Annotated in this window: 51 protein-coding genes and 1 pseudogene (2 of these 52 only partly in view); 28 read left to right on the forward strand and 24 right to left on the reverse strand. The window is 45.2% G+C overall.

The annotated features are described in order from the left end of the window. A protein-coding gene (locus AC6RV6_RS01810) for a 4a-hydroxytetrahydrobiopterin dehydratase (RefSeq protein ID WP_500238498.1) crosses the window boundary here: on the reverse strand, nt 1–92 show its start. Its footprint begins 190 nt before the window's first position; 92 of the gene's 282 nt are visible here — the first part of the coding sequence; it begins with the start codon at nt 90–92; its stop codon lies beyond the left edge, outside the window. 514 nt (nt 93–606) lie between these two features. Then, on the reverse strand, nt 607–1,665 hold the full coding sequence (gene psbD / locus AC6RV6_RS01815; protein ID WP_500238499.1) for a photosystem II D2 protein (photosystem q(a) protein): 1,059 nt from the start codon (nt 1,663–1,665) through the stop codon (nt 607–609). Nucleotides 1,666–1,890: 225 nt separating this feature from the next. Here psbD and AC6RV6_RS01820 point away from each other — a divergent pair, with 225 nt between their 5' ends. From AC6RV6_RS01820 to AC6RV6_RS01830, 3 genes are all read left to right on the forward strand, one after another. Next, complete coding sequence (locus AC6RV6_RS01820) at nt 1,891–2,157, forward strand: UPF0367 protein family (protein WP_500238500.1); 267 nt, start codon at nt 1,891–1,893, stop codon at nt 2,155–2,157. A 79-nt stretch (nt 2,158–2,236) separates the two neighbouring features. Continuing rightward, nucleotides 2,237–2,905 carry an ABC transporter ATP-binding protein gene (locus AC6RV6_RS01825; RefSeq protein WP_500238502.1) on the forward strand — a complete coding sequence of 223 codons (669 nt, stop codon included), beginning with the start codon at nt 2,237–2,239 and terminating at the stop codon, nt 2,903–2,905. Between the two features lie 261 nt (nt 2,906–3,166). After that, the gene (locus AC6RV6_RS01830) at nt 3,167–3,991 is read left to right on the forward strand and encodes a phytanoyl-CoA dioxygenase family protein (protein ID WP_500238503.1); all 825 of its coding nucleotides are present in this window, start codon (nt 3,167–3,169) and stop codon (nt 3,989–3,991) included. 11 nt (nt 3,992–4,002) lie between these two features. On the opposite strand, the gene AC6RV6_RS01835 is transcribed toward AC6RV6_RS01830, so the two are convergent. Further along, nucleotides 4,003–6,273, reverse strand: a complete 2,271-nt coding sequence (locus AC6RV6_RS01835; protein ID WP_500238504.1) for a condensation domain-containing protein — start codon at nt 6,271–6,273, stop codon at nt 4,003–4,005. A gap of 107 nt (nt 6,274–6,380) precedes the next feature. Here AC6RV6_RS01835 and nadC point away from each other — a divergent pair, with 107 nt between their 5' ends. After that, nucleotides 6,381–7,244 (forward strand): carboxylating nicotinate-nucleotide diphosphorylase, encoded by an 864-nt coding sequence (gene nadC, locus AC6RV6_RS01840; protein WP_500238772.1) that lies wholly within the window; start codon nt 6,381–6,383, stop codon nt 7,242–7,244. A gap of 7 nt (nt 7,245–7,251) precedes the next feature. On the opposite strand, the gene AC6RV6_RS01845 is transcribed toward nadC, so the two are convergent. Next, nucleotides 7,252–8,562 (reverse strand): sulfotransferase family protein, encoded by a 1,311-nt coding sequence (locus AC6RV6_RS01845; RefSeq protein ID WP_500238505.1) that lies wholly within the window; start codon nt 8,560–8,562, stop codon nt 7,252–7,254. A 93-nt stretch (nt 8,563–8,655) separates the two neighbouring features. Here AC6RV6_RS01845 and AC6RV6_RS01850 point away from each other — a divergent pair, with 93 nt between their 5' ends. Further along, nucleotides 8,656–8,895 carry an acyl carrier protein gene (locus AC6RV6_RS01850; RefSeq protein WP_500238506.1) on the forward strand — a complete coding sequence of 80 codons (240 nt, stop codon included), beginning with the start codon at nt 8,656–8,658 and terminating at the stop codon, nt 8,893–8,895. Nucleotides 8,896–8,898: 3 nt separating this feature from the next. Then, nucleotides 8,899–10,032: an acyl-CoA dehydrogenase family protein gene (locus tag AC6RV6_RS01855; RefSeq protein WP_500238507.1), complete on the forward strand. Its 1,134-nt coding sequence runs from the start codon at nt 8,899–8,901 to the stop codon at nt 10,030–10,032. 1 nt (nt 10,033) lies between these two features. Here the strand turns inward: AC6RV6_RS01855 and AC6RV6_RS01860 are convergent, their stop codons facing one another. Continuing rightward, the gene (locus tag AC6RV6_RS01860; protein WP_500238509.1) at nt 10,034–12,829 is read right to left on the reverse strand and encodes a non-ribosomal peptide synthetase; all 2,796 of its coding nucleotides are present in this window, start codon (nt 12,827–12,829) and stop codon (nt 10,034–10,036) included. A gap of 138 nt (nt 12,830–12,967) precedes the next feature. On the opposite strand from AC6RV6_RS01860, the gene AC6RV6_RS01865 reads away from it, so the two are divergent. Next, nucleotides 12,968–14,305: an MATE family efflux transporter gene (locus AC6RV6_RS01865; protein ID WP_500238511.1), complete on the forward strand. Its 1,338-nt coding sequence runs from the start codon at nt 12,968–12,970 to the stop codon at nt 14,303–14,305. Nucleotides 14,306–14,420: 115 nt separating this feature from the next. Here the strand turns inward: AC6RV6_RS01865 and AC6RV6_RS01870 are convergent, their stop codons facing one another. Continuing rightward, nucleotides 14,421–15,554: a glycosyltransferase gene (locus tag AC6RV6_RS01870; protein WP_500238513.1), complete on the reverse strand. Its 1,134-nt coding sequence runs from the start codon at nt 15,552–15,554 to the stop codon at nt 14,421–14,423. Nucleotides 15,555–15,980: 426 nt separating this feature from the next. On the opposite strand from AC6RV6_RS01870, the gene AC6RV6_RS01875 reads away from it, so the two are divergent. Beyond that, complete coding sequence (locus AC6RV6_RS01875) at nt 15,981–16,262, forward strand: XisI protein (RefSeq protein WP_500238773.1); 282 nt, start codon at nt 15,981–15,983, stop codon at nt 16,260–16,262. Between the two features lie 139 nt (nt 16,263–16,401). On the opposite strand, the gene AC6RV6_RS01880 is transcribed toward AC6RV6_RS01875, so the two are convergent. The 3 genes from AC6RV6_RS01880 to AC6RV6_RS01890 all read right to left on the reverse strand — a co-directional run bounded on the left by AC6RV6_RS01880 (nt 16,402) and on the right by AC6RV6_RS01890 (nt 19,327). Next, nucleotides 16,402–17,805: an NAD(P)(+) transhydrogenase (Re/Si-specific) subunit beta gene (locus AC6RV6_RS01880; RefSeq protein WP_500238774.1), complete on the reverse strand. Its 1,404-nt coding sequence runs from the start codon at nt 17,803–17,805 to the stop codon at nt 16,402–16,404. 2 nt (nt 17,806–17,807) lie between these two features. Continuing rightward, nucleotides 17,808–18,104: an NAD(P) transhydrogenase subunit alpha part 2 gene (locus AC6RV6_RS01885; protein WP_500238514.1), complete on the reverse strand. Its 297-nt coding sequence runs from the start codon at nt 18,102–18,104 to the stop codon at nt 17,808–17,810. 74 nt (nt 18,105–18,178) lie between these two features. Continuing rightward, nucleotides 18,179–19,327 carry a Re/Si-specific NAD(P)(+) transhydrogenase subunit alpha gene (locus tag AC6RV6_RS01890; protein WP_500238516.1) on the reverse strand — a complete coding sequence of 383 codons (1,149 nt, stop codon included), beginning with the start codon at nt 19,325–19,327 and terminating at the stop codon, nt 18,179–18,181. Between the two features lie 551 nt (nt 19,328–19,878). On the opposite strand from AC6RV6_RS01890, the gene AC6RV6_RS01895 reads away from it, so the two are divergent. The 7 genes from AC6RV6_RS01895 to AC6RV6_RS01925 all read left to right on the forward strand — a co-directional run bounded on the left by AC6RV6_RS01895 (nt 19,879) and on the right by AC6RV6_RS01925 (nt 24,033). Beyond that, a complete protein-coding gene (locus tag AC6RV6_RS01895; RefSeq protein WP_500238519.1) occupies nt 19,879–20,550 on the forward strand; it encodes a DUF2808 domain-containing protein in 672 nt (223 codons plus the stop codon). Nucleotides 20,551–20,623: 73 nt separating this feature from the next. Continuing rightward, nucleotides 20,624–20,761, forward strand: coding sequence for a 50S ribosomal protein L34 (gene rpmH / locus AC6RV6_RS01900; RefSeq protein ID WP_500238521.1), 138 nt, complete (start codon nt 20,624–20,626; stop codon nt 20,759–20,761). A 51-nt stretch (nt 20,762–20,812) separates the two neighbouring features. Continuing rightward, entirely contained in the window at nt 20,813–21,226 is a 414-nt protein-coding gene (gene rnpA / locus AC6RV6_RS01905) for a ribonuclease P protein component (RefSeq protein ID WP_500238524.1), read from the forward strand. Next, a complete protein-coding gene (locus AC6RV6_RS01910; protein WP_500238527.1) occupies nt 21,216–21,608 on the forward strand; it encodes a PH domain-containing protein in 393 nt (130 codons plus the stop codon). The genes rnpA and AC6RV6_RS01910 overlap by 11 nt, the downstream gene beginning before the upstream one ends. Before the next feature lie 128 nt (nt 21,609–21,736). Then, nucleotides 21,737–22,906 carry a membrane protein insertase YidC gene (gene yidC, locus AC6RV6_RS01915; protein WP_500238530.1) on the forward strand — a complete coding sequence of 390 codons (1,170 nt, stop codon included), beginning with the start codon at nt 21,737–21,739 and terminating at the stop codon, nt 22,904–22,906. A gap of 91 nt (nt 22,907–22,997) precedes the next feature. After that, on the forward strand, nt 22,998–23,474 hold the full coding sequence (locus tag AC6RV6_RS01920; RefSeq protein ID WP_500238532.1) for a Jag family protein: 477 nt from the start codon (nt 22,998–23,000) through the stop codon (nt 23,472–23,474). 61 nt (nt 23,475–23,535) lie between these two features. Continuing rightward, nucleotides 23,536–24,033 carry a YceD family protein gene (locus AC6RV6_RS01925; RefSeq protein WP_500238535.1) on the forward strand — a complete coding sequence of 166 codons (498 nt, stop codon included), beginning with the start codon at nt 23,536–23,538 and terminating at the stop codon, nt 24,031–24,033. 42 nt (nt 24,034–24,075) lie between these two features. Here the strand turns inward: AC6RV6_RS01925 and AC6RV6_RS01930 are convergent, their stop codons facing one another. The 4 genes from AC6RV6_RS01930 to AC6RV6_RS01945 are packed head-to-tail and all read right to left on the reverse strand — an operon-like array spanning nt 24,076 to nt 28,204. Beyond that, nucleotides 24,076–24,897 carry a hypothetical protein gene (locus AC6RV6_RS01930; RefSeq protein ID WP_500238537.1) on the reverse strand — a complete coding sequence of 274 codons (822 nt, stop codon included), beginning with the start codon at nt 24,895–24,897 and terminating at the stop codon, nt 24,076–24,078. Between the two features lie 18 nt (nt 24,898–24,915). Further along, nucleotides 24,916–25,941: a bifunctional heptose 7-phosphate kinase/heptose 1-phosphate adenyltransferase gene (locus tag AC6RV6_RS01935; RefSeq protein ID WP_500238540.1), complete on the reverse strand. Its 1,026-nt coding sequence runs from the start codon at nt 25,939–25,941 to the stop codon at nt 24,916–24,918. Nucleotides 25,942–25,992: 51 nt separating this feature from the next. Beyond that, the gene (locus AC6RV6_RS01940; RefSeq protein WP_500238542.1) at nt 25,993–27,441 is read right to left on the reverse strand and encodes an energy transducer TonB; all 1,449 of its coding nucleotides are present in this window, start codon (nt 27,439–27,441) and stop codon (nt 25,993–25,995) included. Nucleotides 27,442–27,490: 49 nt separating this feature from the next. Beyond that, on the reverse strand, nt 27,491–28,204 hold the full coding sequence (locus AC6RV6_RS01945) for a precorrin-2 C(20)-methyltransferase (RefSeq protein ID WP_500238544.1): 714 nt from the start codon (nt 28,202–28,204) through the stop codon (nt 27,491–27,493). A 72-nt stretch (nt 28,205–28,276) separates the two neighbouring features. Here AC6RV6_RS01945 and AC6RV6_RS01950 point away from each other — a divergent pair, with 72 nt between their 5' ends. Then, a complete protein-coding gene (locus AC6RV6_RS01950; RefSeq protein ID WP_500238547.1) occupies nt 28,277–28,975 on the forward strand; it encodes an esterase/lipase family protein in 699 nt (232 codons plus the stop codon). A 49-nt stretch (nt 28,976–29,024) separates the two neighbouring features. Next, nucleotides 29,025–29,453 (forward strand): lactoylglutathione lyase, encoded by a 429-nt coding sequence (gene gloA / locus AC6RV6_RS01955; protein WP_500238550.1) that lies wholly within the window; start codon nt 29,025–29,027, stop codon nt 29,451–29,453. Nucleotides 29,454–29,539: 86 nt separating this feature from the next. Here the strand turns inward: gloA and AC6RV6_RS01960 are convergent, their stop codons facing one another. The 3 genes from AC6RV6_RS01960 to AC6RV6_RS01970 form a co-directional block, all read right to left on the reverse strand. Continuing rightward, on the reverse strand, nt 29,540–29,908 hold the full coding sequence (locus AC6RV6_RS01960) for an aspartyl protease (RefSeq protein ID WP_500238552.1): 369 nt from the start codon (nt 29,906–29,908) through the stop codon (nt 29,540–29,542). After that, on the reverse strand, nt 29,905–30,222 hold the full coding sequence (locus AC6RV6_RS01965) for a hypothetical protein (RefSeq protein WP_500238554.1): 318 nt from the start codon (nt 30,220–30,222) through the stop codon (nt 29,905–29,907). Before AC6RV6_RS01965 ends, AC6RV6_RS01960 begins: the two co-directional genes overlap by 4 nt. 409 nt (nt 30,223–30,631) lie before the next feature. After that, the gene (locus tag AC6RV6_RS01970) at nt 30,632–33,028 is read right to left on the reverse strand and encodes a GUN4 domain-containing protein (RefSeq protein ID WP_500238557.1); all 2,397 of its coding nucleotides are present in this window, start codon (nt 33,026–33,028) and stop codon (nt 30,632–30,634) included. Between the two features lie 272 nt (nt 33,029–33,300). Between AC6RV6_RS01970 and AC6RV6_RS01975 the strand changes: the two genes are divergently transcribed. Both AC6RV6_RS01975 and AC6RV6_RS01980 read left to right on the forward strand, forming a co-directional pair. Next, the gene (locus AC6RV6_RS01975) at nt 33,301–33,546 is read left to right on the forward strand and encodes a hypothetical protein (protein WP_500238561.1); all 246 of its coding nucleotides are present in this window, start codon (nt 33,301–33,303) and stop codon (nt 33,544–33,546) included. Nucleotides 33,547–33,705: 159 nt separating this feature from the next. Continuing rightward, nucleotides 33,706–34,077, forward strand: a complete 372-nt coding sequence (locus AC6RV6_RS01980) for a hypothetical protein (protein ID WP_500238566.1) — start codon at nt 33,706–33,708, stop codon at nt 34,075–34,077. A gap of 84 nt (nt 34,078–34,161) precedes the next feature. Here AC6RV6_RS01980 and cysK read toward each other — a convergent pair whose 3' ends face one another. Further along, complete coding sequence (gene cysK / locus AC6RV6_RS01985) at nt 34,162–35,121, reverse strand: cysteine synthase A (protein WP_500238568.1); 960 nt, start codon at nt 35,119–35,121, stop codon at nt 34,162–34,164. Between the two features lie 232 nt (nt 35,122–35,353). Here cysK and AC6RV6_RS01990 point away from each other — a divergent pair, with 232 nt between their 5' ends. Together AC6RV6_RS01990 and AC6RV6_RS01995 are read left to right on the forward strand one after the other, a co-directional pair. Further along, complete coding sequence (locus AC6RV6_RS01990) at nt 35,354–36,715, forward strand: DICT sensory domain-containing protein (RefSeq protein ID WP_500238570.1); 1,362 nt, start codon at nt 35,354–35,356, stop codon at nt 36,713–36,715. 65 nt (nt 36,716–36,780) lie between these two features. Beyond that, nucleotides 36,781–37,416, forward strand: coding sequence for a pentapeptide repeat-containing protein (locus tag AC6RV6_RS01995; RefSeq protein ID WP_500238571.1), 636 nt, complete (start codon nt 36,781–36,783; stop codon nt 37,414–37,416). Nucleotides 37,417–37,450: 34 nt separating this feature from the next. Here the strand turns inward: AC6RV6_RS01995 and AC6RV6_RS02000 are convergent, their stop codons facing one another. Then, nucleotides 37,451–39,448, reverse strand: coding sequence for an ATP-binding protein (locus AC6RV6_RS02000; protein ID WP_500238576.1), 1,998 nt, complete (start codon nt 39,446–39,448; stop codon nt 37,451–37,453). A 325-nt stretch (nt 39,449–39,773) separates the two neighbouring features. On the opposite strand from AC6RV6_RS02000, the gene AC6RV6_RS02005 reads away from it, so the two are divergent. From AC6RV6_RS02005 to dpsA, 5 genes are all read left to right on the forward strand, one after another. Further along, nucleotides 39,774–42,449, forward strand: a complete 2,676-nt coding sequence (locus AC6RV6_RS02005) for an eCIS core domain-containing protein (RefSeq protein ID WP_500238578.1) — start codon at nt 39,774–39,776, stop codon at nt 42,447–42,449. 38 nt (nt 42,450–42,487) lie between these two features. Further along, nucleotides 42,488–42,958 carry a hypothetical protein gene (locus tag AC6RV6_RS02010; protein ID WP_500238580.1) on the forward strand — a complete coding sequence of 157 codons (471 nt, stop codon included), beginning with the start codon at nt 42,488–42,490 and terminating at the stop codon, nt 42,956–42,958. Continuing rightward, nucleotides 42,955–43,533 carry a hypothetical protein gene (locus AC6RV6_RS02015; RefSeq protein ID WP_500238582.1) on the forward strand — a complete coding sequence of 193 codons (579 nt, stop codon included), beginning with the start codon at nt 42,955–42,957 and terminating at the stop codon, nt 43,531–43,533. The genes AC6RV6_RS02010 and AC6RV6_RS02015 overlap by 4 nt, the downstream gene beginning before the upstream one ends. Nucleotides 43,534–43,651: 118 nt before the next feature. Then, nucleotides 43,652–46,117: a tetratricopeptide repeat protein gene (locus AC6RV6_RS02020; RefSeq protein WP_500238584.1), complete on the forward strand. Its 2,466-nt coding sequence runs from the start codon at nt 43,652–43,654 to the stop codon at nt 46,115–46,117. 283 nt (nt 46,118–46,400) lie between these two features. Beyond that, nucleotides 46,401–46,949: a DNA starvation/stress protection protein DpsA gene (gene dpsA / locus AC6RV6_RS02025; RefSeq protein WP_500238586.1), complete on the forward strand. Its 549-nt coding sequence runs from the start codon at nt 46,401–46,403 to the stop codon at nt 46,947–46,949. 98 nt (nt 46,950–47,047) lie between these two features. Here the strand turns inward: dpsA and AC6RV6_RS02030 are convergent, their stop codons facing one another. The 3 genes from AC6RV6_RS02030 to rsmD form a co-directional block, all read right to left on the reverse strand. Continuing rightward, on the reverse strand, nt 47,048–48,277 hold the full coding sequence (locus tag AC6RV6_RS02030; protein ID WP_500238587.1) for a protein kinase domain-containing protein: 1,230 nt from the start codon (nt 48,275–48,277) through the stop codon (nt 47,048–47,050). A gap of 6 nt (nt 48,278–48,283) precedes the next feature. Further along, complete coding sequence (locus AC6RV6_RS02035) at nt 48,284–49,927, reverse strand: vWA domain-containing protein (protein WP_500238775.1); 1,644 nt, start codon at nt 49,925–49,927, stop codon at nt 48,284–48,286. A gap of 108 nt (nt 49,928–50,035) precedes the next feature. After that, nucleotides 50,036–50,587 carry a 16S rRNA (guanine(966)-N(2))-methyltransferase RsmD gene (rsmD, locus tag AC6RV6_RS02040; protein WP_500238589.1) on the reverse strand — a complete coding sequence of 184 codons (552 nt, stop codon included), beginning with the start codon at nt 50,585–50,587 and terminating at the stop codon, nt 50,036–50,038. Nucleotides 50,588–50,778: 191 nt separating this feature from the next. Here rsmD and AC6RV6_RS02045 point away from each other — a divergent pair, with 191 nt between their 5' ends. After that, a complete protein-coding gene (locus tag AC6RV6_RS02045) occupies nt 50,779–52,197 on the forward strand; it encodes a DUF3370 domain-containing protein (protein WP_500238590.1) in 1,419 nt (472 codons plus the stop codon). Between the two features lie 68 nt (nt 52,198–52,265). On the opposite strand, the gene AC6RV6_RS02050 is transcribed toward AC6RV6_RS02045, so the two are convergent. The 3 genes from AC6RV6_RS02050 to alaS form a co-directional block, all read right to left on the reverse strand. Then, nucleotides 52,266–53,654, reverse strand: a complete 1,389-nt coding sequence (locus tag AC6RV6_RS02050) for a serine/threonine protein kinase (protein ID WP_500238591.1) — start codon at nt 53,652–53,654, stop codon at nt 52,266–52,268. 63 nt (nt 53,655–53,717) lie between these two features. After that, on the reverse strand, nt 53,718–54,326 hold the full coding sequence (locus tag AC6RV6_RS02055; protein ID WP_500238592.1) for a 7-carboxy-7-deazaguanine synthase QueE: 609 nt from the start codon (nt 54,324–54,326) through the stop codon (nt 53,718–53,720). 81 nt (nt 54,327–54,407) lie between these two features. Continuing rightward, entirely contained in the window at nt 54,408–57,050 is a 2,643-nt protein-coding gene (gene alaS / locus AC6RV6_RS02060) for an alanine--tRNA ligase (protein ID WP_500238593.1), read from the reverse strand. Nucleotides 57,051–57,188: 138 nt separating this feature from the next. On the opposite strand from alaS, the pseudogene AC6RV6_RS02065 reads away from it, so the two are divergent. Beyond that, a pseudogene (locus AC6RV6_RS02065) lies at nt 57,189–57,671 on the forward strand (hypothetical protein); it runs 92 nt beyond the window's last position.

Consider the following 57,671-nt stretch of genomic DNA (forward strand, 5'->3'; position numbering starts at 1 on the left):
AAGGTTTGTTGAATGACTTTTCCGTTCTGTTGCCAACCCGGTAATGTGTTCAGGCGTTCTTGAATTTCTGTTTGGTTGAGTAATCGTGTCATCTCTTTTTTCCTTTCTTTTTCCCCTCTATAAAACTATCCGCTCTTACAATTTGCATTTCCTCTAAGGTTATGCCGAAATGTAAGAGCGGTCTAGCAAAGGTCTTCTCAGTTAAAATCAGACTGCCGGAAGGAACTCTAGCTATTAAATTAAGATAATTTAGATTGCTATATCAAACTAGCTTCCCTAAAAAACTCTTTTCAATCCTAGAGAGCGGCTCCGGCGCACAGCCGACTATCGTTAACGAGAAGACCCATAATTTTATTACTATCATCAATCATGGGCATCACCTCCTTATCTCCTAAATGGTTTAATTTCAAAACATTTATTTCGGGTTAAGGTCTTTGACCTGTTTCCTAAGATAGCACTATTTTAAAAAAAAGGGAAACCCCTTTTTCAGTTATCAGTTATCAGTGAATGGCGATCGCGTGGAAGCAAGGAAAAACCCCCAAGGAAACTGGGGGTCTCATTCCGTAAACTTCTCAACAGAGATTTAAGATTGTTACAGATATTCCTTTAGAGAGCGTTACCGCGAGGGAGAACTTCTTCAGGGAATTTAAAGTTTTGATGGGGTTGGTCTTGGGGAGCTAACCAAGCTCGCAGACCTTCATTTAACAGGATATTCTTGGTGTAGAATGTCTCGAATTCGGGGTCTTCTGCTGCCCGAATCTCCTGAGAGACAAAATCATAGGCTCGCAGGTTTAAGGCTAAACCGACAATGCCTACCGAACTCATCCACAATCCCGTTACGGGGACAAAAAGCATGAAGAAGTGCAACCAACGCTTGTTGGAAAAGGCAATCCCGAAAATCTGACTCCAGAAACGGTTTGCCGTCACCATTGAGTAGGTTTCTTCGGCTTGGGTGGGATTAAAGGCTCGGAAAGTGGTGGAGGATTCTCCATCTTCAAAGAGGGTGTTCTCTACGGTGGCTCCGTGGATGGCACAGAGTAATGCCCCGCCAAGGATACCCGCGACTCCCATCATGTGGAAGGGATTGAGGGTCCAGTTGTGGAAGCCTTGCAAGAACAAGATGAAGCGGAAAATACCCGCTACCCCAAAGCTGGGGGCGAAGAACCAACCCGACTGTCCCAAGGGATACATCAGAAAAACACTGACGAATACCGAGATAGGGGCGGAGAAGGCGATCGCGTTATAAGGACGAATTCCCACCAAACGGGCAATTTCAAACTGACGCAGCATGAAGCCGATCAGCCCGAATGCGCCGTGAAGGGCGACGAAGGTCCAGAGTCCTCCCAACTGACACCAATGGGTAAAGTTCCATTGCGCCTCGGGTCCCCAGAGGAAAATCAGGGAATGTCCGAGACTGTTGGGAGGAGAAGAAACGGCAACGGTGAGGAAGTTACAACCTTCCAAGTAGGAAGATGCCAAACCGTGGGTATACCAAGATGTGACGAAGGTTGTGCCGGTGAGCCAGCCCCCGAGGGCGAGATAGGCACAGGGGAACAGGAGCAAACCCGACCAACCGACGAAGACGAAGCGATCGCGTTTAAGCCAGTCGTCGAGGACATCGAACCATCCTCTCTGGGCGCGAGCGCGTCCCATTGCTACGGTCATAAAAATGAAATCTCCAAAAAATAGCGATAAGAGCAGCTTTTAAACCCTTCCCACAATTCGACTTTTTCTGAAAATGAGCAATATGAGCAGAAATGTCACCGAATTGCGAAAAAAATTTACTTTTCTTTACTTAACTATAATAAATATAAATATTCCTGCACGCTAGTGCAATCCTTAACAAAATCTTAAAATCTTAAAGCACACCCTCAACGAGTAGCAGCCCGTATGTTCAGTATTGACCTAATTTTGAAGTATTCTCCCATCCCCGTTTCCGTACAACGCAAAGAACTCGACGACGCGAAAGCAGTCTACCACGGCGTTCTCGAAGCCATGAAGAAGGTTACGCCAGAAATGGTGCATTTGACCTGCGAGAAGCAAACCGACAAGGAAGTCGCCGTCTTCAGCGATCAAATTAGTGCCGTCGTCATTTCTCAGAAATCCGCCACGGCTTCGGGGCGCACTCCGGGATTTTTTGGGGATGATAAGGAGTAGTAGGATTTAGGATTTGGGGTTGGAGGCATTAGGGTTTAGACGATCCTGACATCCGACCCCAGACACTCAGAGCAAATCTATGTCTCAAAACGCCATTAATGTTGAAAATCTGTCCTTTTGCTGGCAGGCGAATACACCGATTTTAGACTCTTGTTCCTTTCGCATTCCTCAAGGGGAATTTTGGATGCTGTTGGGGGCAAATGGGAGCGGAAAATCGACCTTGCTTAAATTGCTGGCGGGTTTATTAGAACCCGGAGAAGGGAAGATTGAGACTATTCAACCCGTCGGGTTTGTTTTCCAGAACCCCGATCGCCAATTGGTCATGCCTACGGTAGGGGCGGATATTGCTTTTGGGTTGGTGCGGGAAAATTTAACCTACCCAGAAACCTTGGTTAGAGTGCGAGAAGCCCTTGATGCCGTCGGATTGCTCGACTTGCAACGGCGACCGATTTATGCTTTAAGCGGCGGTCAAAAACAGCGCATCGCGATCGCCGGAGAAATTGCCAGAAATTGCCAAGTTTTAATCCTTGACGAACCCACCGCCCTCCTCGATCCCGATACCCAAATCGAATTAGTTCGGCAAGTTCGGACTTTGGTAAAAGAACGTAATTTAACTGCTCTTTGGGTGACCCACCGCCTCAATGAATTGGATTATTGCGATGGGGCATTTCTATTGGAAGAAGGAAAGATTCGCGATCGCGGCGATCCGCAACGTTTAAAAAAGAAACTGAGCAAAGGGAAAAAATAAAGATCGCTGCTAGTTTCCCATGACTCGATCGTAGCGATCGCATTGAGATCTCCTGCCAACTCTCCCTCTTCGCTATCGATCCCCGTCACGTTCCCTGATGGAGAAGAAACAATGAATGAGTGCATGGCAATTCTTAATAACTTGAATGTGGTGTAAAGATTTATAACCAATCCTTGAGAGAGACGATGACCAACTCATCTAAAATCAATAAGATTGAGCTAGAAAATCTTTTTTTCTAGTCCCAAATATTGGCAATTATTGATGATCTCTTTAACTCGCAATCGCTTACTTCAATTTCAAGAATCAGGATATCTCCTCTTAGGTCAAATTTTTTCCAAAAATGAACTCGATCTAATTAACGCAGAAATTTCAGTAATTCTTAAAGCAAATAATCCGGGTAAAGTTTTGGAATCTGACGGAAGCACAATTCGTGCTGTACATGGAGGAGATCTCTATCAAAATAGAATATTTCAAAAGTTGCTTAGGCTGCCTAAGTTAATGAAAACTGCAATAGATATTTTAGACAGTCAAGTTTACGTCCATCAATATAAAATCACATTCAAATCTGCTTTTAAAGGAGATGTCTGGCAGTGGCATCAAGACTTCCAGTATTGGTTTCAAAAAGACGGGATGCCTGCGGATAGGGCTATCAATATCGTTCTTTTTCTAGACGAAGTTAATGAATTTAATGGCCCTTTGATGTTCATTCCCGGTTCTCATCAGGAAGGAATTGTCAAGGTCAAAACTGAAGATACTCATTCAGGTTGGCAATCTCATATGTCTTCTCAACTAGAATATACTACCGATCCTCATGAATTGAAGCGATTAATTCAAAAACATGGCATTGTCGCACCCAAAGGAGAAGCAGGCTCGGTTCTTTGTTTTCATCCAAACTGCATTCACGGTTCTGGAGTTAATATGTCCTCCTTCGATCGCAGGTTATTAATGATTACCTACAACAGCGTTGAAAATCGATTAATGTCAATGCCCAATCCACGGCCCAATTTCTTAGCGAATCGAGATTTTACGCCGCTACAAATGCTGCAAGAAGATACTCTTCTTGGCGATCGCGAAATGGTTCGCTGACAGTTTGGTTTTCAATCCCTTGAGAGGGTCTCGACTCCTTGAAAACAAATCTCCAATTTGTCAGCCAAAACTCGGACGTGAGGGTCTTGAAGCAGCGTATAGTGACCCCCCGGAACGTCATGTACTTCAACACCCTCTGTTGCCCATTGCTCCCAGCCAAATAGCAGGTTATTGGTTCTTTCTCGATTGGGCTGGTCGAGTTCTTCCCCCTGACTGGCTCGGAAGAGGGTGACTTTACCCAAATAAACTCGGGGAACGTATTCTCGAATGAGTTCTGGCAGGCGATCGTGTATCGCGGGATTTTGTTGAATTAACTCTTGGGGAAATGTTCTCGCTCCCACTTGTCTGAGTTCTTCAATGTCAAGAGAATCGAGAAGTCCCACGAAGTCTACCCGTTGACCTTCAGCCTGTATTTGTCGGGCAATCTCGAAGGCAATAAGTCCACCAAAAGACAAACCTGCGATCGCGTAAGGTCCTTGGGGTTGAACGCTGTAAATTCTTTCCTTGTAATGAGCCGCCATTTCTGCCACTCTCCTATGCAGAACGGGGTTTTCCTCGCAACCGTAAGGTCGCAATGCGTAAACGGGTCGTTCTGCGTCCAAATGACGAGCTAAGTTCAAATACAAGACCGTTCTACCCAAGCCATCGTGAATGAGAAACAGGGGTTTTTTAGAGCCTCTGGGTTTAATCGGGATCAGAGAGTCCCAAGGTTGCGATCGCACTTCCAGCTCGTTGGAGGGGGTTTGTGGGAACGAAGGCAAAGAGGATAAAGCGCGATCGGGGTTGGTAATGAGATGTTCTAATACAATCTGATAATTGTCCGCGAGTTCGGCGATCGTCTTCTCCTCAAACAAATCGGCGTTGTAGTGTAACACCCCCGTTAATTCCTCTCCTTTTTCTTCTAGAATCCAGTACAGATCGAAGTCGGCTTTGCTATTGCTAACCTCGAGAGAATTGGCTTGCATACTGGGAATCTCTAGCACTCGCTTGGGGGTATTTTGGAGGGCAAACATGGCTCGCGACAGAGGAGTGCGGACGAGATTGGGAAGCTCGCCAATTTTCTGAAAGGGGATATCTTGATGCTTATAAGCCTCAAAAACAACCTGACGCACCCGTTTCATTAAGGTTTGGAGACTGGGATCTCCCGATAAGTCAGTCCTGCTGACTAAAATATTGTTAAAGTAGCCAATTAACCCCTCCGTTTCAGTTCGGTTGCGTCCCGATATAGGAAAGCAAACCAGCATATCTTCTTGACTCGTATAGCAATGCAGCAATACCTTAAATGCTGTCAGCAAGACGATGAATAGAGAGCTTTTTTGTTGCTGGGAAAGGCTTTTGAGAGGGCGAACGAGTGGCGACGATATCGCTAAGGGTTTGCTGGCGGCTCGATTGGTTGGGGATGAAGAGTGAGGGCGATCGATGGGAAGTTCTAGGGGGGCAATTTTACCTCTAAGCCGTTGCTGCCAATAGTTCAGATGATGTTCGAGAATCTTGCCGTCAAGCCATTGTCTCTGCCAGTGGGCAAAATCTGCATATTGAATGGGGAGTTCTGGTAAGGGCGAAGGCTGTCCGGATGCAAAGGCTTGATAGAGAACGGATAGTTCTTGCATAAATACCCCCACTGACCAAGCATCGCTAATGATATGGTGCATAACGGTTAATAAGATATGCTCCTCTTCATCGAGGCGGAGTAGGAGGATTCGCACTAAAGGATCTCGAGCGAGATCGAAAGGACACTGAATTTCTGCTTGCATTAATCTTTGTATCTCAGCATCCAATGAATCGCGGTTTGAGGGCGAGAACTCCTGTAAATCTACGATGGGAATATCAATCGCAAGGGTTGGCGCGATCGCTTGGACTGCCGAGAATCTTATGCGTTTGAAGGTTGTCCGCAGAGCCTCGTGTCGCCGCAGGATTTCCGCAACTGTCCTCTCGAGTATTGTAATGTCGAGCGGTCCTTTCAGACGTTGTGCTGAGGGCATATTGTAGGTGCCGCGTTTATTCCCTAGGTTATCGAGAAACCACAACCGTTCTTGAGCAAAAGATAAAGGCAAATTTCCATCTTTCGATACAGTTTGAATGGGTTCGATAGGAGAATTCAAGTCAGCATTCACCTGTTGCAAAAACGCAATAATTTCTGCTTTATAGGCGACTAACTCGGTACGCAATTCGGCGGTCATGACTCCCTTGGGGGTGCTATATTTTAAGCGATCGCTTTCAACCCACAATTTCACGTCTAGCTCGTGCAGGCGAGATAAAAACTTACTAATAGATTTTTCCATTTCACCTAATTACAAACAATTTTAAAGAGTATTTTTACATTGACTGCATACAATTTTATAGTAGGCTCAATTGAATCGATTGCTTTAGTTTGATGAAAATTAACGGGATGAAAACCTTGACGGCTGTATTGCCACCCTTTTTGCTACTCGATCGCCTGCTAGAAAACTGGCTTTTAGAAGATATCGGACGCGGCGATCGCACGACTGAAGGTCTCGTTGTCTCGGATTCTCAGATTTTTCAGGCGCATTGGCTGGTCAAGGAAGCGGGGATCGTGGCCGGGTTGCCGATCGCCGCACGAGTATTTCATTTACTCGATAAGGAAGTTAAATTTGTGGCCACAGTTGCCGAAGGTCAACAGTGCGATCGCGGACGAGTTATTGCTGAAATTCAAGGACATCTCAATGCTTTACTCATGGGAGAGCGAGTAGCCATCAATTTAGCCATGCGATTGAGCGGTATTGCCACTCTGACGAGTCAATATGTGGCTCGGATTGCCGATTTACCCGCTCAGTTGGTGGATACGCGCAAAACGACCCCCGGACTGCGGTTGCTGGAAAAATATGCCACTCGAGTTGGTGGTGCGGGCAATCAACGCATGGGTTTAGATGATGCGGTGTTAATTAAAGATAATCATATTGCCGTTGCGGGAGGAATCGGGAATGCGATCGAACAAATTCGCGATCGCATTCCTTATCCCCTAACTATTGAAGTGGAGACAGAAACCCTCGAGCAGGTTGCGGAAGCGTTGGCCTATAAAGCCGACATTATCATGCTCGATAATATGACCCCAGAAATGATGCGAGAGGCCGTGCAGAAGATTCGTGCAAAAAGCGATCGCGTTAAAATTGAAGCCTCGGGTAACGTGACTTTAGATAATATCCGAACTGTAGCGGAAACGGGCGTGGATTACATTTCTAGTAGTGCGCCAATTACGCGATCGACATGGTTGGATCTCAGTCAGAAGTTTTAGATATTAACTATATTTCTCCTTCTTCCCGTCCTCCCAAATCGGCAATTGTTTCGCTATATCCGAGCTTAGCTGACAGTTTTTGAGTAATATCGCCGAGAAAATCAACAAAATAATGTTCTTGCCACCGAGACGCAACTTCAGCATTAATCTTGTGGTGAGCATAAAATTTGAGATCTCCCAGCATTCTCGATGCCGAGTGCAAACCTTCAGTCATTCTCTGTTTGCTATCTTCATAGGGTTGTAACATCTGGGGATGAAAGTCCAGACTCAAGAATTGACAAAGATTTTTGACTGTCGTTTCGGGATGAGTCACCAAATCTTCAAACCGCAGGCGATAATGGCGATGCGAGGGAATATCCTCTAAGAAATCCACAATATTTTGATTGCTATTAAACCAAAGTATTTCGGCCAATTCTCGTCGGGTGAAGGAGGCAAAATTATCCTCCTTAAGTTTGGGGATAAACGGATGTAGCGTTAGATCGAGTTTTGCTTCCTCAAAGGAATGGACCGCACCGTAAGGATGGCGTAGCAGATGGATGTAAAGTGGATTTTCAAAGTCCGTCTCGGCACATTGTAATGTTTCTCGATCGAAAGCATAGGTTGTGGTTTTATCTACAAGGATTTTGTCTTTAAGTTGCTGTTGCAGCCAGTTATAAAATTCTTGCACGGTCAACTTTCGGTCTTCCCACTGCTGCATTAACCTTTCGGCTTCTTCGCTGCTACAGTCCTCGATTTGCTTAATTGCGTGGATCGTCCCCTCTCTCCAAAAACTATACTCTCCCCCTAGCGCGGCTCTTCGTTCGGCGAGGGTATTAAACTGCAACAAGCAAAGCTGAGGCGGGGCAAATAACTGCGGGTGTCCGCCGAGGATAATTCGCAATAGGGTCGAGCCAGAACGTGCGGCTGAGAGAATAAAAATCGCTTTAGGATTCTGAGTAGAGATGCTGTCTTGTCTCGGCGATCGCTTGCGGATCGCCTGTTGCAAGCGAGCAATTTTATCGAGGGTAACGCGATCGCCACTTTGAGGAATGACCCGGCTTGCATTTTGACCCAACATTTTCGCTGCCACTTCTGGGTAATGCCGATGGAGATAAGTTTCAAACTCGGCAATGGTTGGCGCTTCAAAGAGGGACACAATATAAAAAATGCCGCCAAATTTTTCTTGGAAGCGGTTAAAAAATATTGTTGCTTTGAGAGAGTCCCCCCCTCGTTCAAAAAAGCTATCGTGAATACCAAGCTCTGTCTCTAAAATATCGTGCCACAGTTCGGCAAGTTGCTTTTGTATCGAGGTCTGCGGGGCAATAAAATTAATATTCATTGTTAAATACAGTGTTTCGCGATCGTTGATGATAACTTGTCTGTAACAATATATATTGTATAATTATTTATGTCAGTAATAAGGAGTTTTTAGATGGAAGAAACTAAAAAGAAAATTAGATTCTACCTCTTAAAGTTTTTAGACGATCTTGAATTATCCGATGATGAAGATATCTTTTCTTTAGGATTTACTTCTATGTTTTCCATGCAGCTCGTTCTTTTTCTCGAAAAAGAGTTCCAAATTGTTCTGGAAACAGAAGATCTCGATCTGGATAATCTCAGAACTGTAAACACTCTAACCACTTTGGTCGAAAAGAAAAAACGCGATCGCTAACTTATGAAACTAGAATTAACAGAGCGGCAACAACAAGCCAGAGAAGAGTTTAAAAACTTTGTGGATGAGGAAATCGTTCCTTATGCCGATGAATTTGACCGAGAAGAACGCACGCCGCGAGAACTCATTAATAAGCTTGCTCAAAAGGGATATTTAGGGACGACCATTCCCAAAAATTATGGAGGTAGCGAATTAGAAGCGATCGCTTACGGACTCTTAAATGAAGAAATCGCACGCGGTTCCGCATCAGTGCAAAGTTTATTCGTGGTTTGCGGCATGGTTTCAACTGCTTTAGCAAGATGGGGAAGCAAAGCGCAAAAAGAAGATTGGCTACCTAAATTGGCTGCTGGCGAAGCACTCCCCGGCTTCTGTTTGAGTGAAGAAAATGCCGGTAGCGATACGCAAAATATTGAAACAACAGCAACACTTTCAGGAGATTCTTATATCTTAAATGGACAAAAAAGATGGAGTAGCTACGGACAGATTGCTGACGTTTTTTTAGTATTTGCTAAATCTGAAGGTCTTCCCATTGCCTTTCTCGTCGAAAAGAATACCCCCGGACTATCCATTGAACCCATTTCTGGCATGGTCGGCATGAGAGCGGCAATGCTCGCTCGGGTGCATTTGGAAAATTGCCGAATTCCACGAGACAATCTCATTGGTAAGCCCGGTTTTGGCTTATCTTATGTAGCTTATACCGCCCTCGATCGCGCCCGATACAGCGTGGCTTGGGGTTGTGTCGGCATCGCTCGCGCTTGCTTGGAAGCCAGCCTTCAGTATACCCGTCAGAGAAAACAGTTCGGTCGTCCCCTGAAAGACTACCAGCTTATTCAACAAATGATCGCCGAGGCCATTGTCAAGATCAAAGCTGCAAGACTTCTCTGTTATCAAGCAGGATATCTCAAAGCCAACAACGATCCGCGTTCGATTATGGAAACCCTGATTGCCAAATATTTTGCCTCGACAATGGTGACAAAAATTGCCAGCGATGCCGTTCAAATTCACGGTTCCTATGGTTGTAGCAGTGATTATCCCGTTCAGCGATATTGGCGAGATGCTAAAATTATGGAAATTGTGGAAGGAAGTACGCAACTTTTACAAACCATTATTCCCGATTATGGCTATCAGGAGAATTAAATTATAATTCGCCTTCTTCGCGATCGCCTTCTAAGTTTTCTGAAGAGATTTGCTGATTTTGCGCGAGCCAATGGAGCGTGTCAATGCGTTCGGCTTGTTTGGCGATTGTTGGTTCTTCTAAGAGACTATCTAAAGAAATATCTAGCCGAAATTCGTCTCGAATCCGGGCAATAATTCGCGTTGCCAGTAGGGAATCTCCCCCTAATTCGAGAAAGTTATCATCGATCCCGATCGGTTCTAGATCGAGAATTTGTTGCCAAATCTTAGCTAGTTTCTTCTCCTTTGGAGTCCGAGGATCCGTATAGGTTTCTCGCAGTTCCGGTCGCGTTTTTGCGGGAGTGGGAAGTGCTTTTCGGTCTACTTTCCGGTTGGGCGTGAGGGGTAGAATATCTAGCAAAACAAAAGCAGACGGTATCATGTAATCTGGCAATTTCTGCGCGAGAAATTGGCGCAGTTCCCCGATCGCTGAAGTTTCTTTTCGAGACAGGACGACATAAGCAACCAAACGTTTATGACCTGGTATATCTTCACGGACGACAACCACTGTCTCTCGCACTTGAGGATGTTGGCTTAAAACCGTCTCGATTTCTCCGAGTTCGATGCGAAAGCCGCGAATCTTAACTTGATGGTCGATGCGACCGAGGTACTCAATATTCCCATCAGGTAAGTAGCGTGCTAAATCTCCGGTTTTATAAAGACGCGCTCCCTCATTCTCGCTCAACCAGTCGCGAATGAATCGTTCTGCGGTTAAATCCGGACGGTTGAGATAGCCTCGGGCTAAACCCGCACCACCAATATAAACTTCCCCCGGAATGCCAATCGGAACCGGTTGTAAATGGGAATCTAACAGGTAAATTTGGGTATTAAAAATCGGGCGACCGATGGGCGGGCGATCGGGCCATTGACTGGGAGATAAGGGAAGATCGAAAATGGTAACCACGTGGGTCTCTGACGGCCCGTATTCGTTGTGTAAAGAGCAGGTTTCGACTCGGGCGAATAAGTCCGCGATCGCGCGATCGATCTGGAGTTGCTCGGATCCCGCGATCGCGTATTTCAACTGCAAGGGGAATTGTTCGTGTACGAAAAATCCTTCCGCAAGCTGTCGCAGTGCTGGTGCGGGAATGAATAATCTCTCAATGCCCCGATCGCTAATAAAACGAGAGAGACCCACGACATCCCGTCGCAAGGCTTCCGAAGGAATCATCACGAGGGTACCTCCGGAAAGCCAAGTGGAAAAAATTTCTTGAAAGGACACGTCAAAGCTCAAAGAAGCCAATTGTAGCGTTTTCATCCCTTCCGTCAGTTCGTAATGATGAAACTGCCAAGCCAATAAATTCACAAGGGGACGTTGCGACATGGCAATGCCTTTGGGCTTTCCCGTCGAACCGGATGTGTAAGTGACATAGACCAGAGAATCTCGAGTCTCTATTTTGCTGGGATTCTCATTGCTCTCTCGGGCGATTTCGTCCCAATCTGCATCAAGGCAAACCACTCGGGCGTTATGCTCGGGAAGGCGATCGATTAAGCCTTGCTGGGTCAACAATACGGGAGCTTGTGTATCCTCTAACATCAGAGCCAAGCGCTCTACGGGATAATTCGGATCTAACGCCATGTAAGCCCCGCCAGCTTTGAGAATACCAAGGATACCAATAAGGATTTCTAGCGATCGCTCCATGCAAATTCCGACTAAAACTTCCGGTTTCACCCCCGAGTTTTGCAAGAAATGCGCTAATTGATTGGCGCGGCTGTTAAGTTCTCGATAAGTCCATTGGCGATCGGCAAAAATAACGGCGATCGCATTGGGAGTTCCCTCGACTTGTCTCTCAAACCCTTCGCGAATGCTGACGAGATCGCTCTGTTCAATTTGGGTCTCGTTCCATTTCTCCAATAACTGATGCCGTTCGGCTGCCGTTAACAGGGGTAAATCGCCGATACGCTGTTGCGATCGGGCGGCGATCTCCGCAAGCAATACCTGATAATGTCCTATCATACGAGCGATCGTGGCAGGAGCGAATAAATTCCGATCGTAGACAATCTCACCCTTGAGGGAATCGGACTCTTCCCAAAGATGCAGCCTTAAATCGAGCTTAATGTTGCTCGCATCAGAGTTAGATTCTACAGGTTCATTGTCTTGGCGATCGCAGTTCGGGCGTTCCGCAAGCCAGTCAAACCCCACTTGCATCAGAGGATTGCAGCTTAAATCTGCGTCGGGTTGGAGGTGTTTGACCAGTCGATCGAAACGTAAATCTCTATGAGTATAAGCCTCTAAAGTCACTTGCTGAACTTGCTCCAACAGTTCTGTAACCGTGGGATTGCCTGCTAGATCGAATCGCAGTACGAGAAAATTGTCAGAGTGGCGATCGCGATCGTTATTGCTTTGCCTGTCTTCTGGGGCGATCGCATTCTTGGTAACAGTTCCAATTAAAATATCTTCTTGTCCCGAGTAGCGATAGAGCAAGCTCGCGAATGCGGCTATCCCCATCGCGTATCGCTTGTTTCCCGTTCGTTGACGGCTAGATTGTAATGTTTCAGTTAAGTTTCTATCGAGGGCAAAAGGCTCGCAACTCGCCTCAAATAGTGTCGATACCCCTCGAGAGCGATCGGTGGGCAGTTCCAAGACGAGGGGCAAATCGGCTAACTGTTGCTGCCAATATGCGAGGGAGTTTTCTGGACTGCGATCGCCCTCCTGTGGCTCTTTAACAACTCGTGCCTCGGGTTGATTTTGATTCAATACTTGTGCTTCGCGTTCCTTGAAAAGTGGCAGCGACTCATCATTTTCGCGATTATTAGTTGCCATTTTGAGAACTGAAATTTAATTTAGAATGATTGGATTTTCGAGCTTCTGACTTCATAATGATAGTTGCTCCTCAGCGATTTCATCTATTCTCGATCGCAAATTCATCCTGAGTCCCACAACTCCCATGCCTCCTAACTCATGACATATATTTCTAACGAACAGTCAGAGGCCATTTATCTTCGTTTTCTGCGCCTAGCAGGAATCAATATTCTCTCGAATATTATGATTCCTTTCGCTGGGTTAGTAGACATGATGTTTTTAGGTCATCTTGCAGACATTCGCTATCTTGCTGGAGTTGCCTTAGCTACCGTTATTTTCAATGTTATCTATCGAAATTGCAATTTCCTGCGGATGGGAACGACCGGGCCGACCGCTCGAGGGGAAGGGCAAGACGATCTCAATGGAGTTGCAGCAATTTTATTCCGCAATGGGGCGATCGCCTTGGGGCTGGGCGTTCTCATTCTACTGCTCCAACACCCGTTACAAGTCATCGGACTGGCAATTCTCGACACCTCATCCGGGGTAAAACTGGCAGCAGAAGATTATTTTAATACCCGAATTTGGGGTGCGCCTGCCGTTCTATTGAATTTGGTTTTGATTGGCTGGTTCTTGGGACGGGAGCAAAATGGTAAAGTTCTCTTGCTTTCAGCGATCGCCAATGGGGTCAATATTTTGTTGGATTATTGGCTGATTTATCGATGGGATTTAGCCAGTGCGGGAGCCGGCATTGCGACAGCAGCGAGTCAATATCTCTTGCTCTTGTTGGCTCTTTTCTTCGTTGCACGAGAACGGTGGTTATTGGAAGTTTCTCTCACTTTATCCCAAATATTTGACTGGACGGCAATGCGATCGTTGCTGACTCTCAACAGTAATATTTGGATGCGGATGATCGTGAGTACATTAACCCTCGCTGCCTTCATGGAAATCAGCGCAACTTTTGGAGAAACGGTAATCGCCATCAATGCTCTCCTGTTTCAGGTGCTGATGATAACCCTCTATTGTGCTGAAGGCTTGAGCTTTACAACAGAACGATTATCGGGATTATTTCACGGACAAGGCAACAGGCAAAATTTTGGGTCTCTCTTGCAGATTGCAACGATTACGAGTTCAAGTCTCGGTGGGGCGATCGCGCTACTCTTCATTATTCTCCCCCAACCTCTCTTTAGCCTCTTAACAAATCATCTAGAAATCATTAACGAATTAAAGCATTATCTCCTCTGGTTGCTGCCCTTACTGGTCTTTAGTATTTTGGGGTCTATGCTAGATGGTTATTTTGCCGGGTTTACAGAAGGAAAGATGTTGCGGAATGCTGCTTTTTTTGGCGTTACGTTAGGGTTTATTCCTCTTGCCATTACAGCCTGCAAAGTCCACAATATTCATTTTCTTTGGCTGGCACTTTGTGCATATATGACTTTAAGAGTTGTTGTTTTGAGGAATGGAGTCTCAACGACCCTCAAACAGCCCGAGCTGACCTAAAGAATTGCGAGATAGAATTGCGATCGCTTCAGGCAATGTTAAAAGGAAAACAGGTCGAGAATAAACGACCCCACCGCTTAGACGGGTGGGGTTTTGATTAGAAATAATTTGCCGTTTAAGCTGCTACCGAAGAAGATTCAACTTCGATCGCAGCACGATAATAATCTTGCAACTGGCGAGTTGCTGCCGACCAGCCCCATCGTTCCGCCTCCTTGCGGGCGTTGGCGCGGAGGGTTTCTCGTTCGTTTTGGGCTGCTAAGAGGCGTTGGGTTGCCGCGATCGCGCCGTTGGGGTCTTGGGGATCGAAGAGATAGCCATTGACCCCATCGGTGACGATATCGGGAATACCTCCAGAGTTCGCCGCAACCACGGGACATCCCGCCGCCATTGCTTCTAATACCACCAGTCCGAGAGTTTCCGTGCGCGAGGTAAAGGCAAACGCATCCGCCGAAGCAAATGCCGAAGCCAGTTCTAACCCGTGTAAATAGCCCACAAAATTCGTCGGTGTTCCCGCAAAATGCTTTTCTAAAGCAGCCCGGTGAGGGCCATTCCCCACGATCGCTAACCTTGCCCCCGGAATGGCTTCCAAAATAGGCTTAATTTGTTCGATTTCTTTTTCTGGAGAAACTCGACCCACGTAGAGCAAAAGAGGGCTATCGGGATGACCTTGAGAAAGGCGATCGCGCATCTTAGCCGAAGCGAGATGAGGTTGGAACATTTCTGTGTCAACCCCACGTTGCCAGAGATCCAAGCGTTCGATACCATGACTCCGCAATTCGTCCACCATCACCGAAGACGTACATAAATTCAACTGTGCTTGATTATGTCCCGCTTTCAGCAATTCCCACAAAAATCCCTCTAATGCCCCAAGACCGTAATGATGTAAATATTGGGGTAAATGAGTGTGATAGGAAGCCACCAGAGGAATATTCAGCATCTTCGCATAATAAATTCCCGCCAGCCCCAAAACGGCTGGGTTAACCACGTGAATTAAATCGGGTTTGAATTTCTCCAGTTGCTTGCCGATCGCCGGACGAGGAACCGCGATTTTGAGTTCGGGATAAAGGGGAAGAGGAAACGAGGAAAGACCGAAAATTTTTGCTCCCTTGTATTCCTTGAGTCCACCTTGAGGACAAACGACGAGGACGCGATCGCCATTGCGTTCTAAATGTTCGACGGTATGGCGCAGGCGAGTGACAATGCCATCAACTTTGGGCAAAAACGTTTCTGTAAACAGTGCGATTCGCATATTTGATTTAAGGGTATCAGGCTATCTGTTGGTGTTTTTCAATATTTGTCGGGCAAAACTATAAACATGAATACCAGCGATCGCGCTCTCAAACAAGACTTTCTGTTTGGCAAGGTACGGCTTTTGAGAATTTGGGTTGCGTATAATTAGGGCTTGCTGAAAAAAAGCAAAAAGGTTGAGAAATAAGGCTCAGAGAAGTCAAAAGCGCCAAAAAAATTGAGAAAAAAGAGGTGAAATGGAAAAACTCTTGTATTTGCCCGAAGAAAATGTCTCGAAAAGTCGCAAAATAGTCCCGAATATTTGAACTATCATTTGAGGGAAAGTTAAGTGAAGAAAATCGATGGATAATAATGTCGAAGCTAATTCCGTAACTAGTTCTCCAGCTATTTTCGGTTTACTTTTATATTTTTCTCCTTCTTTCAAAACATCTTAAAGTCACGATCGCACTATCTGACAATAAAGGAACGAGATCGCTATCTCTTATTAGATGTCGGTTGGCAAGATCGCGAACGAATTTATGCTTGTTTTATTCATCTGGATATAAAAATAGGAAAAATTTGGATTCAGCGTAATATGACTGAGGTGGATATTGCTGAAAAATTGGTTAATATGGGAGTTCCTAAAGAAGATATTATTATCGGGTTGCTACCACCTTACCAGAGACCTTATACTGGTTATGGAACAGAGAATTTAGCTACATCTGCATGAGGTGCGATCGCATTCTGCGTCAGAAGATAAAAAGAACTTCACAAAGGAAAAATACGATCGCTATAAAAATACAGAGAACACCAAAGTTTCTCTCGGTGTTCTCTGTAACTCAAATAGTGCGTATAGAAAAGCGATCGCGTTACAACTGCTTCACTTCCGATGCGAGTTGGGCGACGACATCTTTGGCACTACCAAATAACATCATGGTTTTATCTTGGAAAAAGAGTTCATTTTGAACCCCAGAAAAACCCGTTCCCATGCCGCGCTTGATAACAATAGTATGTTTGGCTTTATCGACTTCTAAGATGGGCATTCCATAAATAGGACTGCCTTTATCGTGTCGTGCTGCCGGGTTAACGACATCATTGGCACCGATCACTAAGGCAACATCGGTTTGATCGAATTGAGGATTGATGTCCTCCATATCGTAAAGCTGGGTGTAGGGAACATTCGCCTCAGCCAATAATACATTCATATGTCCGGGCATCCGTCCGGCAACCGGGTGAATGGCGTATTTGACCTCGACTCCCATGCCTTCTAACTGATCTGCCAATTCTCGTACCGCGTGCTGTGCTTGAGCAACAGCCATGCCGTAACCGGGAACGATCGCGATCGAACGGGCATAGCCCAACATCATCGCCCCTTCTTCTGAGTCGATACTTTTCACTGTACCGAGGGTTGTTCCCGCAGCACTACTCCCACTTGCCGCCGCTTCAGAACCAAAGGCAGCAAAGAGAACGTTCGCTAAAGAGCGGTTCATCCCCTTACACATAACATTCGTGAGGATAATCCCCGATGCACCCACCAGAGCACCGGCAATAATCAACATATTGTTGTTGACGACAAAACCTGCCGCCGCCGCCGCTAAACCAGAGTAGGAGTTCAAGAGGGAGATCACTACGGGCATATCGCCGCCACCAATAGGAATGACGAAGAGAATCCCAAGAAGCAGAGATACACCGACTAACGCGAAGAAAACAGGCAGATTTCCCGGTACGAAGAGGAAATAACCGCTTCCTGCGAGAAAGCCAATTAAGATGATGGCGTTAAAAACCTGTTGTAAGGGAAATTGAATCGGAGCTCCAGGCATGATGCCTTGCAACTTGGCAAAAGCGACAAAACTCCCGGTAAGGGTGACACCACCGATGAGAATGCCGAGAAGAATGGTGACGAGAGAAGTGGCCGAAAGCGCTTCTCCTGCATTGAGGACGCGCCAAAATTCCGCGATCGCCACCAACGCGGAGGCAGCTCCCCCCAAACCATTAAAAATGCCCACCATTTGGGGCATCGCCGTCATTTCTACTTTATACGCCGCGATCGCGCCAATGGCCGAACCGATGGCAATACCGATCAGAATCACTTCATAGCTCAAAACATGGCGATCGAGCATCGTTGCCACAACCGCCAGTAACATCCCGATCGCTGCCGACTGGTTACCCTGTCTCGCCGTTGCGGGAGAACCGAGTTTTTTCAAACCCAAAATAAATAAAGAAGCAGCTAACAAATAGCTCAATTGAATGCCACTGGGCAAAAATTCATCAATATTCATGCTTTAGCCTCCTTCTTTTTGAACATGAGCAACATCCGATCCGTGACCAAGAAGCCGCCGACAACATTAATCGTTGCCAAAATCACGGCGACAAAACCCAAGATGACACTCAGGGTTAAATCTTCCGAACCCGAGACTAAAATCGCCCCTAAAACGGCAATTCCAGAAATCGCGTTTGCCCCAGACATTAAGGGGGTATGTAGAGTTGGAGGAACTTTGTTAATCAACTCAAACCCGACAAATGAGGACAAAACAAACACGAACAAACAAGCAATTAAAGTTGCTCCGCTCATTAATAATCTCCTGCTTTGGTAATTGATAATTGGTAATGGGTAATTGGAATGAATCGATTACCTATTACCCGAATTTAAACCTTTACGCCTTCCATATCCAGAGCCGCTTTAACACGCTCGTTGCGAATTTCTCCGGCAGAAGTGACGCAAGCGCGATCGATAATATCATCGCTAAAATCGAGATTTAATGCCCCATCTTTCACCAACAATTTTAATAAAGTGGCGATATTCTTGGCATACATTTGACTGGCATGAACGGACATTGAAGAGGTGAGATCTACAGGTCCCATGACCGTCACGCCCTGATAATTAATGTTTTTGCCCGCTTCGGTGACTTCACAATTTCCGCCTTGTTCCGCCGCCAAATCGACGATCACGGAACCGGGTTTCATTTTGGAGGCCATTTCTGCGCTAACCAGTGTCGGCGCTTTTTTACCGGGAACTTGTGCTGTAGTAATTACCACATCGGCATTAGCCACTCGTTCCGTCATCACCTGTTGGGTTTTCTGTTTAGCTGCCTCAGAAACTTCTTTGGCATAGCCGCCTTCAGCCACAGTATCTTCCTCGAGTTGGACTTCGACGAATTTTGCGCCTAGACTTTGTACTTCTTCTTTGACAGCCGGGCGGATATCAAAGGCTTCGACAACGGCTCCCAAACGCCGTGCTGTTGCGATCGCTTGCAAACCCGCAACCCCCGCACCCATCACAAACACCTTAGCCGGGCGAATGGTGCCGGCGGCGGTGGTAAGCATGGGGAAGAATTTCGGGAGAGCGGCGGCGGCTAGTAAAACTGCTTTGTAACCCGCTAAACTGGCTTGAGAGGAAAGAGCATCCATGCTTTGAGCGCGGCTGGTACGGGGGATCAATTCCATCCCAAACGCCGTCACTTGCCGTTGGGCTAAGGCTTGTACGGTTTCCGGTTTCCCGAGGGGATTGAGGAGAGAGACGATCGCGCCACCATGACGCAGGAATTCAATTTCATGATCTTGGGGGGGAGCGACCTTTAAGAGTAAATCTGCTTCTCCCCAAACTTTGCCACGATCGCCATCTACGGTCGCTCCGGCTGCGCGATAGTCATCATCGCTAAAATACGAGCCTTCTCCGGCTCCCGACTCTACCCAGACCTCCCAGCCTTGCTGGACGAACCGAGCGACGACATCGGGGATCGAGGCAACTCGACGCTCGCCGACCTCAATTGCTTCCCTTGCGATCGCAATTTTCATACTGACTCCTTATTTTTAACAACTGAAAAAATTAGCAGATTGGATTAATCAATTTATCGAGATCTGTCAGGGTAAATACCGCATCAGACTTTTGCATGTTCTATGTTTTTACCCTCGATTCGAGCGGTCTAGTTTCCTTGACCCTTACCCTCCAATGCTCCGAACTTGCTTTACCCAAGGCTTTCCCGAACGATCGTCCGTGTTTTTTTCAAACGAGCGCTTTGTTTTTAGCGCGAACAATCCTCATAAGCTGCCATTTTGTATGGTATTTCCATTCCCGTTTTTTATTCCCGTTCTTCAACTTGTCTTATAGATTTACGAGGAACGGGGAACATTTTTTTGGCTTTGTTCGTTAAGAGATAAGCTAAAATTAAGTTTGGTAAAGCAAATTCTTTACTAAACTTAATCTGTTGAGGCGATACAGAGACCGTTGCTGACCCACGCGATCGCACTCGATATTGTTCCTAATTTGCTGCTTCTCTCATCGCCTCTCGTCCAATCCCAACCTATCCAACAGCACTATGGTTCTCTCCAAATTATTATCAAAAAAGTTGTCCAAGTTTCCTCGCCTGCGTTTATTTTCCGGTTTGGCGGCTCTCGGCGTAACCTTAGCGGGAATTCCCGCCGCCACCTTCGCCCAAAGCAATCCCGGTTTGGTGATCTTTAGCGGCGTGGGCAATCGCTCCAATATTTTGAACTATTACCTCAAAGACGGACGGCGCAACGTTCGCGATGATCGCTATCGGCTGCGAATTCCCGCTAATAAAATTGAAAATGGCGTTTCTCGACTCATCGTTTCCTATCCCGACTATTATGAAGGGCGCTTTCGTTTAGATCGCATTGAAGTGGGTTATGGCGAACGCTATCGCAACAAAGTCGAAATTGCCTACAGTGACATTCAAGAAGAATGTTATGCCATTGAAAATCAAAATGGTCGCCGAGATCTTTACCATTGCTTGAATATTTCCCTTGAAGAAGCGATCGAACCCGAAACCCCCATCGAAATCAAACTCTCACAAGTGCGGAATCCTTGGCAGGGAGGAACCTTTTACTTTGGTGCCCATACCGTAACCTGTCTGAATCACGATCGCGAACAACCCGACAGCAGTTGTTTTAGCGATCCCGATAATTCCCCCACCGTCGGCCGTCTCGATACCCCCTTCCGCGATCCTCGGCGCATCCAAATTGCTGATGTTGGGGTTTGGATTTTAACCATCGATTAATTCCCAGCGAATCGAAGACAAGCAAGGTATAATGGGAGACTGTGTAATTTGAGATGAAACAAGGAGACAGTCAGTGACCCAGCGTACTTTGGGAGGCACGAACCGCAAACAGAAGAGAAAATCGGGATTTCGCGCTCGGATGCGAACCAAAAATGGTCGCCGCATCATTAGAACGCGCCGCCAAAAAGGTCGGCATCGTTTAGCAGTCTGAACAAGACTGTCGGGCGCATTTTTCTCTCACCCCAACACCCAAATCAAGGATATGGGATTGCCTCGAACCAATCGACTCAAACACTGGCGGGATTTTCAGGAGGTTTACCAACGCGGCAAGCGTTATTCTGGTTCTTATTTAATCTTGCGGAGTTGGCAAGAGCCTCCAACTTCCGAACCCGGAATAATTTCCGAGATAGACGAGAAAAGCCGAACCGGGAAAACCTCACTCCCGCCAACTCGTATTGGCATTTCTATTGGCAAGAAGGTCAGTAAAAAAGCAGTGGTTCGCAATCGTATCAAACGCCAAATTCGGGCGGCTTTACGAGAACTCCTGCCCCAAATATCTTCAGGCTGGAAATTGGCGATCGGGGTAAAATCTACAGCGACAAAGTGCGAATACGAACATTTTTTGCGAGAATTAAAGCAGTTATTGACGCGAGCCGAGGTTTTGCATGGGCATTAAGGAAACAACTTTTTTTGAGGGAGGACCTCATATTGGCGATTTGATTATTAATATTTTGCTCGGGTTTACTGTCATTTGCCTGCCTTTAACTGTAGCCGCGATCGTCAGGGCATTATGGTTGCGCTATCGCATTACCGATCGCCGCATCTCCGTAACGGGGGGCTGGCAGGGTCGCGATCGCACCGACATTATTTACACGGAAATTGTTAAGATTGTTAAGGTCGCGCGAGGAATTGGCTTATGGGGAGATATTGTCGTCACCCTCCGAGATAACAGTCGTTTGGAAATGCGCTCTCTCCCTCGCTATCGAGAAATTTACGATTATATTGCTCAAAAAGCAGCCGACAAAACCGGACTCTCTCTCGAAGAGATTAAATGCTAAAGAGCGATCGCGCGACTTCCCCCAAACGAGCTAGAAAACAGTTCCAACAGTTCCGATCGTAACAATTCGCAAACTGTTCAAAAACTGTCGAGAAACACTATAAATCAAGCAGGCTGGACTACAGACGCATGGACTTTGGTATTGGGTTTATTTCCACAAATATAATGTTGCCGATCCTTGATTTTTTTCATGGGATCGTGCCGAGTTACGGTTTTGCGATCGTGGCTTTAACCCTCGTCATTCGCTTTGCCGTTTACCCTTTGAGTGCGGGATCCATCCGCAGCATGAGACGGACGAAAATCGCTCAACCCGTCATGCAGAAGCAAGTCAAGGAATTACAAGCGCGTTATAAAGACGATCCGCAAAAATTACAGCAGGCGATGGGAGATGTTTATAAAGAATTTGGCAATCCCCTTGCTGGATGCTTCCCCATTCTCCTGCAATTGCCGATTCTTTGGGCATTATTTACCACACTACGAGGGTCGCCGTTTACCAACATTAACTACACGGTTGACGTACAAATCCTTCCCAAGGCGCAGATCGCACAAATTCAGCCCGAGTTTTATTCGACAAAACCACAAAACATTTATATCGATGAGAGCCTGCACGAACCGATCGCGGCAACTCTGGCGACGGGCAAGCTTTTCACAGTTGGCGAGCAACGTCAAGTTCAATTTCAAACTCCTGAAGGATTGCCCCTCAATACCCTTGCAGCGAACCATCCCCAACACGATCTCCAACCTCAATGGAGCGTAACAAAAGGGGTGGAGAATGTGGAAGTCAAGCCGGATGGGACAATTGTTGCCCTCGCTCCGGGGAAAGCGACGATTCAAGGCACGATTCCGGGGCTTGCTTCTCAAGAAGGATTTCTCTTTATCAATGCCCTCGGGCGTGTAGGGGCTACAGATCCAAATGGCGGGATTCACTGGGATATCGTGATCATGGTGTTATTTTTCGGGGTCAGCACTTATATCAGTCAAAACTTAACGGGAGCAAACAAAAGTCAGGCAACAGATGATAGTGCCCAGCAACAACAAGCCATCAGTAAAATTACACCTCTGCTTTTTACGGGAATGTTTTTAGTGTTTCCGCTTCCGGCAGGGGTTTTAATGTATATGGTGGTGGCCAATATTTTCCAAACGGCACAAACATTTATTTTGATGAAAGAACCTCTACCCGAAAATTTGCAAAAACTGGTAGAGCAACAGGAAAAAGAGCAAAATCAACAAGCTAAAGGGGAAGAGCCTTTGCCTTTTGAGCGCAAGCGCTCTAAGAAGAAGGAAAAACCATCCGGTTAAAAAGCAAGAAGGAAGGTAGCGATCGCTGGCTTTCTTTTCCCTTGCTTGCTTTTCTCTCTAGCAAACTGTCTGTATCGCAGTGAAGGAAATTATGAAGGAACAAATACAACAAGGTCAAACGTGGTTGGAAGAACTCTTAAAATTAATGGGTTTATCGGCTTCAGTCGGAATTGGTAAGGGGAACGAAGACGGCGCTTGCTGGCTGACGATTGAAGAGTCTCATCTAGCCCCCGAACAAATTCAAGTTTTGCTGGGCAAACAAGGCAGAACCATTGATGCGATTCAATACTTGATTAATACGGTTGTTAATCTGGGCAGCGATCGCGAAGCTCAGCAACCTTTTACGGTAGAGCTTGATGGGTATCGGCTTCAACGTCAGAAAGAATTGTTGGACTTAGTAGACGAGGTATCTCAACTCGTCCGCGAAACGGGACGGGAAGTAGAAATGAAATCTCTTTCCTCCGCAGAACGGCGACAGGTTCATAATTTTCTCAAGGAATCTGAGGATTTAACCACAGAAAGTCGCGGACTCGATCCCGATCGCCGTTTGTTTGTCAAGTTACGTTAATTTTATAGGGTTATTAATTATGAATTAATAACCCTCTCTGTTTTTTCTTTAAGCAAGACCGATGGAGTCTATTTATATTCCTCATTTACTCGCCGTTCCGGAACAGACCCAAACCATTCTCGTTGAAACTTTTTTACCGAATTTAGAAACCCTGACTCCAGTTCGCGGGGTTTTGCAAATCAAGCATTGCACGACTTACTTAGAAGTTAAGTCAGAAATAGACGCGATCGCGACCTTAGTTTGCGATCGCTGTTTGCAAAATTACAATCATCGCTTGCAGGTCAAAACGACGGAGTTAATCTGGTTGGAAGAAGAAACAGAAGTGTTACCGCAAGAACGAGAAGTACGGGTTGACGATCTTTCGGAAACTCTTTCACCAACCGGGCATTTTGAGCCGGAAGCATGGTTATACGAACAGTTAAGTTTAGCGATGCCTTTGCAAAAAAATTGCGGGGAACAATGTCAGGGAACGACGCAACTTCCCAGCAAGAATGAGCCAATTCTCGATAGTCGTTGGGCGGGTTTGGAGGGACTTAAAGCTGCACTGGATGAATCGTAAATTCAGAGTTTTACCCACCCACTGAACTCGAAACAAATTGATTTATGGCGCAGTGGAAACGGCGCTTAAAATGCGATCGCTGATTATTCCTCCATCAACATCCAGAACTTTCAACCGATAGCGATCGCTCTCTTCTGCCAGAGAAAAAATATAGGTTGCATTATCTTGTTTCCAGATCATAGTATCGCCTTCTCGAGTGGAAATTTGAGGAATAAAAATACATTGGTTATCTACAGTACAACCTTGATAAGAAACAGTCGCACCGACTTCCTCAATGGTCAGGGTATATTCTTCACTTTGATAAATACCATTTAACGAGGAAAATGATGCAGGAGAAGGAGTAGAAGGCGGGGTTAAATTAGCTTGAATCTGGAGTAAAGGTTGTTGCGTCAATTCTCGTAAATATTTAGGTTTTTTAACTTTATCCGGTTTTAATTGCGTAATAGCAAAGAAAATATCCCCTTCAACCATCCCTTGAAACCCCAACACATATTCTTGCTCGATATTCGCGGCTTCAAACCATTTTCCGGCAAGATCGTAATCGGTAATGGGCAAGCGCACGAGGGTTTTATCTTGTTTGTTAACGGTCACAAAAAATTCTGGTACAAATATCCCGCAAATATTGAGCCAATACTCTCGAGTTTCCGCAAAGACAAAAGCCGTTTCATCGCCCTGACAGCGATTTTGGAATTGGCTTAACGTTGATGGGATGGAAGTCGGGGAAGATTGTTGATGAGAGGAGGGAGAGGCGATCGCCTCGGGTGTGGGTGTAATGGAAGCAGAGGGAGGGGGAGTCGAATGACTACATCCCAGCCCACAGAATGCCAAACTTAAGAGCGAGAGCGTCTGTAGATGTTGTTGCATTACCCTAGAAGCAGTTATTTAGGTCTCTTCCAAAAGATTAGTTAAAGCGATTTTCATCTCTTCAACACTCGTGGTTGCTGTACCAAAGTGTCGCACCACCAAACTAGCTGCCAAGTTGCCCAACACTGACGCTTCCCAGAAAGAAGCCCCCGCACACAAAGCCAAGGTCAAGGCTGCAACCACGGTATCCCCTGCCCCTGTCACATCGAAAACATCCGTGCGGTTAAATGCCGGAATGTGGTGGAGAGTCAAATCGCGATCGCACAGAGTCATCCCATCTTCCCCGCGAGTAATGAGAACTGCTTCCGCTTTCGTCAAGGCTAATAAATCTCGTCCTGCATTGGCCATATTGCTGTCGTCAATACCATATCCCACGGCATTTTCTGCTTCTGGTAAATTGGGGGTGAATAAAGTTGCCCGCCGATAGCGATGTAAGCCTTTTTGTGCATCCACAATAACCCGCGAGTGCGCTAAACCCGCTTCGATAACGGGGGGAGTCAAAACCCCTTCCCCGTAGTCGGAAAATACTACCGCATCGACGGTATCGAGTTGATTGCGGATCGCTGTAGCCAATTGCGCTTGGATCTCTGGATCTGGCAAGCGATCGCTCTTGCGATCGATGCGAACGATCTGCTGGGTGACAGACTGCCTTGCATGTCCGGCGATGCGAGTTTTAGTGACGGTGGGACGGGAAGGATCGACGATCGCATTCTCGCTATCAATGCCAGCCTCAGTAAAAATCTGTCGCAACGCTTCACCTTGGGGATCTCTGCCCGTCAAGCCGATTGCTTTCACCTTGGCCCCCAGTTTGGCAAAATTATAGATAGCGTTGCCCCCTCCTCCCGGAATTTGTCGCGTGTATTCGTGGCGCAGGATCAAAACGGGAGCTTCTCGAGAGAGGCGTTCGACTTGACCGGTGAGAAACTCATCTAATGTTAAATCGCCAATGACCAGAATTTTGGCGCGATCGAAGCGATCGAGCAGAGTGAAGAGTTTGGGAGCAGCAGATGCAAGGGTCGGCTTAAAAGCAGCAAAATCGGACATTTTCTAGGTTGTTGATTATGGGTTAGTGGGTGGTCTCTCATGATTTATCATTCAAGGATTGTTGTCCGGCGCAATCGTTTTGGGGTCTTTACTGGGGGATTCTGTGGGGGTGAGTGTCGGAGACTCGGTGGGAATTGCTGACGGTTCTGGCGTTGGGGTTGGTGCAGGGGAAGGACGAGGAGAAACCTCGGGAGAAGGGGATGGAGATACTGTCGGAGCAGGATTAGCTGGAGTAGGATTAGCTGGAGTAGGATTAGCTGGAGTAGGATTAGCTGGAGTAGGATTAGCTGGAGTAGGATTAGCAGAGGGCGATCGCCTCGGGGTTGCTGGGATTGTTAAAGTTGGGCAAATATTAGCATTGTAGTTAAAAGGAATAGTAATGCGATAGGAGATGGGAGTTGATTCTCTCGCTAAGCCCGCACCGCTCACTTGTGCGATCGCGGCTCGATCTAAAATGCGATATCCGGTACTGCGAATTTGCTGCACGTCGGTTTTTCTGCCATTAGGCTGCACGATGACCCGGTAAATTGCTGTTCCTTGGGCGCGATTGATGCAAGCCTGTTTAGGATACGCGCCTTGAAGGGTAATGCTGCGACTTTGCGCTCTTGCTTGAGGTTGATTAACGGACTCAAACCAGCGCCTTTCATTCTCTCTCTCTGCTTCTGAGGTTGTATTTTTGCGATTGTGACGATAATCTTCTCGTAAGCGAGCCATGCGATCGGCGGTGGCGTTATCTCGCTGTCGTGCTGCTAATTCCTGTGGCGATAAGGGGGGTTCTAGGGAAGGAGGCTGGGGCAAGTTGGGGGTTAAATTTTCTACTCTCGCACTCTCGCGCCCCGCAGCAGCCAAGCTATTGAGATCGGTCGGGGGTAATTTTGCATTTTCGTTGTTTTCAACCGCAAATAAACTTCGACGCAGTTGCTCTTCGCGGCTTAACCCATTATTGGGTGACGCAGGGTCTGAAAATGTCGGAATGTTTCTGGAAGGAGGGGAGGGGATATTTCTGGGATTGCGATTTCTGGGATTGCGATTTCTGAGATTGCGATTTCTCTGTCTGATGGTGCGATCGCGGGCTGCTAAGTTGAATAGGGAACGATTGGCTGCGGAAGGGGCGGCCGCTCCGTCGGGACGAGGGGGTAAATTGGGGCGAGATGCTCGGGGGCGTTGAGTGGGGCGATCGCGTTCTCGGGAGCGAGGAATGGCTCCGGTGGTAAAAGATGGCAAACTCGACTCTGACTCGGGGGCATTGGGCAGAGTGAAAGAATATTCAGCTTCAGGAGTCGTATAAAGTTGGGGCAACCGGGCAGTTTCTGCGGGGGTCAGTTCGATCAGTTGAACGTTACGAGGGCGGATCGGGCTTCCTCCACCTTCTGAGAAAAGCGGCAAAGTGGGTAAAGCGACTCCGATGGTGGCGTGCAGTCCCACGGAAGCAAATGCGGCGATCGTGGTGGGATGTCGCAACGAGAGAGCGAGAGCTTGCCAAAACGAATTTGAAGACATGGCGGAATTAATCTCGAGTAGCTCAATTTTAGCGCGAGGTGAGAAAATTCTACAGGCAAGCTGGGGGTTTAACTTGCACGATGAGGATCGAGAAATAACTTAACTCTAAGACAGGGCGATCGCGCAAGCAATAGATTTTTTGGTCGGGACAGGTTGCGCGTTCGACGATCCAACTCTCTGCTAATAGGTTTCTTTCTGCTAAAATTTTCCAGACTTTTTCATAAACGGAAGCGACTTTGAGCAGAACAATGGTATCTGCCCACTGCAAAACAGCGTCTAATTCATCCACGGTGTAGAGGGCGGGTAAAATGGCCAAGCGTTGGCTGCGAACTGTTAAGGGGATTCCCAGCATCGCCGCCGCCGCACAGGGAGAAGTCACCCCCGGCACAACCTCGATTTTGGCTTCGGGATGGTGTTCTTGTAAGGTTTGCGCTAAATAAGTAAAGGTGCTGTAAAAACTGATATCTCCTTCGCAGGCAAAGGCGACATTATGGCCGTGTTGAAGATATTGCCAGACGCGATCGGCGGCTTTTTGCCATGCTTGGTTGAGAATATGGCGATCGCTGACGTAAGGAAATTCGAGGGGGAGGGTCGGTTGTTGATAAGCCAGCCACGGTTCGATAATCTGTTGTGCAATGCCCGGTTTGCCGTCAATTCCTGCCGGAAATGCGATCGCACTGGCTTCTCGAAGCAGTCTCAAGCCTTTGAGGGTAATTAATTCGGGATCGCCCGTGCCTATGCTGATACCGTAAAGGGTTCCCATTTTCAATGAACAATTATTAATGACCGATTATTAATGACCGATTACTGATTAGCGATTACTCATTACCCAATTATGGTTTTGCCCACTGTTATTTTACCCGGATATTTTGCCCGTTGGACGGATTATGTCGCTTTGGCGGAGTTTTTAAAACAACAAGGAGTTCCTACGGCGATCGTTCCTTTGCGGAAGCGAGATTGGGTTCCGACTCTTGGCGGTCGTTCTATCGTTCCTATTGTACGGGGAATTCACACTAAAGTACAAGAAGTTTTAAGGGAGTCCCAAAGCGATCGCGTTAATTTAATCGGACATTCCGCAGGGGGATGGATCGCTCGCATTTATTTGGGTGATGTTCCTTATACCATTCATGGGGACGTGACGGCAACAGAGGGGGTTTGGCAAATTCGCGATCGCGTGGCAACTCTCATCTCTCTGGGAACGCCTCATATGAGCCAAGAGCGTTGGACAAAGCGTAATTTGGATTTTGTCAACAATAATTATCCCGGAGCGTTTTACAGCGATTTAAAGTATGTTTGCGTGGCGGGAAAGGCGGTGTATGGTAAGCAGTGGGCAAGTTGGTTGGCTTATAACAGCTATAAGTTAACCTGCGGCGAGGGTAATGCTTGGGGGGATGGTATTACGCCGATCGCGGCGGCGCATTTAGACGGGGCGACGAATTTAACGATCGAGGGGGTGAAACATTCGCCGCAGTCTTCTGGGTTGTGGTACGGCTCTCCGGACGCGATCGCAGCTTGGATAAATTATTTAGAATAGTTTTCGGGAACTATTAAACTTAACGCAATTATTGAGGAGAATCGAAACCATGCGAATGCTACACACCATGTTAAGGGTCGGTAATTTGGATGAATCAATCCAGTTTTACTGCGAAGTTTTAGGGATGAAGTTATTGCGCCAAAAAGATTATCCCGGGGGCAAATTTACGCTTGCTTTTGTTGGCTATGGTGATGAGTCGGACAATACTGTTATTGAACTAACTTATAACTGGGGAGTCGATCGTTATGAAATCGGGAGCGGTTACGGTCATATTGCCCTCGGGGTTGATGATATTTACGCCACTTGTGAAGATATTAAAACACGAGGGGGAAAGGTTGTCCGCGAGCCGGGTCCGATGAAACACGGCACCACAGAGATCGCTTTTGTTGAAGATCCAACGGGTTATAAAGTTGAACTGATTCAGTTGAAAAAACAAGGGTCTGGTTCTGACCAAGAAACAGCCGTTGCCGCTCGTTAAATTTGGTTTATCCTTGGTTTATCCTTGCGCTTTAATCTCTATTTTTAGGGAACTAGAGCGCAATTTTTTTGGTGCGATCGCTTTTTTCAACCCAGAGTGAGAATTCTTTGAGGATAATCTACGATTAATTTTCGCGATCGCAGCCATTGCAAACCCAAAAGAAGATTATTTAATTCATCTCCTCCTAATGCTTCAATTGTGAATTCTTCCCCATCAATTTCTATGTTACCGTGATAGAGTAAAAATTCGGCTTCTCCTCGGGCTGTTTGCATTTCTCTCGTTTCATTATCGGTGAGTTGCCAACCTAAACTTTCAATATCTTGGCGATCGAGAGCAATCCAACCTGTAAATCCTGTATCGAGTAATGCCATTGCAGGAAAAACATCACCATCGGCTGCAATTAAACCAATTTCAAAAAACAATTCTCCTCGACTATTAAATTCTCCTTCAATCATATTCGTCCGCAAGCTCCTGTTTCATTAATCCGCATGATTAAGCGTTTTTTATGAGGATATTTTGCTTGTGCTTTTTGTCTGGCAATCTGTTCGTCAGAATCGATAAAATAGTCCCCGCTATCGGGTTCTACAATCATAAACCAATCATAATACTCTTTGATGAGTTGGGGTTGTACGCGATCGAAAATAATGTGACAGCGTTTTAAAAAAGCGGCGCTTTCTAATTTGCGTCTTTCTCGTTCTTCTGGTGAGAGTTGTTTTTCGGGAAAAACTCTCCCGTATTTCGGTTTTTGTTTGGAGTTGGTTTGAGTCATGGCTCAAGATTTGCTGGCAATACTCTTACATTATAGCAAAAGTTCGTTCTGAAATTGCGATCGCAGTCTTGCAATTTTTCGTGCGATCGCGTGATTCCTCAATCCATTTCAATGGATTTTTCGTATGAGACAGGGATTTTCAATCCTTGGCGGATCTGCACTATTAAGGATAATTTTTAAATAGATTTGCGATCGCAACTTAAATAATAAACCAATATAAGCGATCGGATAAAGTTGGGTTGAAAAACAAAAATCAATCAACAGCTAAACCAAGATTGCTACTCACTTTTTTGATGATTCTTGAGTTTTGGGTTATCAGCAGATGAAACGGTTATAGATAAAAACCCTATGATTTCGTAGAAAAACACCCTATAAACTAGGTTTGACATCGACCTGAAATTGCTATATATTACAGGTTACAAGTCTCTGCGCGAGAAAAGAGAAAAATAAAAGTAATCCACCAACCCCAACCACCCCAACCCCCCCAACCATCGCCTAAAACGCCATCCCACGGTCCACGACGAAACGCAAAACGAAACGGTAGATGTCCCCTCGGAGCATCTTTTGAGAAAGTGATTTTGTCGAACCATTTACTATTCACATACCATTCAACTTTTTTTCCATATTCTTTAAATATATCATAATCATACTCTCCCGGTACACCGCCGACGCTCATCCAAATTTCTTTTTGAACAGAGAACCCAAAACGATTATTACTATAATCGAGCCAAAACTGATTAATCATGCGTAAATCTTCGCAAGGAAACTTTTCGATATCTTCTTCATCCAGCCATCCTCTTTCCTCTTTCCCCATAACTTGAAGCATCACGCGACTTGTTTCCCGATCTGCCTTTTCCCATTCCTCATTTTTCAAATATTCTTCTAGCGTTTGATAGAGAGAATGGGTCACTTTATTGCTGAGATTTTCTAACTCTTCCTTTAACTGGGGATCGATTTTTCTCGGTGCTTCTCGCAAGCAATTGTAAGCCAGATCGATCGCTTCTTGCGTCCCAATATTCAAAAGTTCTTGTAAAAAAGAATTAGCATTAAATTGAGCCGTATAGAGTAGAATCGTTTCTCGCCACCAAGATTCCTGCCAATGTTGTAAAAATAACTCTTCTTGTTGACTTTCTTTGATTTCCATCGCCGCCAAACAAGCCTGAAAACTCAGATGAGCAAACTCATAATCGGCATCGCGTTTAACTAATAATTCGCTCACCTGTTCGACTTGTCGCAAAAACTCCGACGGGATCGCAGTCTCATCCAAAGAATTGAGATAAATTGTTAATCGATCTAATAATAATTCTCGCTCAATTTGAGGCTTATTTTCCAATACCATATACAACGCCAACTTTTGTAAAATCTGCTGACTTTCCCGCGCCGATAACGCCATATTAATTTGCTTGACAAGAGGGCGATCTCCCAGTTGTAATTGAAAGATAGCGCGATAAAGTTCCGTGCGCCGTTCCGGTAATTGAATCGGACGAGAAAGATCGCTTGGATCGCTCGGCGCATAACTGTGTAACTTAACAATTAAATTCAACAATAAAGGATTTCTCGCCAGATCGTTGAGTTCCGATCGCTCTGCCAATTGTTGCAAAAGATTAGTCGCCTTTGCTATTGCCTCTCGATCGACCATCGGATGTTTTGGATCGGCACTAATATGACGTTCTCGACAGAGATACCAGCTTTCGATAAATCGCTGACGTTGCTCCCGATCAAACGCCTTAACAAACAAAGAATTCGGCTTATTTTCTGCTGTATAATTGCGATAACCAGAAGGGCGAGAAGTAATCAGAAAAAAGGAAGAAGAATAACGAGTCATCGCCCTGCCGATCCATTGACTGACAGACTCGCAACATTCCTCGCTCACCTCATCAAATCCGTCAAACATGACCAACATTTTTCCCTTTCGGAGATGCTGCCGCGCCCAATTTTCAGGTAATTTTAACCCTTCACCTTCAGGTAAACTGGGAATGTGATATTTTTCGATCAGAGTCGGTAAATCCAAGTTATCCCCCGTTGCAATCTCCTCCTGCCATTTGCGTAAATAGAGTAAAATCGGGAGAAGTTTGGGAACATCGCGACGTTGAATTTTATTCGCGTACCGATAGGTAATGTGGCGTAATAAAGTCGTTTTTCCGTAACCTCCCCAAGCCTGAATTGCCAAACAATGATAGCCGGGATTGTGTTTTGCGCGTTTGAATATATCCCAAATTTGTAACCCTTCTTGACGTGCAATTTGGGCAATAATCTGCTTATTCCATTGGAAACCCGGAGGCATAGGCAGATCGTTTCCTTCAGTCCCTCGGAAAAAATCACCGCTTAATTCTAAAGGCACAAATATATCCTTGAGTAAAGGCTTAAAAGTGCTGCTTAATCCTTCTGTTGTATCAAACTCGCAGGCATTTCCCTGACAGCGTAAATATTTATCCTCTGTTCCTGCTAATTGCCATTTAATAGCCTCATTAGCAGCATCCAAAAATGTCATAAATGATTTAGCATCTTCCTTTGCTCGCTTTTGATAAATTTCGTACAATTGCGTCAAAAAACTTTCCGTATAAGCTGTAAAAACAACAGTAACAATCATTACCGGAAACATAATTAACGCCAATAGCCAATCCTCTTTAAGTAAAAGAGAGAGCCAAACTGCCCCACTTCCTCCCCTCAACATCCATTGAGCAAATACAGCAAACTTTTGAATCCATTGGTCAGCTTTCTTACGGTGAGCTTCCAAGTTGAGATTGTTTTCCTCTTCCGATTGAGAAGACTGTGGTAAATTCGAGTTAGATTGTTGGTCACGCATAAAATTAATCTTAATATTTTAAAAAGTACACGATAAAAATAGACAATTCTCGATTATCTCTTCTACTGTTTCTCCTCGTCGCAATTTCATCACGAGGATTGAAATTGTCAGAGTGCAAGAAAAGTTAACCAAGATTCATTACAAAACTTAATGATATCTTGACTAGAGGAAACTAATTGTGAGAAAATCTTATAAAGTTTAGCATATAAACTCATTGCGATTTTAACTAGATAGCAAAAGCAAGATACGCGATCTTAATGAGAATGACCTTTATGAAAATACCTAAAGAAAAAAGAGCAGAACTCCACAAACAAATCCGAGAAGAAATTCGAGATGAGATTTGGGATGATGTTTGGGAAGAAGTCCGAGATGAGATTTGGGATGATGTTCGAGATGAGATTCGAGAAGAAGTTTGGGATGATGTTCAAGAAGAAGTTCGAGATGACATACTTCAAAAAGAAGAGGACAAACAATCAGAGCGTAATATTATTGATCTACTTTTTGGGTTAGTCTTTTAATCATGTCGAGAAGAATTGCTGAATTATTTTACTGAAGAGTAAGTATGATTGTAACAAAAAACAAAATTAAGATCGATCTATTTCTATTTTTTCTCAATAACAACAATAAGATCGAATTTAGATTGTAATAAAAAAAAGTTGATTTTGACCTCACTAAAAATGTATAAAGAATTCATTTTAGCATTTCGCCAAGAAATACGTGAAAAACTTCGAGAAGAACTTCGCGAGAAAGTCCGAGAACAACTCCGAGCAGAAATACGCGAAGAACTTCACGAGAAAATGCGAAAACAACTCCGAGAACAATTCCGAAGACAATTTTACGAACAATTCCGTGAAGAAGTCCGAGGGGAACTTGAAAAACAAACCAATCGCGATACAATTGAAACACTGCTACGATCGCGATTTACCATAATAGATGAGGAACTTGCAGAGATTATCGAGCCGATCCTCGAGTTACCCTCAGCAGAATTTATTCCCCTACTTGTACAACTCTCGCGAGAAGAGTTACTGACGCGATTTTCTGAAGCGTAAAAGCGATCGCAATCTAAAAAAATAAGAGATGCGATCGCCAAACCGCATCACTTAACAGTAAAAAAAAGTGAAATTTCCTTTCACTTAAACTAACGTCGCCACCTTTTCATCAGGAACTTGGAATAAAGGCGTACTGAGATAGCGTTCCCCAAAACTGGGTTGAATCATCACGATTAATTTTCCCTTATTCTCCGGACGCTTGCCTACTGCGATCGCAGCCGCTAGAATAGCCCCCGTAGAAATCCCCGATAATAGCCCCTCTTCCCGTGCCAAACGACGACCATAGGCAAAAGACTCTTCATCTGTAACCTTAACCACCTCATCAATTAAGTCTACATTCAGAATTTCCGGGATAAACCCCGCACCGATCCCTTGAATTTTGTGGGGTCCGGGATCGCCTCCCGATAAAACCGGGCTGTTTTCCGGTTCTACTGCGATCGCTTTAAACGAGGGCTTTTTCTCTTTAATAAACTCACTCGTTCCCGTAATCGTTCCTCCAGTTCCCACCCCAGAAATGAGAAAATCAACCTGTCCGTCGGTATCTTCCCAAATTTCTTTCCCTGTAGTGAGGCGATGGATCTCCGGGTTAGCGAGGTTATTGAACTGTTGCAACATATAGGCATTGTCTGTATTATCGACAATTTCCTGCGCCTTCGCGATCGCGCCCTTCATGCCTCCACTTGCGGGAGTCAGTTCCAACTTTGCCCCATAAGCCTGTAACATCGCCCGACGTTCCACACTCATACTTTCCGGCATGGTTAAGATTAACTCATATCCCTTCGCCGCCGCCGCCATCGCCAAGGCGATCCCGGTATTCCCCGACGTGGGTTCGACTAAAACCGTTTCCTTGGGTGTAATCAGTCCCTCTTGTTCCGCTTTATTAATCATATGAACCCCAATGCGGTCTTTTACCGAAGCGGCTGGGTTCATGCCCTCCAATTTAACGAGAATTTGTGCGACACATCCTTCCGCTTGAGGAATAACATTCAGCCGCACTAAAGGAGTCCGACCGATTAATTCTGTAATATTGTTAGCAACGTGCATAGATATTTTGTTATTCGATCTCGATAGACAATTGCAAGGATCGATGTTGACCCATGAGATCGAAGATACGCAGGAACTTGCGATCGCGCTCCTGAATTACAGATTGTTTTAATTTTGGTAATGGGAATGAGTAAATTCTCTGTTCCCTCCCAAAACAAGAAAAGGCATATAATAAATTCATAATAATTTCCTATCACAACCTTCCACTTAATCATCGATCGCATAAAAACGAATGCTTCAAGGCTCGATTCTCCAACAACTCACCGCCCGTTGCCGTCAGACCAATCGCGCTCTCAATTTGGGAGTTTATTATAAAAATACCCTGATTGCCCTCTGTCACGCTCTCGAAGATTTTATCTTGGAAACTGAAAGTAAGCCGATTGTTATCGCTGCATTTCAGCAAGGAAAATGGTACTTACAAGAAGCCGATCGCTATAGCGAAATGGCAGCAAAGTCCTCGGATATTGCCATTTTAGCCACCGCCGACACGACTTGGGCAACTCATCCCAGTGCCCAAAAAGAGAATATCTCCCTTGTCAGTCTTTCTCCCAGCGATCCCGTCTCCCAGGAATGGCATCTCATGATCCTCTCTCCCACTTATACGGCAATGGTTCTCTGTCAGGAGTTATCCGACTCAGACTATGGAGAAGGAGGAATCCCCGATAACGATCTGGAACGAAAATTTTACGGGTTTTGGACCTTTGAACCGGAATTAGTTCGGGAAGCTGTGGAATTAACTATCGCCCATATCGGCGAATACAATCGCGATCTGCAACAACACTTAAGCGATCTCATAAATACAATGAATGCAGAATTCGGCCATTGCCAGCGAGACGATCTGAATGCCGTGGTTGCCAAAGTGGTCGATTATTTGCAAGCCATTCATCAAGATTCTACGACGACAGAAAACGGATCGCGATCGCTAGACGAAAATTTGACCGCCAATGAAGTGCAAGCATATCTGCGAATGGCGCAACTCATCGATCGCACCGATGCCAAGAACCCCAACGCCGCCGCCGAAGTCGCCGCGATCGCCGAAGCAATGGGACAATTGTTAGACTTACCTGCATGGCAGATTAAGCGCTTGCGACTGGCGGGATGGTTGCATCGCCTCGCACCTTTACAAGGGGCAATGCAAGTCAGCGATCCGCGATCCAAAGCACAACAAGATATCCTACAAAAACAAGGACTTTTACCCAAAGCCTCGGTTTTGCGAATGATGCCCCAATTGAATGCGATCGCTCGCATCATCACTTATCAGAGCGAGCATTGGGACGGTTCGGGACAACCGGAAGGGTTATCCTATGACAGCATTCCTCTAGAATCGCGAATTCTGGCACTTGTCGCCCATTTTCAGCATTGTCTTGTCCTTCATCGAGAAGAAGGTCGCGAGAACCCTCTAGGAGACGCTTTGAGCAACTGTCAGAGCCAAGCCGGAACAATCTTCGATCCCAAGCTCATTGATGCCTTAGCCTTGTTATCAATGGGAATGCAGCAAGGAATGAACCTACAAGTCAGTCAACCGAAAATCTCAACGGGGCTTTGGCTGTTAGATGAATCAGTCACCAGTCACCAGTCACCAGTCACCAGTTAACCGTCACCAGTCACCAGTTAACAATTCAAAATCAATCTGCTTCTATAACAAATAACAAATAACCAATGAACATTGAAACAATTCGTGCGGGACAGCAAAAACAACTGTCGGGAATGAACTTGGAAGATGAAGATTTTTCAGGATGTCAGCTTGATAATGTTAATTTGGCGGGAGCTAATTTAGTGGGTGCCGATTTTTCGCGGGCGACTCTCAAAGGAGGGCGCTTAGATGGTGCGAATTTATTGGGGGCGAATTTGAATCAAGCTGATCTGCGAGCTAACTTTTTAGGTGCGAATTTGATGCAGGCAGATTTGAGTCATTCAGATTTGCGGGGAAGTAATTTGCGCGGGACAAATTTGATGGGAGCAAAGTTTGTTCAAGCCTCTCTTGCTGGCTCTTTTTTGAGTGGTGCTAATCTAACTGGAGTTAATTTACAAGGGGCAGATTTGCGCGGGGCAGATTTGCGTGGGGTTAATTTTAATAGTGCGAATTTACAAGGGGCGAATTTATCGCAAGCTGACTTACAAGGGGCGAATTTGAGTGAAGCGAATTTGGAGGAAGTAGACTTGCGCGGGGCAAATTTAGCCGGGGCAAGTTTAGCGGGAGCCAATTTACTTTGTGCGGAATTGGAAGGCGCAAATTTAAAAGGAGTCAATCTCGATCGCACTTGTTTGGTGGGTACGCTTGTCAATGAAACATGAAGAATAAGAAGGCGCGATCGCAGAGCAAATGACTTTAAACCCAATCTCGAGTTTCTTTATCCGTCATTGTTCTTTCTATTTTTACGCATTCGCTTTTTGATGCTTGTAGAAGGTGTTTCATTTGCACAGATTCATTGGCATCGGCAGCAAGTACGGCAGCATTCAGGGCAATATTGTGAATATTTCCTCCCGTTACACTCAGATTCGCTAATTTTGTATAATCTATCCCTTCTCTGGGCATATTGTGCGGGAAAACTCGTTCCCAAATGTGCTGTCGGTTTTGGGCATCAGGGAAAGGAAACTGAATAACAAAACGAATGCGACGCAAAAAAGCACGATCGATCGCAGTTTTTAAGTTCGTGGTCAACACCGCCAAACCTTGATAAGATTCAATGCGCTGTAATAAATAACTCACTTCCATGTTAGCATAGCGATCGCGGCTGTCTTTCACTTCAGAGCGCTTGCCAAAGATAGCATCAGCTTCATCAAAAAGTAAAATTGCTCCGCCTCCTTCTGCGGCATCAAATACCCGTTTTAAATTCTTCTCCGTTTCGCCGATATATTTACTCGTTACAGCACTAAGATCGATGCGATAGAGATCCAAATTCAACTCTCTCGCTAAAATACCCGCCGCCGTAGTTTTACCCGTGCCGCTTTGCCCGGAAAAGAGAGCGCTAATGCCCAACCCTCGTCGCTCTTTACGAGCAAATCCCCAGTCTTCGTAAACTCTCACGCGCTGTCGCAAATGTGCAAGCATTTCTTGCAAACTTTGCATCTGCTGTTTGGGTAAGATTAAATCTTCCCATGTTGCTTTTGTTGCAATGCGTTGAGCGAGATCGTCTAAGCAAGGACGCGCTTGAGTACGACAGAAATTCCAGAGGCGATCGCCCATTTCCACATCTTCATTTTGTTGGGCAATATGACTCGCGCTTTGGATCGTTGCCGGAGAGAGGTTAAATTGAGAAGCGATCGCCGGTAAATGACCGTTTAATTTTGTCACCGTATCCCCTAAAAATGATTCCCACAAGTTGAGTTGCTCTTGATAGGTCAATGGAGAAATATCAAAAGTCACAAAAAGATGGTATTGCGTGTAAAAACGAGTCGGAGAAGATAAAATAAGAGGTGTTTTAATGCCTTGCAAAAAGTTAGCGAGGGCTGTTTGTCTCTCTGGTGCGGAAAAATTGAGCGGATCGCATTCGACGAGTAAAATGCTCCCAGTAAGCTCAAAAGTGCGATGCCAACGGGCAAGTAAATATTGCAGATCTTCGCGATTGGTGGGTAAATTACGAGTGGAGATGGCCTGTAGTGCTAAATCTAAGCGATTGCCGATCCCTCGAGCGATCGCGACTCGCTCCTCAATATCGCCGCCACACAGTTGCACAGTCGAACTCTCAGCGCGATTCGTTTGTGAGGAGAGCAAACTATTCGTCGCTTCTTCTGCGATCGCTAAACGAGAAGGGAGTAGAGGAGAAGAAAGGCTCGGGGAAATCATTTCGATGATTCCTGCGAGGCGATAATCTTGATAGGGTTCCCCGAGAATATAGTGCAGGATGCTCTCATCAATTTGCAAGCGGGCTTGGGTGATATCTTCTCCGGCAGCGAGGTGGACTAAATTCCAATAACGCAGAGGCGATCGCGGTGTCAGAGCGTGCCAATTTGCCGAAGGAAAAAGCTGTAGAGCCAGTCCAAAAGTAGGATAATCGCGCTCGGGATTATTTTGAGCTAGAGTGCATAGATTGGAAAAATGCGGATGGATGGCTCTACCGACACAAAGCAGAAGAATTTGTTTCTCGAACTGGGATAAATTCAAGAGCTTGCAGAGATGCGCGATCGCAGGAGGAGATTCCATTTCTTCAGCAATTGCCTCAGACTCGCCAATCGGTTCGCCACGAGGGAATTCTGCTTCCTTTTTCTGAAGGCGAGCAATGTGGCGATCGAGATGGTAACGGATGCGATTGATTTCAATAGTAATATAATTAAAGTTATTTTGATGCCAATTTTCACGTTCTAAGTTATTTTGAGAAGAGAACATTATCTTACGATTTCGATAGAGTTAATTTTTAACGTTAATTTTTAACATTGATGCGATCGCTTCTATGGCAACCCAATTGCGATGGAAGAGTGTGATTTCTCCACAGCAGGGAAAGGAATAAAACTGCACAAGGGTCATTTATTATTCTAGAAGAATATAATTATAATGACACTAACTCAGATTATCAAGAGTATTTGCCTTGTTGGGCGAACTCGAGCAATTTCTTAAATTAAAATTAACCAAAAGTCTAATACACTTTCTTCTTTTTCTCCAATAAAATTGAGTATCGAGACGAGAATTTTCTTAAGTTTCCGGAGTAACTCTCATGGGTAATCGCCAGCGCATTCATTCGTCGCACCAAAAAAGTCAACAACCTCAAAACACTGGCCGCCTTAATTCTTCTCCCGTTCTACAGGCGAAAAAAGCGAAAAAAGCAGTAATGCCTGAATGGCAGCCCAGTACAGAAAATTGGCAAACAAACTTGCAAGATCCTTTAGGCGGAATGTTTGGCAATGCCAGAGTTGCTCCAGTACAGGCAAAACTCACAATTGGAGAAGTCGGAGATAAATACGAGCAAGAAGCCGATCGCGTCGCTACCGATGTCGTCGAACGAATTAACACCCCGAAAACTGAAGAAATCCAACCAGATCGGGACGATCGAGGACAGCTCCCTGAAAGCGATCGCCTACAACTGAAACCAGACTTACAATTACAAAACGCAATAGCAGGCGGAAGCGTCTCCTCAGAATTTGAAAGTTCCCTACAACAAGCCAAAGGAAGCGGGCAACCTCTAAATACAGGGTTACAAGAGACGATGGGAACAGCAATGGGCGCAGACTTTAGCAGCGTGAAAGTCCATACCGATAGTGCTTCCCATCAGTTGAACGAATCGATACAAGCCAAAGCCTTTACCACCGGACAGCATATCTTTTTCAAACAGGGAGAATACGCTCCCGAAAATCGAGAAGGGCAAGGATTGATTGCCCACGAATTAACCCATGTCGTACAACAAGGGGGAGCAAATGTACAGCGCCAAATCGACACAGAAGGCGTAGAAGTCACCCCGCAGTCAATTTCTATCGCCCGTCAACCCGTCCCCCAAATCCAAGCTCTGTTTACCAGCAAGCAGTTAATCGCGATGGGAGGAAAACCCAAAGACAACATTTTATTTGTTGGGATGAGCGAAAAATATAAAGCTATTATTGCAAAGTTAAACGAATATCATGCCTACCTGCATGACACAGAAAGAGCGATTTCAGACTCGGATTTTGATAACCAAGAACTGGAATTACATTTGCTATTGAACACTATCAAAAGCAATAGTTCGAGATACCTTGGTGCTCACAAAGACGAGGCAAGTCAGAAGCGATACGAAGCAGTTTTGAAAATACATAACGAAGTTGACGCAGAAAAAGCCGCGATTACCACTCTAAAACCCCAGAAAAACACCCTTGATGGCGTGAAATGGAGCGATGCGCTCTACAATGGCATGTATGGAGAATCTGGAGCACTAACAATTCCCGAAGAAGCAACAATTATTCGTAAAGAACCCGCCTTGGAAGGGAAATTCAAACGTAATGCCAATATCTATGAGAATGCAGATCTGACTGATGACGGAAATACTGTCATTGCTACGGCAAATAAAGGAGATCTGTGTATGGAACGAGAAGTTCCCGGAGTTGAGGGCGTACGACACGTTCAACCCTATACCATTGAGAAGAAAGACGATGATGACAAGAACGGTAAACCCAAATTTATCACGGAGAAAGCTGGATACGTTCCCGCAGGAAAAATCAAGCAAGGAAAATATGTGCATGAAGATGTTGCCAACGATGTTCCTATTTTCGACGGAGTTCCGGATATGGAAGACGTTCGGCAGGGGGCCATTGGCGATTGCTATCTGATGGCTGCCGTCGCCTCAGTTGTCAGAACCGATCCGGAATTTATCTACAGCATGATGAAAGACAATGGTTCGGGCAAAGTGACCGTGCGCCTTTATAGTGGCGGCTTACCGCAGTATATTGAACTGAAAAAGAATGTCGTCAGTAAGGGTCGTCGTTCTCGTGGGGCGTTATGGGTCAATTTTATTGAAAAAGCCTATACCGTGACTGCTGTGCGTTCGGAATCTTACTACGAAATGGAAGGCGGTCAAATGAGTGAGGCTTGGGAAGCTTTAACCGGACAAAATGCAAGGAAGGTGGATATAAGCGAACAAGGTGGATTTGATAGCAAACACAATTATAGTTTTTGGGATCAGGCAAATATTGGGGATGGTATGGACACAAAAGGAGCATACGAGTTAATGTTGACCATTCCCAAACTGAGAGCCAAGAGATTGCCGACATCCCAACCTTATAAAATTACGGGTGGCGATGACACCGAAGCGCTAGAGTTGATAGACTGGGCCTTAAATCCAGCGAATTTACTGCTAATCAAGAAATTCAGACAAGCAGGTGCAGCCAACAATCTTGAGGCTTTCCTGCCCGTAATTGATGACTTAAACGAAGTGAGCGATCTCGACGAAGGAATTAAACTAAAAATAGTCGATAGTATTAAGCGAGTATATCCCGGAACGGAAGCCGGAAGCTATAGTACGGGTCAAGAGGATGTATTTAGCGCCATCAAAGATGCCCTTGATGCCGGTCAATATGTCGGCGCAAGTACCTCACCAAAATTGCCCGAGCCCAGTCAAGGAGAAGGGCATAGCGGGGGAGAATCCAAAGCGCGAGGATTGGCTGGCAATCACGCTTACTCTGTTATTGGTTACTCGGAAGAAGACTCGCTCAAATTCCTTAAACTTCGCAATCCTTGGGGATCTTATGGTGTTGAGTATAAAAGAGATGAAGAAGACAAAGTGCAAATTGATGACACACAAACACCCGTTCGAGAAGATGATGAGGATACATTGAATAAAAATACCGGAACTTTTGACTTGGAACTGGGGGAATTCCTCCGGTACTACCAAGATGTTCATTTTGGCAATCGCGTCGTTTCTACTTAGCGACCTTATTCGTCTCAATTGGATTTGGGGAAAGACTCATGAACGCATTACTTTTCGGGATTAGTTTATTGCTCGGCATCGCGATCGCGCTAATCATTGCTCAACCGGCTCGGGCAGCACTTCCTCCCCGATCTCCAGAAGATTTACAAGAAGAGGCCGATTTTGTTCTGGTCGGTCGAGTAGAAGAGGTCTCTCGCGAAGAGATAAAGATGGCTGCCGGGACAGATTGGCACTATCGCGTTACGATCGCTGTTGAAGCGATCGAGCAAGACAACTTCCCCGAGAATCGAGAAGACCCCGAGGATGAAAACCCCGAAGCAATGCCCGCAGTCGGTCAACCTTTCACCATTTATTATCGGCAAACAGGAGAGCGTCCGGCAGGATGGGCCGGCCCGGTGGGTCAATATCAACAGCCTGCTCCCGGTCTTCGCGGTCGTCTCTTTCTCGAACTCGACCCGAGCGATCGCTGGCAATTGATGGAACCTAATGGCTGGGAAGAAATTCAATGAATGCAAAAGCAAAATTGCCCACGTGGGTTCAACCGATAGAATTAGAAGACTGGCCGGTACAAATCGTCGAGAATACAGACCTGCATTATCGCTTGCCCCTGCGACGAGGCTGGGAAACCAATCCTCGTGTTAACGAGACAGGTCTGGAAACCGAGCATCTTTTTCAAGGGAGGTATCGAGGAGAACTCTTAACGGTTAGCGCGATGACCCAGGCAAATCCCCAAGACTCGATCCGAAATTGGGTTGAAGCAATCGTGAAATTTACGGGCATTCCTCTTCTTTCTCTCAAAGAATACGAGCCTCAAATGCTGGAATGGGAATATTGCGGAACATTTCAGGAGTTGGCAAAGCGTTTGCATGTGGATGAAGTGCATTTATATACGGGTTTAGCGCAACTTTCGCAAGAGCCGGATTTGATTCGTTTGTATATTTTGTTGGCACGGCAAAAAAATTGGGCGTGGAAAATTGGGCTGTCCTTTCTTTCTACTTGCTTGCCGAGAATGCCAAGAAATATTGTTACGGCTAACGATAGCGTTCGTGCAGGGGCTACTTTTGGCGCTGTAGAGTTATGGTAAATAGTCCTTAAACCCAATCGCGTTTTTTTTTCGATCGATTTTTCTTTCTTCCTTGCGATCGCTCCCCCAAATTTTCAGTAATATATCTTAAAGAAAAATCAGGAATTGGGGAATAATCGTGATACGACGAAACTTGAGCCTCTGGATGCTGGCTGGCTCCCTTGCCTTAGCCCCGCAATGGGTTCTAGCACAGACAATAGAGCAATTACAAGACCGAGGAACAGCTGCCTTTGCTGCCGGAAATTACTCCCGCGCCCAACAAATTTGGCAGCAAATTATTGATAGCGATCGCACCAATGCGTTTGCTTATTACCAGTTGGGCAATGCCCTACGAGAACAAGATCGATACGAAGAAGCGATCGCGGCTTACGGGCGTTCCCTCGAACTTAACCCCAATGCCCCGAAAACCTACACGGGGTTAGGCATTGCTCTCATGGGCAGCCGCCAGTTAGAACGCGCCCTCGGAGCCTACCGCAATGCCATCGACCTCGATGCCGAATATCCTCTCGCTTATATCGGGTTGGGATTTGCTCTCACGGAAAGCGGCGATTTCCCGCAAGCAAAAGCACTCTTCGATCGCGTCCTCGCCATGCCGGATGCACCCGTCATCGATTTACCCGGAGTTGCCGCCAATACCCATGCCGTGGCTCACAATGGGTTGGGTTACATTTACGTTAAACAAGGACAATGGGAGGAAGCGATCGCGCAATACAATCAAGCCATTCAACTCGATCCCAATGACGCTCAATCTTACCTCGAACTGGGGAGCGCCCTCGGCAAAGAAGAACGCTATGACGAAGCGATCGCGGCATTACAAAAATCCCTCGCTCTCGATGCCGATAATCCTTGGACTTATTCGACTTTGGGACTGGTATTCCGGGAACAGGAAAACTATCCCGATGCGATTGCTGCTTATCGCAAAGCCATCGAACTCAAACCCAATGCGCCCATTTTCTACGTCAATTTGGGCAATGTTCTCAAACGTCAGGGGAATACGATTGCAGCGATCGCCAGCTACAACCGAGCGCTAGAACTCGAACCGGATTTTCCTCTCGCTTATGTGGGCTTGGGTTATGCAACCGCCGAAGCTGGCGAACTCGAGGAAGCCTTGGATTATTTCCAACAAGCCGCCCGCGTCGATCCCAATTCTGGGGTAGCATTCTTCCGTTTGGGGAGCATTTTTGCCGAACAACAACGCTTTGAGGAGGCGATCGCGGTTTTCCAAGCAGCAATTCAAATCTATGACGATCTCAACCGACAGTTTGAGCGGGAAAACGAACCCGACAACGCTTTGCAAGCTGCCCGAGGCAGTTCTACGGCTTATCTTGCCCTCAGTAAAATTCAACGCCGGCAAGAGCAAACCGATGCGGCGATCGCTTCTTTACAACAAGCGATCGAGCGTGCCCCGAATCCTTCCGCTTATCTCGATCTCGGTAAGCTCCTCACAGAACAAGGAGAAATTGAGGCAGCAAAACGCGTGTATCGAGAGGCATTAGAACGCACTCCTAACGATCCGAAACTTTACTTATTTCTCAGTTCTCTCCTGCAACAACAAGGTAATTGGCAAGAAGCCATCGAATTGACTTTTCAAGGGGTGAAGGTTGCCCCGGAATTTACAGTTTTTCACAGCAATTTAGGCTATTTACTCGAACGCGGCGGCAAGTTAGACGAAGCGGCGATCGCTTACGAACAGGCGCTCCGAATCGACCCCGAATATGCCCTCGCTCACAATAATCTCGCGATTATTCGCGAACAACAAGGGCGCACGGAAGAAGCTTTACAGCATTATCGACAGGCGATCGCCATTGAGCCGCGCAATGCCGGAGCTTATAACGCCATCGGCACGATTTTGAGTCAACAAGGTCAACTCGAAGAAGCGATCGCTGCCTTCCGGCAAGGGATTGAAGTGCAGCCGGATTTTGCTTGGAGTTATTACAATTTGGGAACGGTATTGGAAAAACGACAAGATTGGGATGGGGCGGTGACGGCCTATCGTCGTGCCATTCAACTCGAGCTTGACGATCCCAAGGTCTACCTGAAGCTCGGCAATGCCCTCGAACAACGCGGCGATCGCGAAGCGGCTGCGGCTTTGTTTCAAGAGGCGATCGAGTCTCGCCCGGATTCTGCGGAAACGCGCTTTTTTCTTGGCATGACTCGCAAAAATCAAGGTCAACTCGAGGAAGCTGAGCGAATTTTTCAAGAGGCTCTAGAACTCGCTCCCGAGGCTACTGGTATTTATTATCAATTGGGTTTGACGCAATTGGAGTTAGAAAATTTAGAAAAAGCGGAAGCCTCTTTCCGTCAAGCGGTTGAACTCGATGCCAGCAATATTCCTTCTTGGGTGTTACTGGGGACGGTTCTCCATCGTCAGGGCAATTTAGAGGAAGCGATCGCGACGTATCGACAAGCCTTACAACGGGATCCCGGTAATGCTTATGCTTACAATGCTTTGGGTTTGGCTCTGCGAGAACAAGGAGAGTTTGATGCAGCCTTAGACCAGTTCCGACGGGCGATCGAACTTAATCCCGATTATGACGCGGCTCGGGACAATCTCCAACAAACCGAACGGTTTTTGCGAGAGTAGGGATAACAATTTGAAATTCGCAATTTGCTGGACATGGCAAATTGCGAATACTGATTTGACACGCTGGTGTTGCATCATCTTTTACAATACTTGAGAATCTTTCTTAAAAAAACTTGAATTCTTAAAAAAACTTTCATTTAGCTCAATCTTTCTTAAAAAACCGTATTGCAAGGGTTTTTGCCTCTGTCTGAGGGAAGATAGGAAAACAATATTGTCAATAATTAAATCTTTTTGCTATTGTGGGGCTATCAACAAAATTCTTTAATGAGAAGGAGAGGGTTTCATGGTTGTCACTACTGGCTTATTGCGTTCTTTGAATGAAGTCGAAGAGAACGTTGTTGGGTTGGATAAAAATGTTACTGTTCCTGTTTGTGAAGGCTTAAACATGGTCTTAGCGAGTTTTCAGGCGTTATATCTGCAATACCAAAAGCATCATTTTGTCGTGGAAGGCTCTGAGTTTTATGCTTTACACGAGACCTTTAACGAATATCTCGGTGACGCACAAGGCCACATTCACGAACTCGGCGAACGCTTGAACGGTTTGGGAGGAATTCCCGTGGCCAGCTTTGGCAAATTGGCTGAATTGTGCTGCTTCTCTCCTGAAGAAGATGGCGCTTACGATATGCGTAGCATGGTCGAACACGATTTAAGGGCGGAACAAGAAATCATTAAGCTGTTGCGTTCTCAAGCCGCACAAACCGAAAGTTTAGGCGATCGCGCTACTCGCTATATGTACGAAAAGATTTTACTCGATACGGAGGAACGAGCTTATCACTTGAGTCACTTCCTCGCTTCTGATAGTTTAACTATGTCGTTTGTTGGTCAAGGTTAGAGTTTAAAGGCGATCGCGAAACCAGACATTTTTAAAGGTCAACATTTATTGACCTTTAAAAATCAGCAATGAACAATTAGACATAAATCACAATTAATTTAATTTAATTTAGCACCTTTCAAATTAGCTCCCGTTAAATTGGCATTGGTTAAATCCGCACTTTTCAAATTGGCACCTCTGAGATCGGCATGGCTGAGATCGGCATTTTTTAAATAGGCACCTCTGAGATCGGCTTTTGTTAAATCTGCCCCTCTCAAATTCGCATTTCTTAAGTCTCTACTCCTGAGATTCATTCCACTCAAATTACATCCCGGGCATTTATAAATTTTCCCAATAGGTTTAGGATTTTCCGGGTTGGGAAGACCGATCGCAGGAGGCGTTTCAATGGGTGATACAATGGGCAAAGGAGGACGGGTTAAAATACTGACTAATACCCCGACACTGACTCCGACTGCGCCTCCGACAGCGACTTTTAACCAAGGTTGAAAGGACAGTTTAAAAGTAGATTTTAAAGAAAATTTTTGCAAACTTGTTAAAGCTGTTTTAGCATCGAGATAGCGATCGCTCGGAGAAGTTGCTGTCATTTTCTCTAACCAACGCAGGAAGCGAGGACTAGCATCAGATAATAAATGCTTGTATTTGAGATGATTGTGATTATCAAATAAATTACCGACTTGTTGCGATCGCGTTCCCGTCAGCAAACAAATTAACGTAACTCCCAAACTATATAAATCTGAGGCTTTACTCAAAGGACGATTTAAGATTTGTTCTGGAGGCATAAAGCCCAAGGTGCCTTTAATGGTACTATTCGCAGCAATATCCTCGCGATCGGGACATGCAAAGCCAAAATCAATTAAATAAGCGCGAGTTGGATCTTGGGGATCGATGAGAATATTTTCCGGTTTGATATCGCGGTGAAAAATTGGCGGTTTTTGGGTCTGTAAATAAACTAAAATTTCTAAAATTGAAAGGGCAAGTTTTTGAACTTCTTTTGCCGGAATGGGAAAAGCGATCGCTAAAGGATGAGCGGGTTTATATTCTTGTACTAAACAAAATCCATCTTCGGTTTCAAAAGAATCGAGATACTTAGGAATTTGAGGATGATCCAAGCCCTTCAGAATCTCAATTTCTCGTTCGTGTGCCTCATAAGCCAACCACGTTGTTTCCAGTTTGGCAAATTGAAATTGCTTGATCGCGACTGGCATTGCTGTCGGAGTATGTTGAGCCAGATAAGTGACTCGTCCTCCGAGTTTATTTTGACCTAACGGTTTTTCGATTTGATAACCGCGATCGGCAAATTGCTTGTTTGTTATTGGTTGTTTGTTCATTGTTCATTATTGATTTTTCATTGCGGTTTGAACCAAACGAATAAACTCAGATCGATAACCTTCGAGATCCACACCTTGAGACTCTTGAGCTAATTTTAACACTTGTGCAAAACTGGCTTGACCTTTATCGGGAGAATCTCGTAAAACCATACCAAAGCTGGCTACGGCTGCTGAGAATTTAAAGTTTTCTGAAGCTGCATTAAAAGGCTTCTCGGTATCTCCGATCGGGTAGGAAATTAACTGAGAAGTATTGCTATCGGGTTGTTTGTAACGTAATTTTATTTCCATCAATTCATCGGAATTTGTCGCTTCACTATTTTGATATTTCGATGAATCAATATCTGGCAATTTAACATTGCTTTCGACACCAACGGGAACGATCTCGTAAAGTGCCGTTACGGTATGTCCCGCCCCTAATTCTCCCGCATCTTTACTATCGTCGTTAAAATCTTCATCTTTTAAACGTCGATTTTCGTAACCGATGAGACGATAGGCTTTAACTTTTGCGGGATTAAAATCGACTTGAATTTTGACATCTTTGGCAATGGTGAATAAAGTTGCTCCCATTTCTTTGACGAGAACTTTCTTAGCTTCTAGTTCGTTATCGATATAAGCATAATTTCCATTGCCTTTATCGGCTAGTTTCTCCATTTTGGAATCTTGTAAATTTCCCATGCCAACGCCTAAAACAGTGAGAAAAATATCATCTTTCCGCTTCTCTTCGATGAGTTTAACTAATTCCGTATCGCTGCTTATGCCAATATTAAAATCTCCATCTGTTGCCAGAATAACGCGATTATTACCCGAAGGATTAAAGTTCTCTTTTGCCAATTGATAAGCCAGTTTAATTCCTTCTCCTCCTGCTGTCGAACCGCCTGCTGTCAAGCGATCGATCGCGGCTAAAATAATATCTTTGCGATCGCCAGATGTCGGAGGTAAAACAACCCCAGCCGCACCTGCATAAACGACAATACTCACTTTGTCTTCTGGTCTCATTTCTCCGACTAATAACTTAAATGCCGATTGAAGTAAAGGTAATTTGTTCTGATTATTCATCGATCCCGAAACATCAATTAAAAAGACGAGATTATTAGGAGGTAAATCTTCCGTAGAAATCTTTTTCCCTTGGATGCCAAGATGGACGAGTTGGTGTTGGGGATTCCACGGCGATCGCGAGACTTCTGTAACAATTGCAAAAGGTTCATTCCCTTGGGGTTGGGGATATTCGTAGTTAAAATAGTTTATTAATTCTTCAATTCTCACCGCATCTTTAGGAGGAACTTGCCCGTTATTAATAAAACGGCGAAGATTACTATAGGATGCCGTATCGACATCAATGGAAAATGTTGAGAATGGGTGATTGGCTGCAAGTTTAAAGCCGGTTTCTTCAATGCGATCGTAGGTTTCCGTACTTTCTGCTTCTGGTTGTGTATTTCTTTGGGAAGTTGAGGGAAGATTGGCCGGGGCTGGTGCTTGTTGTGCGGTGGTTACAGGGGCTTCAGCAACAGATTCTGAAGTCGTGACTCTCTTTTCTAAAAGAGTGCGATCGCGACTACTTCCCCCGCTTTGGGGTGCGTCACAGGCGATCGCTAACTGTCCGACGATCGCAAAAAGACTGAGATAAGCGATCGCCTTGGTTCTGTTTTTCATCATCTCCCCCAACCGGAATGATTTGCCAACTCTAGGGTAGAACGATCGCGATCGCGATCGCTGCCCTGTTTCAGTTTTTGATACAATGGCGAACTTAGGAATTCCCTATTACACAGAATCTTTTTCAGAGCTAAAAAAAACCAATGCTGTATTCCCGTAAGTTTTTTGACGGCAGGTTTCTAAAGGAGCGATCGCTTCAGGAGTCCAAAATTTAGGATTGTATTCTACGGCAATTTCTCCGCTAGACTCAGCTAAAAGATTCTTACGAGCAACAATCTCTAAAACCGGATTGTAGAGTTCGCTTTGGTAAGGCGGATCGAAATAGATGCGATCGAATTGTTGTCCTCGCAAACGTTTTAAGGTTTGTCGCACGTCCCCGCGAATAACTTGGCAGCTTTGCGAAGACTGAGCCACCTGTTGCCAATTTTTCCGCACAATTTGGCAGGCGCGTCCCCTGAGTTCGAGTCCCACCACTACCGATGCACCGCGACAGAGCGCCTCGGCTCCAAGAGAGCCATTTCCCGCACAGATATCCAACCACCGACAACCAGAAATTTCCGCTTGCCATATATTAAACAACGCCTCTCGCACTCGGGCAGGAGTTGGGCGAATACTTCGTCCCGGCATGGTTTTGAGCGAGCGATTTCCGTAAATTCTCATCTTATTGTCCAGATTGCATTGATAACTTGAGAATGACGAATTGAGATAGATTCGTAAATTGTGAAAAAAATGTTAACAATTCCGCACCCAATGATAAGATAACCCATCAGGATTACAGTTATTGCGGGGTGCGATCGAGTTTGTCTTTATCCGCGTAATGCGTAAATTCCCTCCTTACTTTTGCATTGCTTATGTTGTCTTTACTATCTGCCCTCACCCTTGCCCAAGTACCCCAAACCTCCATCGACGCTTTTTATTTACCTCCTCAAGAAACCCAAGAAACAATTGTACAGCCACAGGAAATCAGAGTATTACCGGGACAGTTAAACGAGGTTCCCGTTTTTAATAGCAATAGTCCAGAAATTATCTACTCGGCGGGAATTTTATTATCCACGTTTCCCCCAGAAGGAATGTTAGCTCCCCGTGCTCATCTCGATTTACCCTTGCGAGGACGTTTTGATATCTTTAGCCATCATATTGCTCGGGGGCGGACTCGTGCAGATTGGTTGCCTAAATATCACGCTCTCGTTGTTCGCAATCCCAACGATTATCCCGTGGTCATGAATGTGTTGCAAGGAGTCAGTTATGTGACTAACCCCGACGCGCCGTTTATTGATTTGCCTCCCGTTGTGGATAATCGTGCGGGGACGGTGTTTTCTGGACCGGGATCGCGGTTGGCGAGTGATATTTTGCGGGGTGTAGATGAGGATGAGTTTCCCGATCGCTTGATTCTCGAACCGGGCGAAAGCAAAGTATTATTTAATTTGCCGATTCATTTGGGCAATGCACGCTCGACATTGGTGAAGGTAGAAACAACCGGGGAAGTGTATATGGCCAGTTTAGCCATGCCCGCTATCCAACGAGGTCGCCAACGCGCCCACCGTCCCCCGACCTTAGAAGAATGGGAAAAGTTATTGAGCCAAGGGTATTTGGCGTTTCCTCGCGATCGCCAGCCGACACCGTTAGAGGAAACGAGACGAGAGGTGATTTACGGTCGCGTGGCCGGTGTGGCTCGAGGGTCTCAATGGCAGACGGAAATTGTCGATGAAGGCAGTTCTCATTTAAGCATTCCTTCCCCCGGAGAGGCTTTTTCTTATCCGATTAGTACGGTTAATGCCGGAACTTTAGGGACGGGACAAATTCAAAGTGCGCCAATGTTAGTGCGCTATCCCGATACGGCCTATTTGGCTCATGGAAATTATGGGGTGCATTATCAATTTACTTTACCGTTAAAGAATAATGGCGATCGCCGCAAAACAGTTACCCTCAGTCTACAAACCCCCCTCAAACACGATCGCGAGATCGGAGAATTGGAGTTTTTAGAACCCCCTAACGATCGCATTTTCTTCCGAGGGAGCATCCGGGTCAGTTATAAAGATGAAATCGGACTGTTACGGGAGCAGTTTTTCCATTTGGTACAGCGTCAAGGAGAGCAAGGAGAACCTTTAGTAACCCTGAATTTAAAACCGGGAATGATGCGGAATGTGACGGTTGAATTGCTCTATCCTCCTGATGCGACTCCTCCGCAAGTTTTAACCGTGAGTACAGAAGATAATACGTTACAGGTGAATAAAGGAGCAGAGGAAAAAATCGAGATTAATTTCGAGTAATTAACCTCGAGTAAACAAGAAGCGATCGCATTTTGTTAGGCTAAGCAATGCGATCGCTTGATATGGTTTTAAGTTTTATCGATCGGAACTTTTAACCATTGACTAATTTCTTTCGCTAACCAGTCTTTCTCAGCAGAATTTATATTGGGGATATCAAAGATGCGATCGCGGGTTGTGAGTAACAATCTAGGGCGAGATAGTATACCTTTTTCAGAACGTAATGCTAAAAAATCGCGCCTAGATGCCTTTTTATGCTTGATTTTAATAATCATATTATTATACATTAAAATATTGACTGAATCAATTTTTAGATGTGTTTCCCAGAGCAAACACTTCATTAAAGGTAGCATAAAAGCGAAACCAATACTTGCTGGTATTATCGAGAATGGAAGTAACAATATTGCTGAAAATGCTCCAGTGAAAGCAGCAAAAATAGCAAAAATAGTTGAGAGGAGGAAAGGAGAAAACATAGGTAGGCCAATCAGAAAAAGGATAATATAAGCAATTTTATTGGTAAGAGTAAGTTGACGAAATCCGGGAGCGGGAATAATAATATGTAAGATGTTTTTCTGTTGATGCAGGATAATTTTACTATCGTTGGGTTTCCCAAATGTAGGAGGATTAACTTGCGAAGGTGCGGGAGGCAAACAAGGATTTTCTAATGCTTGCAATGCCTCTCGGGCAGAAGATAAGCGTAGATCGAGGCTCGGTTCTACCAACCATTTTAACCAATGGATAAAATCAGGGCTGAGATTCGTTGCTCCTGCAAAGTCAATTCTTAAGTTCTTTTGCGGTAAATCTGAGGGTTGTTTTCCGGTTGCGATCGCAATTAAAGTTGCCCCTAAACTATACAAATCTGAAGCGGGAGAAGTCTTGCCGCCAAATTGTTCGGGAGGCATATAACCATAAGTTCCTACAATGGTCATGGTGTTTCGAGGTTGTGCGGAACCGTGAGTTTGAATAGAATCAAAATCCACCAGATAAACATTACCAACATGGTTACCCGAGCGATCGCCTAAAAGAATATTACTGGGTTTAATATCTCGATGAATCACGGCAGGTTGTCGGCTATGCAAATAAATTAAAATATCTAGTAAGTCTTTCGCAAGCTGTTGCATTTCTGCTTCGCTAAAAGTTCGTCCTGAATCTAAATGTTGCTGGAGAGATTGAGCAGGAACATAACTTTGAACTTGAACGAATCCTTTGGCTTTGCTGGTATTAAGGTCGAAATAGCCTAAATAGCGAGGTATGCGGTCATGAGAGAGCGATCGCAGGGCATTTGCACCGCGTTCAAAGAGTTTGTGATCCTGCCATTGAAAATCATGGCCAAATAATAATACTTTGAGAACAACAGATTCTTGTGTTTCGATGTCTAATGCTAAAAAGGTTTGTCGAGAACCTTTGTTACTCAAGCGTTTTTTGATTTTGTAGCGTCCATTAATAATTGAATGGCTCATGTCAGCTTACTCGAAGACTGTAATTTTATGCTAATCGAAATAAAGCGATCGCGATCGCATCCCTTAAGGAATATTGATATATTTATGTAATTGAGGGGATAGTCGTGCTGTGGGAAACGCTTTCAATAAATTTAAAGTTAAAGGAATTGTGCGATCGCGATCGGTCCACTCGGGTTGAAAAAATAGAGGACATTGCGATCGCCAATATTGTTGATAAAAATAAGGTTCTTTACCATCACTAATCACAATTTTAACTTCATTAGCACGCTGCCAAAACTCTGGAATTACAGGAAATTCGGCGTTAAGATGTTCTTTCGGACTCAGAGTAATCCACACTTGTGATGATAGCAACTGCCAGCGAGAGCCAGAGGTTTCGATGGACACTTTTCTATCTGTTTTCAGAATGGCCTCGGTTAAAGGTTTAAGATTGGGTTGAAAAAAAGGTTCGCCACCAGAAATGACAACGCGATCGCTTTTTAATTCTTTGACTAAATCTTTAATCTCTATCTTTTTCACTGCGATCGCTTTTCCTCCATCAGCATATCCTGTATCGCACCACGGACACTTTACCGGACATCCATAAAGGCGAATAAAATCGCATGGCACCCCCAGCCAATACCCTTCACCTTGAATGGTTTCTTGAAAAGTTTCGTGAATTAAAAGGAACGTCATTTCAGTTATCAGTTATCAGTTATCAGTTATCAACTGAAATGATGTTCAGATGAATAGCACCGACCCATCTGAACATCATTGTTATAACTGTTCCAGTAATTGCATTTTCGCCGCTTCTAGCGCCTCTGACAACTTACTGGGATCTCGTCCTCCTGCTTGTGCCAAATTGGGACGACCGCCGCCACCGCCGCCACAAATTTTAGCAATTTTGCCGATAAATTTCCCGGCTTGCAGTTTCTTTTCTTTGTTTAATTTAGGACTGAATGCCGCAACTAAACTTACTTTTCCCTTTGCTGGAATTGAGCCGAGAATTACGGCACCTTCTCCTAATTTTTGTTGCAGTCGTTCGGCGGCTGTTTGGAGGGCTTTAGCATCGATTTCTCCCATATTAGCAACCAATAGTTTAAACTCACCCACTGACTCTGCTTGTGATAATAATTGCTCGGATTTTGCGATCGCTAATTCATTTTTAACTGCTGTTAATTCCTTCTGCGCTGCCTTTAAATCGTCCTGTAATTTGGTCACGCGATCGCACACCTCTTCCGGTTGAGATTTAAAGCGATCGCTCAATTCTCGCACAATGTTATCTCGCAAGTTCAAATAGGCCAAAACCGCAGGACCGGCAACAGCTTCAATCCGTCGCACTCCCGCAGAAATCCCCGACTCGGACATAATTTTAAAAAGTCCGATTTCTGCCGTATTCCTGACATGAGTGCCGCCGCATAATTCCATCGATACCCCCGGAACATCGATGACGCGTACCACCTCACCATATTTCTCGCCAAACATTGCCGTTGCACCCTTCAATTTTGCCTCATCTAATGACATTAGTGTCACCTCAGTTTCATGGGCTTCTGCAATCCAATTGTTAATCTGTGACTCAATTTGTTGCAACTCTTCTGAGGTTACAGAACGGGATAAATGAAAGTCAAATCGTAAGCGATCGAAGTCAACTAACGAACCTGCTTGAGAAATAGACTCATCTACATACTTTTTCAACGCAGCTTGTAAGAGATGGGTTGCTGTATGATTGGCTTGGGCGCGGCGACGACAAGCGCGATCGATTGTTGCTGCAACTTTCTCCCCCGATCGCAGATAGCCTCGTTCTACGCGACCATAATGAATATAAATTCCCGATTCTTTCTGAACATCTTCAATTCGAACGACCAAATTATCTCCCGAAAGATAACCGCGATCGCCAACTTGTCCCCCAGATTCAGCATAAAATGGCGTGCGATCTAAGACGACTTGAACTTCTGTTCCTGCATTGGCAACACTAACAGTTTTCCCGTCAACTAAAACCGCTTCAATCATTGCTTTTGCTTGTGGTTCTGTATAACCCAAAAACTCCGTAGGATGAACTTTTTCTGCTAATTTATCTAAACTTTCCTGCACAGTTAAATCGATCGTTTCATGCGCTCCTCGAGCCATTTTAATCTGCTCTTTCATGGCGCGATCGTATCCTGCCAAATCCACTTCAATACCTTGTTCAGCAGCAATTTCTTGAGTCAATTCTAAAGGAAAACCGTAAGTGTCATAAAGAACAAAAGCATTGTTCCCATCCATTACTTTCTTATTGATGCTTTTCAGCTTATCAATAATTTCTTGCAGTAATTTTTCTCCTCTGACCAAAGTTTTATCAAAACGGATTTCCTCATTTTTTAACTCATCTTTAATCGCTTCTTCTCTTTCTCGCACGCTGGGATAGGCAGCTTCAGATAATTGGATGGCAGTCTCGGCAATTTTAACGGTAAAAGCTTCTTCAATTCCTAATAAACGACCGTGACGAACAACCCGGCGAATGAGACGGCGCAAAACATAACCGCGACCTATATTCGACGCTGTTATCCCATCAGCAATCATGTGAACCACAGAACGGACATGATCGCCAATCACTTTCAAAGAAATTTGTGTTTTCTCATCAGCTTGATGGTAATCAATATTTGCAATTTCTGCTGCTGTTTTGATAATCGGAAAAATGAGATCGGTTTCGTAATTATTAGGAACGTTTTGTAAGATTTGCGCCATGCGTTCCAATCCCAGTCCCGTATCGATATTTTGCTTTTCTAACGGCGTTAAATTTCCTTCAGCATCCCGATTGTATTGCATGAAAACGAGATTGTAAAACTCGATAAATCGCGTGTCATCTTCCAGATCGATATTCTCGTCTCCTTTTTCGGGATAAAAATCATAGTAAATTTCCGAACAGGGTCCGCAAGGTCCTGTCGGTCCCGAAACCCAAAAGTTATCTTTATGTCCCATGCGTTGAATGCGATGTTCAGAAACGCCAATTTTATCTCGCCAAATGGCAAAGGCTTCATCATCTTCTTGAAAAACGCTAGGGACGAGGCGATCGCGAGGCAAGCCAAATACTTCTGTAGAGAGTTCCCATGCCCATTGTATCGCTTCTTCTTTGAAGTAATCTCCAAAACTAAAATTACCTAACATTTCAAAGAAAGTATGATGCCGAGCCGTTCGTCCTACATTTTCAATATCATTTGTGCGAATGCACTTTTGTGAAGTTGTAGCACGAAGTTGCGGCGCTTTTCTTTGTCCGAGAAAAATCGGTTTAAACGGAAGCATTCCTGCAATCGTTAACAGTACCGTAGGATCTTCGGGGACGAGAGAAGCACTGGGTAAAATTTTATGTTGTCGTTGGGCATAAAAATCTAAGAATTTCTGCCGAATTTCTGCACCAGCTAGGAATTTTGCTTTAAAAGTCATCGGTTTTTTTAGAAATACAATTTTGCGGACATTTTAAATATTGTGACATTTTTACTAGAACTTCTGTTGTCATTTTGCCGAGAAAATGCGATCGCATCTGTTATAGTACGTTAGCATCTAGTTCGCCGGGAACAAGGAATGACCAAAAAGGCCGATATCGGGAACAAACGCTTAATTAGTTTAGCGCCAAATCGTTGAGCGCGTTGGGTAACGCAAAATCCTGCGATCGAAGTTAGAGAGAGCGCCTCCTCAGATTTTCAATGGGTGAGTCGAGAGGGTGATGTTCTCATTCGTGCTTATTCTCCTGAAAATGGCGATTTTCTTTTCTTCGAGGAGGTGAGGATGAAAATATGATTCGGGAAGCCTTACGACGATTGCGAATTGACGAACAATTGAATGAGTTGGAGAATCTTTTGGCTTTTTTTGCTACTTTTGTCTTAGAAGCTCGTGTCGTACAACAAATTATGAGGTGGGATATGGCCGTACTGCAACATTCTCCTTGGTATCAGGAAATTAAAGAAGAAGGCCGTGAAGAAGGTCGTGAAGAAGGTCGTGAAGAAGCAATGATAATTGGTATTGCGATCGCCTTAGAATTGCTTCCAGAAATTCGTCAGATTGCCG

The sequence above is a fragment of the Spirulina sp. LEGE 11439 genome (assembly GCF_059821285.1).

Bases quoted from the DNA above. Each gene is read 5' to 3' on its own strand.
- psbD (WP_500238499.1), bottom strand. From the start codon at position 1,665: ATGACCGTAGCAATGGGACGCGCTCGCGCCCAGAGAGGATGGTTCGAT.
- AC6RV6_RS01820 (WP_500238500.1), top strand. From the start codon at position 1,891: ATGTTCAGTATTGACCTAATTTTGAAGTATTCTCCCATCCCCGTTTCC.
- AC6RV6_RS01825 (WP_500238502.1), top strand. From the start codon at position 2,237: ATGTCTCAAAACGCCATTAATGTTGAAAATCTGTCCTTTTGCTGGCAG.
- AC6RV6_RS01830 (WP_500238503.1), top strand. From the start codon at position 3,167: ATGATCTCTTTAACTCGCAATCGCTTACTTCAATTTCAAGAATCAGGA.
- AC6RV6_RS01835 (WP_500238504.1), bottom strand. From the start codon at position 6,273: ATGGAAAAATCTATTAGTAAGTTTTTATCTCGCCTGCACGAGCTAGAC.
- nadC (WP_500238772.1), top strand. From the start codon at position 6,381: ATGAAAACCTTGACGGCTGTATTGCCACCCTTTTTGCTACTCGATCGC.
- AC6RV6_RS01845 (WP_500238505.1), bottom strand. From the start codon at position 8,562: ATGAATATTAATTTTATTGCCCCGCAGACCTCGATACAAAAGCAACTT.
- AC6RV6_RS01850 (WP_500238506.1), top strand. From the start codon at position 8,656: ATGGAAGAAACTAAAAAGAAAATTAGATTCTACCTCTTAAAGTTTTTA.
- AC6RV6_RS01855 (WP_500238507.1), top strand. From the start codon at position 8,899: ATGAAACTAGAATTAACAGAGCGGCAACAACAAGCCAGAGAAGAGTTT.
- AC6RV6_RS01860 (WP_500238509.1), bottom strand. From the start codon at position 12,829: ATGGCAACTAATAATCGCGAAAATGATGAGTCGCTGCCACTTTTCAAG.
- AC6RV6_RS01865 (WP_500238511.1), top strand. From the start codon at position 12,968: ATGACATATATTTCTAACGAACAGTCAGAGGCCATTTATCTTCGTTTT.
- AC6RV6_RS01870 (WP_500238513.1), bottom strand. From the start codon at position 15,554: ATGCGAATCGCACTGTTTACAGAAACGTTTTTGCCCAAAGTTGATGGC.
- AC6RV6_RS01885 (WP_500238514.1), bottom strand. From the start codon at position 18,104: ATGAGCGGAGCAACTTTAATTGCTTGTTTGTTCGTGTTTGTTTTGTCC.
- AC6RV6_RS01890 (WP_500238516.1), bottom strand. From the start codon at position 19,327: ATGAAAATTGCGATCGCAAGGGAAGCAATTGAGGTCGGCGAGCGTCGA.
- rnpA (WP_500238524.1), top strand. From the start codon at position 20,813: ATGGGATTGCCTCGAACCAATCGACTCAAACACTGGCGGGATTTTCAG.
- AC6RV6_RS01910 (WP_500238527.1), top strand. From the start codon at position 21,216: ATGGGCATTAAGGAAACAACTTTTTTTGAGGGAGGACCTCATATTGGC.
- yidC (WP_500238530.1), top strand. From the start codon at position 21,737: ATGGACTTTGGTATTGGGTTTATTTCCACAAATATAATGTTGCCGATC.
- AC6RV6_RS01920 (WP_500238532.1), top strand. From the start codon at position 22,998: ATGAAGGAACAAATACAACAAGGTCAAACGTGGTTGGAAGAACTCTTA.
- AC6RV6_RS01925 (WP_500238535.1), top strand. From the start codon at position 23,536: ATGGAGTCTATTTATATTCCTCATTTACTCGCCGTTCCGGAACAGACC.
- AC6RV6_RS01930 (WP_500238537.1), bottom strand. From the start codon at position 24,897: ATGCAACAACATCTACAGACGCTCTCGCTCTTAAGTTTGGCATTCTGT.
- AC6RV6_RS01935 (WP_500238540.1), bottom strand. From the start codon at position 25,941: ATGTCCGATTTTGCTGCTTTTAAGCCGACCCTTGCATCTGCTGCTCCC.
- AC6RV6_RS01940 (WP_500238542.1), bottom strand. From the start codon at position 27,441: ATGTCTTCAAATTCGTTTTGGCAAGCTCTCGCTCTCTCGTTGCGACAT.
- AC6RV6_RS01945 (WP_500238544.1), bottom strand. From the start codon at position 28,204: ATGGGAACCCTTTACGGTATCAGCATAGGCACGGGCGATCCCGAATTA.
- AC6RV6_RS01950 (WP_500238547.1), top strand. From the start codon at position 28,277: ATGGTTTTGCCCACTGTTATTTTACCCGGATATTTTGCCCGTTGGACG.
- gloA (WP_500238550.1), top strand. From the start codon at position 29,025: ATGCGAATGCTACACACCATGTTAAGGGTCGGTAATTTGGATGAATCA.
- AC6RV6_RS01960 (WP_500238552.1), bottom strand. From the start codon at position 29,908: ATGATTGAAGGAGAATTTAATAGTCGAGGAGAATTGTTTTTTGAAATT.
- AC6RV6_RS01965 (WP_500238554.1), bottom strand. From the start codon at position 30,222: ATGACTCAAACCAACTCCAAACAAAAACCGAAATACGGGAGAGTTTTT.
- AC6RV6_RS01970 (WP_500238557.1), bottom strand. From the start codon at position 33,028: ATGCGTGACCAACAATCTAACTCGAATTTACCACAGTCTTCTCAATCG.
- AC6RV6_RS01975 (WP_500238561.1), top strand. From the start codon at position 33,301: ATGAAAATACCTAAAGAAAAAAGAGCAGAACTCCACAAACAAATCCGA.
- AC6RV6_RS01980 (WP_500238566.1), top strand. From the start codon at position 33,706: ATGTATAAAGAATTCATTTTAGCATTTCGCCAAGAAATACGTGAAAAA.
- cysK (WP_500238568.1), bottom strand. From the start codon at position 35,121: ATGCACGTTGCTAACAATATTACAGAATTAATCGGTCGGACTCCTTTA.
- AC6RV6_RS01990 (WP_500238570.1), top strand. From the start codon at position 35,354: ATGCTTCAAGGCTCGATTCTCCAACAACTCACCGCCCGTTGCCGTCAG.
- AC6RV6_RS01995 (WP_500238571.1), top strand. From the start codon at position 36,781: ATGAACATTGAAACAATTCGTGCGGGACAGCAAAAACAACTGTCGGGA.
- AC6RV6_RS02000 (WP_500238576.1), bottom strand. From the start codon at position 39,448: ATGTTCTCTTCTCAAAATAACTTAGAACGTGAAAATTGGCATCAAAAT.
- AC6RV6_RS02005 (WP_500238578.1), top strand. From the start codon at position 39,774: ATGGGTAATCGCCAGCGCATTCATTCGTCGCACCAAAAAAGTCAACAA.
- AC6RV6_RS02010 (WP_500238580.1), top strand. From the start codon at position 42,488: ATGAACGCATTACTTTTCGGGATTAGTTTATTGCTCGGCATCGCGATC.
- AC6RV6_RS02015 (WP_500238582.1), top strand. From the start codon at position 42,955: ATGAATGCAAAAGCAAAATTGCCCACGTGGGTTCAACCGATAGAATTA.
- dpsA (WP_500238586.1), top strand. From the start codon at position 46,401: ATGGTTGTCACTACTGGCTTATTGCGTTCTTTGAATGAAGTCGAAGAG.
- AC6RV6_RS02030 (WP_500238587.1), bottom strand. From the start codon at position 48,277: ATGAACAAACAACCAATAACAAACAAGCAATTTGCCGATCGCGGTTAT.
- AC6RV6_RS02035 (WP_500238775.1), bottom strand. From the start codon at position 49,927: ATGAAAAACAGAACCAAGGCGATCGCTTATCTCAGTCTTTTTGCGATC.
- rsmD (WP_500238589.1), bottom strand. From the start codon at position 50,587: ATGAGAATTTACGGAAATCGCTCGCTCAAAACCATGCCGGGACGAAGT.
- AC6RV6_RS02045 (WP_500238590.1), top strand. From the start codon at position 50,779: ATGTTGTCTTTACTATCTGCCCTCACCCTTGCCCAAGTACCCCAAACC.
- AC6RV6_RS02050 (WP_500238591.1), bottom strand. From the start codon at position 53,654: ATGAGCCATTCAATTATTAATGGACGCTACAAAATCAAAAAACGCTTG.
- AC6RV6_RS02055 (WP_500238592.1), bottom strand. From the start codon at position 54,326: ATGACGTTCCTTTTAATTCACGAAACTTTTCAAGAAACCATTCAAGGT.
- alaS (WP_500238593.1), bottom strand. From the start codon at position 57,050: ATGACTTTTAAAGCAAAATTCCTAGCTGGTGCAGAAATTCGGCAGAAA.